Below are 57,671 nucleotides of genomic sequence, written 5' to 3'. Positions count from 1 at the left end.
GCAGTTTGTGTGCAATCTGCGACAGAATCTCTGGGTGAATAACACCACCACGATTGGGATACTCGAGAAATTGATCACTCTGGCGGGTGATGCACAGTACCGCCATCACCATGCAGGCGGTCATGATGGATGGCAGCCACAGCGCTATCCATTGGCTGACCGAATCGAGTTCGAGCAGATTGTGATTGATCAGCAGGCCCAGTGAGATACCGATCAGGGTTATCAGGGTGCCGGCCAGCAGCCAGCGTTGTGCCGGCTTGTGATGGCTGCAGCCGGTACCCAGCAAGATTGCCAGCAGCAGCTGCAGCAGTGGTGCCAGGATTTCAGTGTAGCTGTATGGCAAGAAAACCAGCAGGATGGCACTCGCTATCGAGCCAATGGCCATGGCTCTCAACAGCTGTCGCACCAATTGGGCATGAGGGCCTTTCCAGCCAAGGAAGTAGGCCGTGAGCACCTGACAGCTGATGGCCGTTCCGGTCATCAGATCGGTGATGATATTGGATTGTTCAAGTTCAAGATCAAACAGCAAGCCGAGCTGACCGAGCCAGCTGGCAATAAAAATGGTAGAGGCCAGGCAGTAGCCCGACATGCACCAGGCCAGCCAGGAGTTTCGGGTTAATGCCATATTGATAAAATAAGCCGCTGTTGCCAGCAGCCAGCCAGCGACCAGGCCGATGGAGATCGATTGTGACTGCTCGTTCTGCAAAAAATATTGTGGCGTCAGTAGACGGATATCGGTGTTCAGCAGGCTGTTACCGGAGATGGATAATAAATAGCTGCTGGTCGACATGGCGGGCAGTGTCAACAAAAACGGGTGTGCTTGCTGATAACTGCCGGACGACTCGGTAAAACCACGGATAAACTGGATATTATCGCGATCACTGATATCAAACATCGACACTGTGGGAATGTGATTATTGGAGAGTGCCAGGATGGCCTGCTTTTCAGACGGAAACGGGTTGTACAGACTGATACGTAGCCAGAATGTAGAGCGGCTGGTACCAAAGTGCAGATGCTCGGCATGACTGGGCGTAAAGCGCAGTTGCACCGATTGACTGAGGACATCGTGAATACCCAGCAAGGAATCCGGGTCTTCCAGAATAGAAGCGTAACTGCTGATGGAGTGATTAAAATCCCCCTCAGGGATCAATACCGGACTGCTGGCCCAGCTGCTGTGATTGTAGCTGAGCAGCAGCAGACAAAGCAGCTGTACCAACCAGGATAAATCAAGTCGCCTTGTTGCCATATCAGTCATGGGGGTACCTTGGAGTCTGGCAGTGCAAGCAATGCCCTGCCAGACGGTGATAACGGTGTGGCGGTTGATATTACCACGGCCGTATCACCATTGATTATTACGTTCGGGGGAGTTTGCCGGAATTTTATTGCTGCTCGCGGGCAATGGCACGATAGCCAATATCGGTACGGTAAAACATATCTTGCCAGCTGACTTGCTGCGCCAGCTGATAAGCGGCCTGCTGGGCCTCACTCACGGTATTGCCCAACGCCGTGGCGCAAAGTACGCGGCCACCAGCGGTCAATACATCGCCATTATCCGCTGTTTTGGTACCGGCATGGAACACCTTGCTGGTGTGACTGTTGTCGGCAGGCAAGGAGATGACATCGCCTTTGCGGTAGTCCGCCGGATAGCCGCCAGCCGCCAGTACAACACCCAGGGCCGGGCGTTCATCCCAGTCGGCAATTTCCGTGTCCAGCGTACCTTCCAGCGCTGCCAGACAATGGGCAACGATATCGGATTTCATCCGCAGCATGATTGGCTGGGTTTCCGGATCACCAAAGCGGCAGTTGTATTCAATAACCTTGGGCGTTCCGTCGGCATCGATCATCAAACCAGCGTAGAGAAAACCGGTGTAATCATTGCCTTCAGCGGCCATGCCTTGCACGGTCGGGTAAATCACCTCGGACATAATGCGATCATGAATGGCCGGTGTTACCACAGGAGCAGGAGAGTAAGCGCCCATGCCGCCGGTGTTGGGGCCGGTATCGCCATTACCAACGCGTTTGTGATCCTGGCTGGTGGCCATGGTCAACACGTTTTTGCCATCCACCATAACGATAAAGGAGGCTTCTTCACCGCTGAGGAATTCTTCGATAACCACGCGGCAACCGGCATCACCAAAGGCATTGCCAGACAGCATGTCTTGCACGGCCTCTTCGGCCTGGGCCAGGGTTTCTGCCACAATCACGCCTTTACCTGCCGCCAGGCCATCGGCCTTGACTACAATCGGTGCGCCTTTTTCACGCAGATAAGCCAGTGCTGGCTCAAGCTCGGTGAAATTCTGGTATTCCGCGGTAGGAATCTGCTGGCGAGCCAGAAAATCCTTGGTAAACGCCTTGGAGCCTTCCAGCTGGGCAGCTCCGGCCGACGGGCCAAAGATTTTCAGACCGGCGGCCTGAAACCGGTTCACAATACCGCCAACCAGGGGCGCTTCCGGGCCAACAATGGTCAGGCCAATGGCGTTGGTTTCGGCAAACTGTTGCAGACCATCAAAATCCATCACATCGATGGCGACGTTGACCATATTGGCTTCGCGGGCGGTGCCTGCGTTACCGGGAGCGACAAATACCGTGTCGACCTGCGGAGATTGCAGGGCTTTCCAGGCCAGTGCGTGTTCGCGGCCACCGGAACCTATGATTAGTACTTTCATGATTATTCTCCGAACCGTCAGACGCCTGCTGCAGGCGCCTGATCAGACTGTTTAGTGGCGGAAGTGACGCATTCCGGTAAAGACCATGGCAATACCGGCTTCGTCGGCCGCCGCAATGACTTCATCGTCGCGGATCGAACCGCCGGGCTGGATAATGGCCTTGATGCCATTGGCCGCGGCGTTATCGATGCCATCACGGAACGGGAAGAAGGCATCCGATGCCATTACGGCACCTTCGACAGCCAGACCGGCATGTTCTGCCTTGATCGCAGCAATCCGGGCAGAGTTCACACGGCTCATCTGACCGGCACCGACCCCAACGGTTTGACGCTGTTTGGCGTAAACAATGGCGTTGGATTTAACAAACTTGGCCACTTTCCAGGCAAATACCAGATCGTTGATTTCTGCTTCGGTCGGTGCCCGCTGGGTAACGACTTGCAGGTCGTCAGAGCGGATCATGCCGTGGTCGCGTTCCTGTACCAACAAACCACCGTTCACCCGTTTGAAATCGAGTGCCGGGGCACGTTCGGCAGGCCATTGGCCACAAACCAGCAAGCGTACGTTTTTCTTGGCTTCGATGACGGCTGCGGCAGCATCAGTGACCGCAGGAGCAATAATCACCTCAACAAACTGACGCTCGACAATAGCGGTTGCGGTGTCGGCATCCAGTTCACGGTTAAAGGCGATAATGCCGCCAAACGCGGACTCGGTGTCCGTGGCAAAGGCCAGATCGTAGGCTTTGCGGATGCCACCATCGGCTTCCGGTACCACGGCGACACCACAAGGGTTGGCGTGCTTGACGATGACACAGGCCGGCTTGGTGAACGACTTGACGCATTCCAGAGCGGCATCGGTATCGGCCACATTGTTGTACGACAGCGCTTTGCCCTGTATCTGTTTGGCGGTGGCGATAGAGGCTTCCTGGGGATCGGCTTCCACATAAAAAGCGGCTTGCTGATGCGGGTTCTCGCCATAGCGCATGTCTTGCGCCTTGATAAACTGGCTGTTGAACGTTTGCGGGAAGTCCAGCCGTGTATCGACGCTGAGTTCATCTGCCGACTGGTCGATGGTGCCGAGGTAGTTGGCGATCATGCCGTCGTAATCCGCGGTATGTTCGAAGGCTTTTAATGCCAGGCTGAAGCGGGTCTTGTAGCTCAGACCACCGGACTTGAGTTCGTCGAGGACACTGCTGTAATCGCTGCTATTCACCAGAATCGCGACGTGAGCGTGGTTCTTGGCGGCAGAGCGCACCATGGTCGGGCCACCGATATCGATGTTTTCAATGGCCAGTGGCAAGTCGCAATCCGGGCGGGCGACGGTTGCGGCAAACGGGTACAGATTGACAACCACCATATCGATGGTGTTGATGCCATGCTCTGCCATTACCGCATCGTCCTGTCCCCGACGGCCGAGAATACCGCCGTGTACCTTGGGGTGCAGGGTCTTGACGCGACCGTCCATCATTTCAGGGAAACCGGTGTAATCGGAGACTTCTACTGCGGCTACCTGGTTATCACACAGCAGTTTGTAGGTACCACCGGTGGAGAGAATCTCTACTCCCAGCTCAACCAGAGACTGGGCAAATTCAACAATACCGGTTTTATCGGAAACGCTGATCAGGGCGCGGCGAACAGGCGTACTGCCTGACTGTGACGGAGCGGTCGGAGTGCTGTGGCTCATAGTATTCCTGGCAACAAGTTGGCTAACATTATTCGATATCTGAAAAACAAAAAGCGGCCTTGCAGCCGCTATGATCTGTTTGTATGCCGGTTAAAGCATGCCGTACTGCTTGAGTTTTTTACGCAGTGTGCCACGGTTCAGACCGAGCACAACGGATGCCTTGGTTTGGTTGTCGCGGGTATATTTCATTACCGTTTCGAGTAATGGAACTTCTACTTCTGACAAGACCATGTCGTAAATCCCGGCAACATCCTGGCCATCCAGTTGATCGAAATAGTTCTGTAACGCCTGTTCGACACTGTCGCGCAGGGTCTGGTTGGACGCCATTGGCGTTTCCAGTCGGATGTGCTGTTCTGCTGGTTCGGTCACTGTATCAACCTTCTTGATATAGGCTTGGGTATTCATGCGGCAATCTCCCTCGAGTTCCTGATCCCCAGGAAAAACTGACGAACGGCGTGTCCTTGTTCGTCAATGGAATCCAATTGGTTGAACTGGCGGCGAAAGTCTTCGCTACCGGGTTGTCTGGCGATATACCAGCCAACATGCTTGCGAGCGATACGCAGCCCGAGATAATCGCCATAAAAGGCGTACAGGGCTTGCAGGTGGGCTTGCAAGGTTTGATAAATTTCGTTTGGCGGTGGTGCTTCCGGTTCGGCTCCGGTGGCCAGAAACTGATTGATCTGCTGAAAGATCCAGGGGTTTCCCTGGGCGGCGCGACCAATCAACACACCGTCGGCACCGGTATAATGCATGACCTCAACCGCTTTTTGCGGTGTGGTGATATCACCATTGGCAAATACCGGAATCGATACTGATTGCTTGACTGCCCGTATGGTGTCGTACTCAACGGTATTCTTGTAGCCGCAGGCCCGGGTGCGGCCATGAACGGCCAGAGACTGAATGCCGAGTGCTTCTGCCATGCTGGCAATGACGTCGGCATTACGGTGTTCGGGTGCCCAGCCCGTCCGCATTTTCAGCGTGACGGGTACGTCGACGGCAGCAACAACGGCTTGTAGAATTTCACGCACCAGACCTTCGTCTTTCATCAGCGCTGAACCGGCGGCCTTGTTACACACCTTTTTGGCCGGGCAGCCCATATTGATATCGACAATATGAGCCCCTTGGGCCACAGCATAACGCGCACCTTCTGCCAGCGATTCGGGGTCTCCCCCGGCAATCTGGATAGCAATCGGCTCGGGTTCGCCACTGTGATCGAGCCGCTGTCGCGACTTGCGGGTCGCGCGCAGGTCGGGGTTGGCGGCGATCATTTCACCAACTACCAGGCCAGCTCCGAGACGTCGACACAGGCGTCGAAACGGAAGGTCAGTGACCCCCGCCATCGGTGCCAGCACGGCGGGGCTGGTTAGCGTGTATTTACCAATTGTGGGCATGGATAGCTATGGACTGATCAAAAAGTGTGCGGAAAAAAGTGGCGCTATCATACTCGGATGAATCCGTTGAATAAAGGCCACTTTGCCAACAAATATGGCATTTTTCTTACAGCCTGTGGTTATTCCGGAATTACTGATTGTCTACCAGTTGTACCGCGTAGCTGACGGCATTTTGACCAGGGTCAAGAATCTCCAGGGCAATATGTACTGGTGTTCTGCCGGGCATGCTGTGTTGCCCTGCTACCTCTCCGGCCAGATATTCGGCGGGGGTGAATTGGCGACTGGCAATAACGTTTTCATTCAGGTCGCGGAAAATCAGTACCAGATCCGGGAACGGCTGCTCAAATTCCGAGTTGTTCAGCAGCAGAGTATCGACAATCAGGGCGTTGGCAATGGTCGGGTGAGTACGTACCACCAGGTTGCGGGTCGACATGGTGCGGACATCCTGAACATGGGGTAACTGACAGCCAAGTACGGAACAGATGGTTTGATACAGAGGGCGTGTGCCAGGGCTTCTTGACCACTGGTCAAAGTTGAAATACAGCACTTGCCCAGCCAGCAGTACCAGTAACACCATGGCGGCAATCAGCCAGCCGGTTTCTGCCCGTTTTTGCTTGTCGGTATCGAGCTGTAAGGGTGTTGCATGGATATTGCCAGCCAATTCCTGATGGCGTGACGGTTGTCCGAAACCGGGTGGCAAGCTGTTTCCGGGCGTGTCATGGTCGTTTGAGTCCGCGGGCTGTACCGGGGCCAGTTCAAAGCTGATGGCCGGTTTGCTCTGGTTGAGCGTGCTGCTGGCGGTGGTTGTAGTGGCAGCCGCAGCCGCTGCCACGTTGGGCGCTGGGGGACGTTGACGTGGCGCTGCCTTGCTGGTGTCAGACAAACCCAGTTCGCGAGTAATTTCTGCTGGTGGCTCGCTGTTGTCGTCGTCACTCAGTAACGCTCTGGCCCAGGCTTCGTCATCGTCCTCATCAGTATCGTCTTCTTCTTCGATTTCTTCTTGCAGGCTGACATCGTAGCTCAGCGGGGAGGTGCCCATGATATCGAGATCGATCAGCGAGTCGTCAATATCAAGACTGGAGCTGGGTGCCGGACGGTCGAGGTATTCGGGTTCCCGCAGACCAAGATCAGCAAAGGGGTCATCGGCAATAGCGTCGTTATCATCCGGTTGATCCATGTCGTCGTGGATCAGCAGGTCATCGTCATCGTCGTCGTCTGGCTGTTCGTTCTCAGGCTGGCTGTTGTGTTGCTCATCCGGTTGATGGCTGGGTTGTGCATGGCTTTGACTTTCCAGAGTGATTGAGTCGTCGAAACCGTCGAGCCTATCGGTATCAAGAAATTCCAGACCGTCGTCCTGGTTTTCCTGGTCATTACTGGCGCTGCCAAACAGGCTGTCGAGCAATTCGTCGGTGGAGACTTCTTGCTGGGACTCGAGGTTGATGGAACCCAATGCATCGGTGTCACTGGCTGCGGGTGTCGGAGTAGCCGCAGGGGTGGATGAGGTGTCACCAGAAGGAGTGACTGTCGCTTTGGGTGTGCTCGGTCTGTCTTTACCGGGTTTGGCGGCGGCCGCTGCCATCGCGGCAGCCGCTGCCGCTCCGGCGATGGTCTGGTCAGTCCGTGGTCTGGCGGTGTTGGTTGCTGCTGCTTTGGGGGCTGATACGTTGGGTGTGCCGGTGTTGGGTTTGGTTGATTTGAGAGCGTCTTCATCGGTCGGGCTGACCAGATGGTTCAGGGCATTGAAAATCTGCAGGCAAGAGCCACAGCGGACATTGCCTTTGGCGATCGTGAGGTGTTCGTCGCGGACGCGAAAACTGGTTTGGCAATGTGGGCAGCGAGTCACATGCGTGGCCATGATGAATCCTCAGGGTTATTCCGGTTGTTCAAAACAGTAAATGCGCCAATGGCGAATGCCGGGATGCTTTGGCCACTTGATACCCTATGGTGTGTATCAAGTGGCTGCTACAAGGCAGGCGATCGGATGGGCGCGTGAGCTCCGTGCTCCTGGTCGGCACTGCCAAACGGACTCAGCAAGCGGCGGCCTATCCCTGGCGACGGGTGCCAGAGATAATAACCCAATCTTCTTGTTGCTTTGGTGTATCCATCACAAACCACTCGTTATAACGCTGAATAACCTCGTCTGCCTGCTGTGAGAGCAGGCCGGACAGCGCTAATTTACCACCGGCGCGTGTTAATTGGGCCAGAACCGGTGCCAGTTCGTTTAATGGCCCGGCCAGAATATTGGCCACGGTGACATCTGCCTGAACCGCAGGTGCTTGCGGTGGCAAGTACACCTCAAAGCGCTCTGGCGCTATATCATTACGTTGGGCGTTGTCGCGGGTAGCGGTCAGTGCCTGGGGGTCGATATCGATACCCACCATCGAACTGGCTCCCAGCAGGAGTGCCGCCATACCCAGAATGCCGCTGCCACAACCAAAGTCGACCACCAGTTCATTCCCCTGGATCTGTTCATCCAGATAGCGCAAGCACAGGGCGGTGGTTGGGTGGGTGCCGGTGCCGAAGGCAAGGCCGGGGTCGAGCATCAGATTAACAGCATCTGGCTGGGGTGGCTTGCACCAGCTTGGACAGACCCACAGTCGTGGGCCAAATTGCATGGGTTTATAAGTATCCATCCAGGCTCGGACCCAGTCCTTGTCTTCGACCTGCTCCCACAACAAGTCAACCGGGCCACTGCCGCCTTCTGCAGCAAACATCAGCGGAAATTGTTCCACTACAGCATCGGTATGGGTCTCGGCATCAAACAGACCGATAATCTGGGTGTCGTCCCATATCGGCGTCGTGCCCAGTTCAGGCTCCAGAATCGGTTGGTCGGCATTGTCTTGCAGAGTCACTGACAAGGCTCCCAGAGCCAGCAGGGCGTTTTCACAGGCTTCTACTTGTGCTGCCTTGGCTTGAATGCGCAGTTGAACCCATTGACTCATGATCTGTCTCCGATGCTGGGCCGGGGAGTCATCAGGAAATACGTTAACCCGGACTCACGGCAAAGCGCGGAGTGTGCCGAAAATATCCACAAGCGTCCAGTGGAGCGGCAAGGCCGGGGCGGCATCACGCTGTACCGGTGAGGCTGACTTCAGCCTGTGACATTTTGTCGCTGTATGCCGTGATGGCGGTCACCAGCAGCCCTTGGTTTGCTTGTTATACTCGCCAGCTTATCAATAAAGACAACCAAGGATACCGTTATGATTCGTTGCCGCCAGGTGCGCCCGTTATCGACTCACAGCCAGCCTCTTTCTATCGCCCAACGCGGCGTCAATTCGCTGCGCTGGGCCAGTCTGGCACTGGTATTGGCTGCCACCAGTCTGACTGTACAGGCGGATGGCAAGCACGACGACAAGGGCCATGATATGAGTCATATGAAGGGTATGGAAAGCGTGGAGCATAGCGCCGGTGGCAAGCTGGACATCAGTCATGCCACGGTACGCGCACCCATTCCAGGACGAACCATGAGCGCCGCGTTCATGACGTTGACCAACAAGAGTGCCAAGCCGGATCGTTTGGTGAGTGCCAAATCCAGCTGGACTGACCATATCGAAATACACACACACATCCATGAAGACGGGGTGATGAAAATGCGTCAGATTAATGGGTTGGATATTCCTGCTGGACGTGTGGTTACCCTGAAACCCGGTGGTTTGCATCTGATGTTGTTTGGGCTGAAACAACCCTTGCCTGCCGCTATTGGAGGGTCGTTACCGTTGACGCTGTGTTTTGAGCATACAGGTTGCCAAAACATCAGCGCCAAGTTGGTGGATATGCGTCAATAACAGCGCCAGACCAATGCTGGCTGGGTTCTGCCTGGCCAGCGCTTCGTCTGCAGGCCGTGATTCACTGCGGTGTATTAATACAAGTCGTCCGACATCAAATCATTCTCATCCTGACTGCCGGGAATCCGATGGGATTCACTGGCCCACTCTCCCAGGTCAATCAGCTGGCACCGCTCACAACAAAATGGCCGGAATCGGCTGGCGGCTGTCCAGGGAACGGATTTCTGGCAGGTCGGACATTCAACCGCCAGCACGGCATCGTTGGCGGCAGAATGGCTGGTGGTCGGTGTGGCGGTGGGGGAATTGCTCATGCTGGATGCCTCGTCTGGCGAATCAATGGTCGTTGTCCTGTGATGTTTAAGAGGGTCGTACCGAAGACGCAAACGACAGATAGCCTTGATGCAGCTGGTCGAGTTGCTGCTGCAGGTCTGTCAGCGGGCCAGAATTATCGATAATGTCATCCGCCCGTTGTAATCGCTCATTCCGGCTGATCTGCGCTTTGATGATACGGCGGATCTGTTCTTCGGAATTGTCATCACGCTGGCTGGCGCGTTGCAGCTGCAGGGATTCTGGCAGGTCAATCACCAAGGTACGATGCACCAGCGCCTGCTGGCCACTCTCGAATAACAAGGGTGATGCCAGAACGGCATACGGCCCCGCCGCCTGCGCCAGTTGTTGCAGCGTGTGCTGGCGTATGACGGGGTGAGTCTGTTGCTCCAGCCAGTGGCGCTCTTGTGGATGTTCGAAGATCCGGCTGCGTAACCAGGCGCGATTCAGTTGCTGGTCGGGCTGCAGTACCTCGTCACCAAAGTGCGCCACAATCGCCTGCCAGGCCGGTTGGCCGGGTTCAACAACCTGACGGGCGACCTGGTCAGAATCAACCACATGGATGCCTTTATTGGCAAGATAGTCCGAAGCGGCGGTTTTGCCACAACCGATACCACCCGTAATGCCCAATACCCAGTTCAATGGCATGGCTCCTGTCTGTCGTTTCATCGGGAATCAGTGCATACCGCCCAGGTACCAATGAATCAGGTCATTCCCCCACAAGGCCGCAATCCAGCCAGCCATGGCCAGATAGGGGCCAAACGGGATAGGCAGGTTTTTGTCGCGGCCAAGAATAATCACCCCGGCAATGCCAACCACTGCGCCCACGGCGGACGACAGTAAAATAATCAGCAGGATACTTTGGTAACCCAACCAGGCTCCCAGTGCTGCCAGTAGTTTGAAATCACCAAAACCCATGCCTTCTTTGCCGGTGACCAGCTTGAACAGCCAGAACACCGACCAGAGGCTGAGATAACCAATGGCAGCTCCCCATACCGCAGAGTTCAGATCGGTAAACAGCCCCTGGGTATTCACCAGCAAGCCCAGCCAGAGTAATCCCAGTGTCAGCGTATCGGGCAGGATCTGATGATCAATATCAATTACCGACATGGTAATCAGCAGCCAGGTAAACACCAGCATGGCGGCCAGCTGCCAGCCCCAGGGAAAGGCGATGATCAGCGTCAGGCTGAATAGCGCAGTGACCAGTTCAACGATGGGGTAGCGCCAGCCAATCGGGTTGGCACAGCCAGCGCAGCGGCCCTTTAACAGGAAAAAGCTGAGGAGCGGAATATTCTGCCAGGCCTTGACGGGGGTTTGGCACTTGGGGCAATGGGAATGAGGCGTTACCAGGTTATACGGTTTGTCCAGATCATCCAGTGCCGGGTGAGCTGGCAGCTGGTCGATATCCTGGCATTCCAGCTTCCAGGCCCGGAACATCATGATTGGCAAGCGCAGAATAACCACATTCATAAAACTGCCGAGTAATAACCCCAGCACACCAATAAACAGAACCTGCAGCAGCCAGTGACTGCCGATCAGGGCAAACAGTTGTGATAGATTTTCCATGGTTACATGACCGATCCCATTTGGAAAATCGGCAAGTACATGGCGATAATCAAACCACCAATAACCACCCCGAGGAATGCCATAATCATCGGCTCCATCATGGCGGTCAGGCCATCGACCGACTCATCCACCTCGGTTTCATAATATTCGGCAGCTTTATCCAGCATGGCATCCAGGGCACCGGATTCTTCACCGATACTGGTCATCTGTACCACCATATTCGGGAATACACCGGTAGAACGCATGGCAAAGTGCATTTGCTGGCCGGTAGCCACTTCCTGGCGCACTTCCAGTACCGCATCCCGGTAGAGTTTGTTACCCACGGCACCGGCAACGGATTCCAGTGCCTCAACCAGTGGTACACCGGCGGCAAAGGTGGTTGATAATACCCGGGCAAAACGAGCCACTGCGGCCTTGTGCATGATATCGCCAAAGACAGGTAGTTTCAGAGTCAGATAATCCATCTGGTCGCGGAACGTCTGGGAGGTTCTCATCATATGCTTGAATGCGGTAACCAGAGCCATAATCACCCCCAGGGTGTACAGCCAATAGGCTTGCATAACCTCAGACAAAAAGACGACAAACTGGGTGGGAGCCGGTAACTCAGCGCCGAAGTTTTTAAACATGGCATCAAAGGTTGGCACCACCTTGATCAGCAGAATCGCGGTAACAATAGCCGCAATCACTACCACCGTAACGGGATACCCCATGGCTTTTTTGATTTTGGACTTCAGTGCTTCGGATTTCTCTTTGTAGATAGCCACCTTGTCGAGCATGGTTTCCAGCGCACCGGATTGCTCACCGGATTCCACCAGGTTGCAGGTCAGCTCATCAAAATACTGGGGATGCTCTTTCAGTGCCGAGGCAAAATCATTACCGGCGGATACGGTATCACGCAGCTTCAGGATCAGGTCTTTCATATTGGGGTTATCGACCCCATCGGAGACAATCTCGAACGACTGTACCAGTGGTACCCCGGCCTTGATCATGGTGGCCATTTGGCGGGTAAAAAAGCTGATGTCAGCTGTTTTGATTTTTTTGCCTTTGGCAGCACCGCCACCGAGGCCAAATAACGGTTGGGGTGCGCGCTTGACCTTGCCGGGCTGAATACCCTGCTTGCGCAGCTGGGCCTTGACCACGGCCAGATTCTGGCCGGACAGGGAACCATTTATTTTCTGGCCGCGTTTGTTGACGCCTTCCCAGACAAAATCAATACTCTTTGCTTGCTTGGCCATAACTGCTGGAACGCCTCTGCAAAATCATTTGGCTACCAAAGATAGCAGCCGCTGGTTAGTCTGTTGTCACTCGATTGGCTTCTTCAAGGCTAGTAACACCTTGGGCGACCTTTTGTAGGGCAGATGTGCGTAAGTCGTTAAAGCCTTCCTGGCGGGCAACATCAGCAATTTCAATCGAGTTGCCTCCCTCCATGATAATACGAGACAAGGCATCGGTTATTTTAACCACTTCGTAAATTCCGACACGACCTTTATAGCCGTGCTTGCATTGATCACAGCCAACGGGCTGATAAATTTCTGCGTTTTCGAGCATTTCTTCGGTAAAGCCGGTTTCAAGCAGGGCTTCCCTGGGGATATCGGCTGGTATCTTACAGGACTTGCATAGCCGTCGTGCCAACCGCTGGGCAATAATCAGGGAGACCGAGGTGGCAATATTGAACGATGGCACCCCCATATTGGCCAGACGGGTGATGGTTTCCGGGGCATTGTTGGTGTGCAGGGTTGATAACACCAGGTGACCGGTCTGTGCTGCCTTGATAGCGATCTGGGCAGTTTCCAGGTCCCGGATTTCCCCTACCATGATGACATCCGGGTCCTGACGCAAGAAAGAGCGTAACGCGGCAGCAAAGTCGAGGCCGACCTTGGCACTGACGTTACATTGGTTAACCCCTTCCAGGTTGATTTCGGCAGGGTCTTCCGCGGTTGAAATATTGGTGCCTTCAACGTTAAGGATATTCAGGCCGGTATACAGTGATACGGTTTTGCCGGAGCCGGTGGGGCCTGTCACCAGAATCATCCCCTGGGGTTTCGACAGGGCGTGCATATACAGCTCTTTCTGTAACGGCTCATAACCCAGCATATCGATACCCAGCTGGGCTGACGAGGGGTCGAGAATCCGTAACACGATTTTTTCGCCAAACAGGGTCGGCAGCGTATTAACGCGGAAATCAATGGCCTTGCTTTTGGAAAGCCGCATCTTGATACGGCCATCCTGGGGAACCCGTCGCTCGGAAATATCCATCTGTGACATCACCTTGAGCCGGGCAGCAATCTTGCCGGTCAGCGTGACTGGTGGACTGGCGACTTCGTGTAATATGCCATCGGTGCGGTAACGTACCCGATAGCGTTTTTCATAGGGTTCAAAGTGAATATCGGACGAGCCCATCTTGATGGCATCGAGCAGCATTTTGTTTACAAAACGCACGATCGGGGCGTCGTCTTCTCCAGAGGATGTCGCCGTTTCCTGGGCCTTGTCGGCAGCGTCCGGGTCTTCCAGATCGACGTCATCCAGTTCAGCATCAAGATCGCCCATACTGGAGTCGTTGGCTGCGGCGATTTTTTCAATCAGGCGGTGTAATACATCATGCTCAACAATCACAGGTTCAACCGTCATGCCGGTGCTGAACTTGATCTCATCGATGGCCTGGATTTGAGAGGGGTCACTCTGGGCAACAAACAGGCGCGTGCCTCTGACCATTAACGGGATAACACGGTATTTGGCTATCAGTTCGCCGCTCAGCAGTTCCTGTGGCATCACTTCCAGGTCGTAAGCATCCAGAGACATAACCGGCAAGCCAAATTCTTCTGCGGTCACCGTGGCCAGTATTGAGGTAGAGAGCTTGCCCGAATCCGCGACGGTGGCGATAAAACCGGTCTTCTTCTCGCGAGCATCAAGCAGCAATTCTTCTGCTTGTTCTCGTGAGAGCAGGTTGTGTTCAACCAGTCGTTTCGAAATGCCAGTCAGAACGGCCATGTCATTGATACTCTTTAAAAAACCTTGTTGCAACATATCAAAGCCATACGTTCTGTACCAGTATCAGGATATGAAAGACAACGACTGGTAAACAGTTTTAATTCATTCGTGGCAGATATCTATATTCCAGCGTACCGGCAATGGCTGACCAGCTGATTTGGCCTGCAGAACTCCGGTCTGGCTTGATGGAATAGGTCTTGCCCGCAATATCAACGGGAACACCATCGGCAACCGAACCAAATTGGGCGGTGAGCAGACCGTTGGCACCGATTGTAACGGATTCCACATTGCTGGCACCGTGGTCTTTTGGCACATCGGAGATACCAAAGTGCGTGGTGAGCGCCGCGGCGGTGGTGGGCAGGGCCGAAAAACGGGAGGCGTATTCGGTGACTTGTAATTGTAATGGCCGCAGCACATGCAGGGAGCGAGTGGTTTCGGTGCGCAGGATATATTCGTTGTATTGGGGGATGGCGACTGCGGCGAGAATGCCAATAATCGCGATAACAATCATCAACTCAATCAGGGTAAAACCAGCGGCGATTGTTTTCATATAAATTCCTGACGTTGATAGAGGGTTTACGTGTGATGAAAGTCTCATAAACTCAAGCGTAGCCTATAAAAAAGCCCGCCGAAGCGGGCCTTTGACTGCTCAGGTGTTTTAGTTCACACGTGGCAGGTATTTGGCGTCGATACCGCTTGTTGCAGCGGCAGCAGAAGCCCAGGTAACAGAACCGTTGGTAGAACTACGGGTAGGGGTCAGGGTGTAAGCTGTTCCTGCGATATCGGCTGGAACACCATTGGTTGCTGTATCAAAAGTAATGGTCAGTACGCCAGAGGCACCTACATCGATAGACGCTACGTTGCCAGCAGCGTGATCTGCTTTAGTACAAGAGACACCGGTGTAGGCATTCAGGTTTGTACAAGCTGCTGGCAATGCAGAGTAACGTGCGGCGTATTCACTAACTGACAACTGTAATGGGCGTGCAGCCGACAGGGAGTTGGTGGCTTCAGTACGCAGGATATAATCCTGATACTGAGGAATCGCCACAGCGGCCAAAATACCGATGATCGCAATTACGATCATCAATTCAATCAGGGTAAAACCTTTTTGCATCGTTTTCATGGAAGTCTCCACTCTCAAAATTTTAGGGTTGTGCAATATTACACGTGTTATGCGATGACTATTATGAGGGGTTTTGCCATGGGAAACATCCCAAAACATCCCAACACTTCGTTGTCGAAGCACTTGGTGAGTTCGGGAAATTGAAGAGGGGGTCTTCCCGGACTCAAGCCACTGGCTTCTGTGCGTCTATCACTGGATACGCATACATAGAATATCAAGCTAATATCGTGCCAAGTATATTTTGGCTAAAATAAACAGGTTTATGTGACCTGGTTCGCTAAACCATCGGTGGGCGTTGATTGAATCGCCTGCCTTGCAGAAAAACGGGGTATCCAGTTGAGTACAATGTGACAAATATTGTCACTCGGGTATGTGGTTGTCAGATATATCTGGCCATATTGGCGGTAGTGACTTTTGTGGTCTTGATGTGTGGGCCTGATGGATACCGTCAAAGGATACGGACAGGGCCGGTTTGGGCACGGACGGAGCAGGTCACCAGGGAGAAAAGGGTGCAGATAGCAGGCACGGATGGATATGGCTGGGGTTTTGGGGGTTTTGGGGGTTTTGGAGAGTGGGGGATGTGGGGGATGTGGGGTACGGGCAGCGCCGGCCCCCACGGCTCAGACAAAAGGTATTACTCGGACACTTCATCCGTCAGGAAAGTGATTGAGGCAGGCACCAGATCGAGGTTGATAAAGTCACCGTTGACACTGTTGGTGTCGGTATCCAGCACCAGCAGGCCAGGCTGGGTAGCGTTGGTGATACCGACCCACAGGCGCTGGTTTTCATCCAGGGTGATATCGCCGAGGGTATAGCTGTCTTCCGGGTCGCTGACGTTGCTGGCCATCAGGCTGTTGATATCAATGGTAACCGGGTCGCTGCTGCTGTTGGGGCTGATTTCATACAGGTAGCTGGCAACAGTGCTCCATCCGGCTTCAACATTGATATTGACGTAGGCCTTGTCTTCGCTGACAACGGTGATGTCTTTGACATGGTAGTACTGTGCCGGTGAGGCGCTGGTGTCGTTCAAATCGGCGAAGGTGGTGCCATCGATGATATTGCTGATCGCATAGGTGGTGGTATCGATGACATCGACGCCGCCGCTATTGTCGTCGTAGTCACCACGGGCAGCGATATACAGCTGGCCATTAAGCAGTTCCATGCTGGTGGGGTTGGTCACGGTCAGAGGAATGCCTTTCAGGCCATCGGTGCTGGTGTCGGTATCAATTTCAATAAGGGTGTCGAGGTCGTACACCACGACGTAGGCGGTGTTGTTGCCGTCATAGCCATAACGCTGGGTCAGAACAAACAGTTGGTTGTTGTCGATGGCGGCATCGACCATCCCCGGTGTGGTGCTGTAACCGCTGACGCTGTAATCGGACAAGTCGATGGTATCGACCTTGAAGTCGTCTTCGCTGCTGGCGGTGGTGTCGACTTTCCAGGCTGTTTCCGCGCCGTAGCGCATCAGCCAGCCGTATTGGTCGTCCTGATGTACCAGGGTATAGACGTTGGCGCTGCTGTCGCCATCATCATTGGTGGTGTAGGTCCATTCCGGGCTGCTGAGGCTGGCGGTGGCGTCGTAGCGGCTGATGGTATCGACGTAATATTGGCCAATCCGGTATAGCCAGTTGGCTTCGCTGGTGATGGTGTAGTTGGTGTTGGTGTCGCTGAATAATTGTTGCTGGACGCTGCGGTCGCCGGTGATATTGCCGATGGCAACATGGCCACTGCTGTAGTCGGCAGCGGTGGTTTGTACCGCATAGGCTCCTTCTGCAATGGGTTGGGCGTCGTCGTCGTCACCGGCGCAGCCACTCAGTATCAGGGTCGCAGAGAGAAGCAGTCCGGCGGTGCTGAACGGGGACAAACAGGTGCGGGATAATGTTGTTGGGTGATCAGGCAGACGGTTAGGCATAACAAAATTCCTTGGGTGTCGTTTGGCAAACTTGTTGGTTGCTGGTGATATGAATATTCAAAGCGAGTAGCTCAGGTACAGTGTCCATTCCCGGCCACGAGCCGGGCGCCCACTGAAGTCGTTAAAACTGTGATTAAACAGGTTGTTAATCCGCAGGCCAGCGTGGGTCGGCAGTAGTGACGGTCTGGATGGCACTGGCCATTGGTAGCCGTAATGGATGTTCCAGAGGCGACGTTGATCCCCGGGTACGCTGTTGTAGCGGTCGAGGTAGAGGTCGTCAGCCAGCTCGGCATGGAGATCGATACTGTGGTGCCGGGTGGTCATGGAGGATTGCCAGAGTAATCCGGCAATCAGCCGCAGGTGATAGATGCCGGGCAAGTATTTGTTATCAAAGCCAACGATATCGCTGCTGCTCTGGCTTTGGTAATGGCTGCCTGCCAGCTGCAATTGCCACATCCCCAGGCTCTCTGTTGCGGGTGCTGCGGTCACAGGGCGGTTGAGCTGACTGTGCAGCTGCCATTCCAGCCCGGCCATGGTGGCATCACTGGTATTTTCATAGCGACCAGCCCCGGTTGAGGGGTCATACACGGCGACGATGGCGTTTTCCAGTTGGCGGTGGAACAGGTTGAGGCTGAGCTGCTGGGGGCGTTGTTGCCAGTCTCCGCTCCAGCTGATGTTTAACGACAGTGTTTGGCTTTGCTCTGGTTGAAGGTCGTCGTTGCCCCGGGTCAGGCCGCGGTTGCCGAAGCGTTCATACAAACTGGGTATTCTGAGTGCCTGTTTCCAGCTTAGTTGCAGCTGGCCGTTGCCGGTATCGCTGAGCCAGTATTGTTTCAGGCTGACCAACCCGGAGGTCCAGGACTGCTGCTGATGGGTGTTGTCGCTGTCGCTGCTATCGGTAGCGCTGGTTTGCAACAGGCTGTTTTGCTGGTGGTGGCTGCTACTGAGACTGAACTGGCGTGTACTGTCGCTGTTTTGCCATTGTGCCCGACCACTCAGTTGTACTTGCCGCAGCCAGGAATATTGGTCGCAGCGGCTGCTGAGGGAGTCACAATCACCGCTGTCGCTGTCAATCAGGTAGCGGCTGCGATAGCTCTGCTGGCTTATCTTGATACTGCTGCCCAAATCCCAGGCGTGCCATTGTACCTGGCTGCCAAGTTTGGCCTCGCTGTGTTGGTAGCGATAACGGTTGTTGCTGTCGACATAACCGAATACTGCGGTTGGATCGTAAAATGCCTGACGGTTCAGCGAGTGCCAGAGTTGCCAGTGCTGACGAAAATCTTGTCCCCAGTTGCCCGACAGTTGTACGCCCAGTTGCTTGCTGTCCAGTCGGGAGCGGTTACTCGAGGAGTTGCGATAATACTGTGGCAGTTGTTTGGATTCATCTTGCCAGTACAGGCTGGCAAACAGGCCGGGTTGCTGATGTTTCAGTGTCAGGCGGTCGCGACGATAGGCGGCATTGTTGAGTGCTTGTTGTTGTCCGGCTGGTTGGCTGGTGTCTTCCGGGCTGCTCACCGGGTAGCGGTAATTGTTGTCGCTTTGTTGGTGGTCGATCAATAAATCTGTAGTGCTGTGAGGCTGAGTCCGTAACGGTTGTTGCAGATTCAGGGTCGCCGTACCGTAGCTGCCAGCCGCGGCGGATAGTTGGGTGGGCCTGCTGCTGGTATTGGATGGGCTGCGACGGGTCACGATGTTGATGGTACCGCCGATCGCTTCATCACTGATCAGGCCATTGTCGTCGGCATCGCTGCCGCTGGTCAGGACATCGACTCGCTCAATGGAAGCCAGCGGGATGGCATTAAGATCGTACTGGCCGTATTGACCTGTGGTTACGTCAACGCCATCGATCAGTAAGCGGGTTTGTTTGGCATCAGCTCCTTGCATGGAAATCAGTACCGGGTCGCCCAGCCCCCCCAGGGATTGCACCTGCAGGCCGTTGATACGGCTTAGAAATTCCCCCAGGTTCTGATAACCAGCCGCCAGGGCTTGCTGATCGTAGAGTCGGTAGCTGGTGTCTGCGGCGGGTTCTTGATGGCCATAGACAACCAGCTCATCATCGGCGACCGGCGTATCGTCTGTATCATCGTTGTGTGCCGGGGTTACCGAATCGGCAAAACTGGCAGGCGCGGACAATAACAGGCTCAACATCAGGCTCGACAGCAATGATGGTGTCCTTGCCTGTTGGAGGTGGCAAGACAACGGCTTGCGAAAGGCATAACACCAGAAGGGCAAACGTAATGTCATGGAAGTCCTGAGTACCGGGTCAGAATATAACGGCAAGAGCAGGGGGAGCAGACCAGGCAAGCAATCATTGCTTCCGAAGATGGCGGAAGACATCGCCGGGGCGGCGATTGGCGATTGGCACAAATCCCTCCCGCTGCCCTCCGCAACGTCGGTTGATAAAAACAGGCCGGTATCCGGGCTGACGACCTGAGCAGATGCTGCTCGTTCATAACGCCTTCCCACCGGTGCCTGCTGGCTGGCTCGGCAGTGGCTGGTGTCCTGTATGGGCAGGAACCTGTTATTGAATGGGTCGATCACCGTTGCGGGGGCAGCGCCGGTTTATGTTTTTACATCACCGGTCTTCCCGTTTAACCCGAGGCTGAATGATTCAGCCCATGGGCACCTGATTCTGGGCGCAGAGTAGCGGTGGTAATAGCAGGCGTCAAGAATTGCAAAGTAAAATCGTCGAGTCCGGCGCCGTCTGTGGCTGTGGTTTGCCTGTAAGCAGGGAAGGGCGTCCCTAGGTGGGGAGGCCGCTGCGGATATTAAGCTGATCCATTAATGCCCGGGTTAAGGGCAAATCGATTTTTGCCGCGCTGGCCTGGGCCAAGAGATAGCCACAAATATGATCCAGCTCGGTTGGGCGGTTGGCCAGTACGTCTTGCAGGCTGGATGAGCGGTTATCCGCCGTCGATAGGGCAATCTGTGTTACCCGCTCTGGCAGTTGATCTGGTAATGGCCAGCCTTGATGTTGATACAGCTGTTCTATTTCGATGGCCAACGAGTGTAACGGCGCACGGTATTCAGGGTTGCTGATTAATGCGCCATTGAGGCAGCGGTAGCAGGCGGTCAGGGGATTGATCACTGCGTTAATTGCCAGCTTTTGTCGTTGCCGTGTAAGAATATCCGAGACAACCTGGGTATGAGGCAAGTGGCTGGTGATCTGTCGCGGTAATCCATTTGCCTGTGCCGAAGGCAGACCAATCCAGACATCACCCAGTCCGGCATATATGACGCTGTTGTTTTCCAGGCGGTAAGCGCCGTCGGTGGAGATGCCGTGCCAGAGCTCGCAGCTCTGCCCTTGTTCTTTGAGCCAGTGAGCGACTTGTTCATGCTGGCCCATACCGTTTTGTAGCAGCAAAATGCGGTCAACCTGATGCAGTTTGCTGGCATAAGGTAACAGGGCATCCAGGGTGTCACCGGCTTTGGTGGTGATCATCAGCCAGTCCAGCCGCTGATGGTTCCATGGTGGCAGTGACAGGGTCAGGGTCTCTGGCCATTCAGGATGACTCGCACGAATATCTGGCCCGTATTGCAGGGTACGTTCCAACGGCGGGGTGGCCATTGTCGGGGATTGTGGTGAGCGGCCAAGCACATAAAGACGGTGCTGACGCCAGTAGCTGGCCATGACGGTGCCAATGGCACCCAGGCCAAGCAGGCCGATGGATAATGTCATGGCAGGATTATAAGTCGCTTGATGAGCTGGAGCCAGAGCGGGCGGATGACTTTTGCTTTTCAGTGCTGACAGAGGTATACAGTCCGGCTTATTGCCATGCTTATGACTGTATATATTTATTGACAGGTTATTGACAGGAGAAGCCCAATGCCATCGTTTGATGTCGTTTCCGAAGTGGATAAACACGAAGCCCAGAATGCCGTTGATCAGGCCAATCGGGAATTGTCCACTCGGTTTGATTTTAAAGGGGTTAATGCCAGCTTTGAGTTAAAAGATTTTGCTGTCACCTTGACGGCTAATGAGGAATTCCAGATCGAGCAGATGAAACCCATGCTGGAAAGCTCTTTGATCAAGCGCAAGATCAAGGTCAGTTGTCTGGAATATGGCGATCTGGCCGGTGCAGGCAAGCAGGTCAAAATGATCGCAACCTTGCGTCAGGGTATCGACAAGGACCTGGCTCGTAAAATGGTCAAGATTGTCAAAGACAGCAAATTAAAAGTGCAGGCATCGATTCAGGGAGAGATGGTGCGGGTACAAGGTAAGGCGCGAGATGATTTGCAAGCGGTGATGGCGCTGTTTCGTAATGACGATTCCATCGAGATGCCGCTGGCGTTCAAGAATTTCAAAGACTGATGTCTGACCGTAAGGTAACGGATCACTCTTCTGTTCAATCCAGCCTGGATTCTGCCACGACTTCGACGTCTTTTTTCGGCTGGTGGCGTGATGCCCGGAAAATTTACACCCGTAAGCCGGTACTGGCGATTGCCTTGTTGGGTTTTGGTGCCGGGCTGCCATTTTTGTTGGTGTTTTCGACCCTGACAGCCTGGTTGCGGGATGCGGAAGTGGAGCGCACGACCATCGGCTTTTTTGCCTGGATCGGTATGACCTACTCGATCAAGGTATTCTGGGCACCGGTCGTGGATCGCGTCAGTATCCCCTTGCTGAGCCGTTGGCTTGGGCAGCGACGCAGCTGGATTCTGGTTGGGCAGGCAGGGATTGCCAGCGGTTTGTTGTGGATGAGCCTGCTCGACCCGCATACGGATTTATGGTGGATTGCGGCCTCTGCTCTCCTGGTGGCGTTTGCCTCTTCGACCCAGGATGTGGCGCTGGATGCGTACCGGATTGAAGCGGTTGACGATGAGTATCAGGGTGCCATGTCGGCCAGTTATATTTTTGGCTATCGGGTGGCCTTGCTGTTTTCCGGAGCCGGAGCCTTGTATTTGGCGGACTGGTACAGCTGGAGCTGGTCTTATATCGGTATGGCAGCGTTGATGCTGGTGGGGATTGCCGCCACGTTTTGGTGCGACGAACCCAACCACCTGGATGCAGAGCAACGTGGCCGCATGGACGCTGAGTTGATCGATCGTTTGATCGGGCGTCCTATGCATCTGATGCAACGTCCAGCCTGGCAGCGCTGGCTGCTGGGGGCGGTGATTTGCCCGTTGCTGGAGTTCTTCCAGCGTAATGGCTGGTTTGCGTTGCTGATTCTGTCGTTTATCGCCGTTTTTCGTTTGAGTGATATCACCATGGGGGTGATGGCCAATCCGTTTTATCTGGATATGGGGTACAGCAAATCAGACATTGCCCGCATCGCCAAAATTTTTGGTTTTGTGATGACGGTGGTCGGGTCGGGTGTCTGTGGTGTTATGGTTGTCAAATGGGGCATGTACCGGCCCTTGCTGCTAGGTGCAATCCTGGTAGCGAGTACTAACCTGTTGTTTGCTGTGATGGCCATGACCTGGGATGGCAGTCGCCCGCCACTCAGTTGGCTGGCAGTAGTCATCAGTGCTGATAATCTCAGCGGAGGGATTGCCAGCACCGCCTTCGTGGCTTACCTCTCCAGCCTGGCAAACAAGAGTTATACCGCAACGCAATATGCCTTGTTCAGTTCGCTGATGACCTTGCCGGGCAAGTTTATCAGTGGCTTTTCGGGCTGGGTTGTTGATGGCTGGGGTTACAGTGACTTTTTTATTATCGCCGCTGCATTGGGGATTCCTGCGGTTTTGCTGGTGCTGGTATTGATGAAACAGCAGCCGGAAGCGCGTAACAAATCACTTCCAGGCTGAGTGCTGGGTACGGTGTCTGTGGGTCTGTGGGTCTGTGGGTCTGTGGGTCTGTGGGTCTGTGGGTCTGTGAGTCTGTGAGTCTGTGGCTTCGAGCGCTTCGGACTTACAGCTCCTTGATAATAAAATCCTTACCTTGATAAACCCCTGGTTCAATGTATATCCGGTTGCCCAGGTGCAGCTCGCCATCACTGATGTTATGGCCATGAATAACCACATCAATGCCGTCAATGACGTGCTCAGAACGCTGCTGGAATTGTGTGCGTGACCAGATAGTCCGTAGTGCTTCATCGGCATCCAGCTGTTCCAGATCATCCCAGTGGGTGAAGGGATATTCAGCATGAATAATGCCGTAACGAGTGCCAGACTTTCCTGAGACCTCGATTGCCAGAGGCAGCTGTTCGATCGTCTCAAACCAGGCTGGCCAGTCATTTGGGGAGGTCTGGGCGATCCAGTCGCCACCGTGAGTCAGCCAGGTCATGCGATGTTCGCTGTGCTTGTATTTCATCGCACAGACCATCAGGTATTCATGGTTGCCCAATACAGAATAAAACCAGGGTTGATCCAGCAAAGCCAGTGCCTGAGGTGATTCCGGGCCACGATCAATCAGGTCGCCAACACAGATCACCCGATCTGAGTCCGGGTTAAACTGCAACTGATCAAGTTGGCCCATCAGTTTTGAGACATGACCATGGATATCACCAACAACAAAATCACGTCCTTGCTGGTTGGTCTCAAGGCGCAAGAGTCTGGCTTGTACTTTCATGGGTTGGGTGTCTCTGTTGTGGCGTGTGTGACATGGTGTTTGGCGCGTTTGGGGGTTCTTTGAGCGCTGGAGTGCGCTCGAGGGCCATGCTCTGCCCAGCGCGCAATATTAGCCAGTGCCAGTAAAAACATAAACATATAGGCATTGGCGGGTATTTGCAGGTTGAAGTCGACCGCAGAATGTATCCCTATGGCAATGATTCCCATGGTAGCGCCAAACCCGGCACCTTTAAGTAATTCATTACGCCGGATGCTCATCGCGCGGATTGCTCGCCATAAAGAGACCAGCACTACACCCAGCATGACAACAAACGTTGGAGCACCAAACTCCGCCAGGAACTGAACATAGTCGTTGTGGGCATGGTTATAGACGTTGGGGTCTACAACGTCAGGGGACTTGTATTTGGGGAATGTGGTCTGAAAGCTGCCGGCACCAATACCTCCAAATGGTTGTTGCTGCCACATAAGGAAGCTGTCTCGAGCTACCTCGTCGCGATTTTCGGTATCGACGGACGAGTTTTGCAAGCGCTCGGCGACCTTGTCGACGCCAAAAAATGTACCCACAATAGCGATATCAATAACCAGCAGGCTGGTTAACAGGATTGTGGTCGATTTTGATTTATGGCGCATCAGCACCAGAGCCAAGGCACCGGCAATCATCATGCTGGCAAAAAACGCTGTATTACCCATGCGTGAGCGAGTCATCACCAGGGCAATCACCATAATGGCTAGCAACAGTCGCAAGATAACCTTGCTGCTCAGCAATACCTGTATGGCCTGCCGCAGTCGTTGCCTTAGCGATCCCTGATAAACCGTTGACTGCGCCAGTAAAAAGCCGATTCCCAGTGCCAGTGCCATTTCAAGGTATCCGGCGATATGGTTACGATTGACAAAAGTACCGGTTGCGGTGCCTATGTATGCCCATTTGGCTTCAAAAAAGCCGTATTCCCAACCTGTCAGTACCATGAGTGAACCGTACGAAGCCTGGAAAGCAGCGGCCAATACAATCGTCCAGATTGCTTGCTGGATACGATTTTGCGAATGAACAAGCAGCAAGGTCAGCATAAAGAAGCCGGCATAACCAAAGCCTTTGAACAGGTACATCCAGGTATCATAATGAGCAGAGCTGATCCATAGCGCTTGAGCGGCAACCCAAAGCTGGATAAGCAACAAACCGACCCAGAGCCAACGACTGCGTACAAATGCAACCGGGAGTGTTGTGAGATTCTGAGTATGTAACCGAAGTTCCAGCAATAGCAGACCGCCGGTAATGGCTGTGTATAACGGCCAGGCCCAATCGGTATAGCCACCAAATGGCAAAGGTAATACAAATAGCAAAAGCAGATAAGCACGCCAACGAGTCATGGTACTGCCAGTCCTTGAAATAGAAATCACCGGTGGGAACAACAAACAACAAAAAAAGCCCGGAAAACCGGGCTTTTTAACTGATCAGTATAAACCCGCCATATCTAGCCGGTTTCTAATCTACAGGATTAGAATGGACTTGTCGCTGGAGGCGTAGTGTCGCTGTCTGTATCGGCAGTTGCCACTGAGATCACAGATGTCGTCGTACCTGTTGTCGCCAGTAACGTTCCGGCTGCAATATCACTTGAAGAGAAACCAACAGAAGCCGCTGCTGCTGTTACTACCGTGCTGGACTGGCCACTGCTGACCACACCGGCAACGATTACCTCGGCAGGAATACCTGCAGCAATGCCTGCCTGCATCACAGAAGACACCGGCACGTTGTTGGCAACAGCAGCCTGGGTAACACCAGCAATCGCATCAATGGCGCTAACGCCGTCAATTTGTATTACTGCTGCCACAATATCTTTAACACTGATGCCAGCATCAAGAGCTGCAGAGGCTGCTGACTGGATAACAGACACTGGAGAAACACCAGAAGCGATAACGGCAGCAATGATATCGCTGGCACTGTAACCAGCAGCGGCCAAGTCGGCAGCCAGCTGGGCATCGCAAGATCCACCACAATCTGCAGAGGCCTGCAAGTAGGCATCTCCCAAAGACATGACAGACAGGTAGTCGGTGATAGCGGCAGAAGCAGACATGCTGCTCAGGCCGATAATGGCACCCAGTAAAATTTTTCGCATGGTCGTAATCCCTGTGAATTTATAAAATCTGGTTAATTGTACCCCGAGGGCAAAGTGGCTGCAAAGCCTGGTTGGCTAAAAATGGTTATATTTTATACAAACAACGTTTTGCGTCGTGGTTGTTGGGAATTGTTCAGTGGTTGCTGGGTGGTGGTTGGAGTTGTGTGTAAAGAGAGTCTCTCGTTGCTGCCGTTGCCGCAATGACACGGCCTACTAAATTTGGCTTATTTTGAGACATCGTCCCGTTTATTTTGTTGATTTTGCGTTTGGGATAATTGGGTCACATGTTTTATATAAAGAGTACAGAAAAGCGAACTTGTGGACTGGTTATCACTCAGTGTTGCATCCCACGCAGTGACCTTACTCATTGATTCACCTTACAAATGGAGCAAATCATGAAAAGGTAACCGTGGTGAAATTTGTGCGAGCTATCGTGGTTACAAATTTTTACAAGGCATGGCGATTTATCCTGTGATCGTGCAGAATGCGCCTTCGCTCAGTAAGGTTATTCCCTACGGCACTTGTACTCCGTGCTGGATGAGGCAAAAGGCTTTGAAGCCCTGAATTAACGGACTGGAATCACTATGGATCTGGGGAGCAGCAACAGTCTGGTGGATACTGTCTTTGTGGCCGGTTTGTTAATGGTAGTGCTGGTCGGCCTGTCTCTGAACGTCGCTTCGGCAGAAAAGCTGTTTACCGCCGCATTGATGCTTTTGTTGTTGGCTGGAGTGTTAGCGCCAGCAGAGGCCTTTGTCGGTTTTTCCAACACCGGCATTTTTACCATCGCTGCATTATATGTGGTAGTGGGCGGGTTAAAGGAATCCGGTGCAACTCAGGTGTTGCGGCGTTATCTGGTTGGCAACCCCAAAAATCAGACATCTGCCAGTCTTCGCGTTTTGCCTGTGACAACACTGTTGAGCGCAGTGGTTAATAACACCCCGGTGGTTGCCATGTTCACTACGTTATTGCAAAGCCAAAGCAAACGCTTCTCCATTCAGTTATCCAGTATCCTTATCCCGGTTAGTTACGCTTCGATCCTGGGAGGAACCTGTACTCTGATCGGTACCAGCACGAACCTGGTAGTTGATGGCATGCTGCGACAGGGGGGGTACACAGGTTTTGGCTTGTTTGAAATTGCCTGGGTGGGGATTCCAATTGCTATTTTGGGGTTGATTTATATCTTTCTGGCTGGTCGTTACCTGTTACCAGACAGAGAAAGCTCCGTTGAGCAATTTGATCAGGTGCGTGAATACCTGGTTGAAATGATGATTCAACCGGGCAGTGAGTTGGTGCGTAAAAACATCCAGGAAGCGGGTTTGCGTAACTTGCCGGGGCTTTTTCTGGTCGAAATAGAAAGAGAAGAACAAATTATATCGGCTGTTCGGCCGCGTACTGTACTCGAAGCCGGAGACCGGTTGGTGTTTGCCGGTAGCCCGGAATCCGTACTTGAATTGCGCAATATTCACGGTTTGGTCCTCGCTAATGACCAGCGCTTCAAACTGAATGGTGCCAGCTCGGATCGACGCCTGTTCGAAGCTGTGTTATCGCCTTCCAATCCCATGATTGGCCAAACTATCCGCGAAGCGCGTTTCCGTCATCGGTATAGCGCTGTTGTGCTAAGTGTATCGCGTCATGGCCAACGGTTGCGTGGTAAGTTGGGCGAACTTGTTCTGTGCGAAGGGGATACTTTACTGGTAGAAGCACAGAAAGGCTTCTTGATGCGGCATCGTAATAGCCGGGATTTTTTATTGGTCAGCAAGTTAGGCACACCGCCATTGGCAGATGAAACCAAGGCTTTGCCCGCATTGGCGATCTTTACAGTCATGTTAATCGCTTCAGGCACTGGAATGACCAGTATTCTTGTTAGCTCGATAGCGGCAGCAGGCGCTATGTTGGCGATGAAATGTATAACGTATGAAGATGCAGGCAAGTCAATCGACTACTCAATCTTGTTAGTCGTTGCTTGTGCTTTCGGGTTGGGTGCTGCGGTTGAAAAAGTTGGCTTGGCCAAGGATATTGCCAGTGGTTTGCTGGCCGTTGCCGATTCGCCGCTCAGTGCCTTGATTGCCGTGTATCTGGCGACGGTATTACTTACCGAAATGATGACCAACAACGCAGCCGCCATCATTATGCTGCCAATATGTTTAAATACTGCCGAAGTGTTAGGTGCCAATTATGAACCATTTGCAATTGCAGTGATGGTTGCAGCTTCTGCCAGTTTTATGACTCCTACCGGTTACCAAACCAACTTGATGGTAATGGGGCCGGGGGGGTATCGTTTTATGGATTACGTTAAGTTTGGAACGCCGCTCAGCATTATTGTTGCGGTTACGTCTGTCAGTGTTATACCAGTGGTCTGGTCATTTTAGAGATGGGCTGTTTTTACAAGGAGCCAGAGTGAAAAACGAAAATATAGTGTGGCACAACCATGCGGTGGATAAATCCATTCGCTCCTATATGAAAAAGCAGCAACCTTGTTTGCTCTGGTTTACCGGTCTGAGTGGGTCGGGAAAATCGACGATTGCAGGGGCCGTAGAAAGCATGCTGGCTGAGCGTTTACAGCACACGTATCTGATGGATGGTGATAACGTCCGCCACCGTTTATGTGGCGATTTGGGTTTTAGTGAAGAAGACCGCATCGAGAATATCCGACGGGTTGGAGAGGTCGCGCACCTTATGGTTGATGCCGGGCTTATTGTGCTGACGGCATTTATTTCTCCGTTTAAAAGTAACCGGGAAATGGTTCGCCAGATGTTATCAGGTGGTGAGTTTATCGAGGTTCATATCGATACTCCCATCGATGTGTGTGAAACCCGTGATCCCAAGGGTTTGTACAAAAAGGCCCGTGCCGGAGAAATCAAGGATTTTACGGGTATCGATTCTCCTTATGAAGCTCCAGAAGCTGCAGAAATTTGTATCAAGAATGACAACATCAGTATTCAAGACGCTGCGCAACAAGTGATTGACTACCTCGATCAGCATGGCTACCTCAAACCCGTAAAGGAAGGTTCCGATGCCATTATTGGTTAATCAGGTTATCGATATTGCCCGCACCGCTGGAGCGGCAATTCTGGAAATTTACAACACTGATTTTGCACAGTACGAAAAGAGTGATTCCAGCCCGCTCACAGAGGCCGACCTCGCCGCGCACCATATTATTTGCGATCGCTTGGCCAGTATTAGTGACTATCCTGTGCTATCAGAAGAGTCTGATAAAGAAGATATAACCTGGGAAAAACGCAGTCAATGGAACACGTATTGGCTGGTCGACCCGCTGGACGGCACCAAAGAATTTATCAAGAAGAATGATGAATTTACCGTCAATATTGCCTTGATCCAAGGTGGACGAGCTGTTCTGGGGGTGGTGTATTGCCCACCTCTGGATCGGATGTACTTCGCTGCTGATGAATTAGGCGCTTATCGTCAGGATGGTACAGCAGAAGCTGTTAAGCTGAGTGTGGCATCTGAACCAGATGCTGGCCAATCTTGGAATGTAGTCGGTTCTCGTAGCCACGGCGCTGAAGCGCTGTCTGCCTTTTCTCAGCAACTGGGGGAGGTTAACCTGGTTTCGATGGGCAGCTCTCTGAAGTTGTGCCTGGTTGCTGAAGGTGCTGCACATCTTTATCCGCGACTGGCTCCAACGTGCGAGTGGGATACGGCCGCAGCGCAAGCTATTGTGGAACGTGCTGGGGGGCAGGTCTTAACTCCGACATTGAAAAAATTACAGTACGGTCAAAAAGAAGACTTACTTAACCCGTATTTTATTGTTTGTGCTGAGGCCGGTAAGCGCTGGAGTGCAGTGTTTACCGAACTGGCTCAACCTGAACAAGCTTAAGCCTAGTGTCAGCCCATATTCGAAAAAGTGACGATTATGACTATCAGTAAAAAACGCCTTACTCACCTCAAACAGCTTGAGGCTGAAAGTATCCATATCATCCGTGAAGTGGCTGCCGAGTTCGATAACCCGGTGATGTTGTACTCCGTTGGTAAAGACTCTGCTGTAATGCTGCATTTGGCCTCCAAGGCTTTTTTCCCTGGCAAACCACCATTCCCTTTGATGCATGTGGATACCACTTGGAAGTTCAAGGAAATGATCAGCTTCCGCGACACCATGGCTGCCAAAGTCGGTATGGATCTGATTGTGCACGTTAACCAAGATGGCGTAGATCAAGGTATTGGCCCGTTTACTCATGGTTCCTCGGTACATACCGATGTAATGAAAACCCAAGGGCTGAAACAGGCGTTGGATAAATACGGCTTTGATGCCGCCTTTGGTGGTGCGCGTCGAGATGAAGAAAAGTCACGTGCCAAAGAACGAGTGTATTCCTTCCGGGATAAAAACCATCGCTGGGATCCGAAAAACCAGCGTCCTGAGCTGTGGAATATCTACAACGGCCGTATCAACAAAGGCGAAAGCATTCGTGTCTTTCCGCTATCTAACTGGACTGAGCTGGACATCTGGCAATATATCTATCTTGAAAGTATCGAGATTGTACCTTTGTACTACGCTGCCATGCGTCCGGTTGTGGAACGTGATGGCATGCTGATTATGGTTGATGACGAGCGTATGCCGATCCAAGATGATGAAAAAGTCCAAGAAAAAATGGTGCGTTTCCGGACTTTGGGTTGTTATCCGTTGACAGGAGCCGTTGAATCTGAAGCTGCCACTCTGCCAGAAATTATTCAGGAAATGCTACTGACTACTACGTCCGAGCGTCAGGGGCGTGCTATCGACCACGATTCATCCGGCTCGATGGAAAAGAAAAAAATGGAAGGATATTTCTGACTATCCATACCGTTCAGATAAAAGAACCTACTTCTTCCTACTTGCAGACAGTAGGGTATTGCCCACAACAACACCCGTCGGAAAGTGAGTGGTGAGGGTTGCAAGAGGGAAGAGGGAAGGTTGCAAGTAAAACGTAGGGTAGTCACTTTCCCCGATGTTATAAGAACTTATCTGAACGGTAAAACATAGGCCTTTTATCCTGATACGTCACACAACAGGCCAGCAGAAAAATAAATTCATGGTTTGGCCACTGTGTGACCTGATCGAAATAAATTTAATATGTGGATACTCCAGCAATGCTGGAATGCAAAAAGGTAATAAAATGGCTCACGCATCCGATATGATCGCCGATGACATTCTCGGCTACCTGAAGCAACATGAAGAAAAAGACATTTTACGCTTCCTGACCTGCGGTAATGTTGATGATGGCAAATCCACTCTGATCGGACGGATGTTGCACGATTCCAAACTGATTTTTGAAGATCAACTTGCTGCGATCAAAAATGATTCACAGAAATTTAACACCACTGATGGTGAATTTGACCTCGCCTTGCTGGTTGATGGACTGCAGTCCGAGCGGGAGCAAGGCATCACCATCGATGTTGCCTATCGTTATTTCTCTACTGAAAAGCGCAAATTCATCATCGCCGATTGCCCAGGGCACGAACAATATACGCGCAATATGGCAACCGGTGCTTCCAGTTGCGATGTTGCCGTTATTCTGATCGATGCCCGAAAAGGTATTCAGACACAAACGCGCCGTCATAGTTATATCGTCAGCTTGTTGGGTATTAAAAACGTCATTGTAGCCATTAATAAAATGGATTTGGTCAATTTTGATCAAACCATTTATGAACAAATCAGTAAAGACTATACCGAATTTGCGCAATCGTTGGGTTTTAATAACATTCATCCAATCCCATTGTCTGCTTTAAAAGGTGACAACGTAGTCGATCGCAGTATTAACACCGACTGGTATACTGGCCCAACCATGGTTGAGCTATTAGAAACCATTGAAACCAATAAAGCGGACGAATTTGAAGGTTTTCGCTTGCCTGTACAATACGTTAACCGCCCGAATCTCGATTTCCGTGGTTTTTGCGGTACCATTGCAGCAGGTGAAATTCATCCAGGTGACACAATCACTACTTTGCCATCTGGTAAGACCAGTAAAGTAGATCGCATTGTTACTGCGGATGGTGACCTTGATTTGGCCATTGCAAGCGAAGCCATAACCCTGACACTGGAAGATGAAATCGACATCTCCCGTGGTGACTTGATTTACACAGGTAAAGCCCCGTTATTTGGCGATAGCTACCAGGCTGAAGTGGTATGGATGCACGAAACCCCGATGAAAACAGGCAAGGAATACCTGTTTAAAGTAGGTACTAAAAACGTTTATGGTATTGTTGAAAGTATCCAACACCGTGTTGATGTCAATACGATGGAACATCTCGACGCGACTGAACTGAACCTCAACGAAGTTGGCTTGGTCACCATCTTTCTAAATGCCCCCGTTGCACTGGACGAATACAGACAGGTTCCAGGTAATGGCTCATTGGTTATTATTGATCGTATCTCCAATATTACTATTGCTGCCGGTATGGTTCGTGAATTAGCAGAAGGCGGTGTTGCCAAATCGATTGCTGATATGAGCTATGAAGAACGGCTGGCGGAGTTTAATCGTGAAATAGATACTTTGGTTCGGAGGTATTTCTATTGAATGATGTAAATTATCAAGATTCAGGCGGAATGCCTCTTGTAAGTGTGGGTGTTACTACTAAGAATAGAAGGTGTTTAGTAAAAATAGCTCTTCAGTCTGTTGCTAATCAAAGCTATTCAAATATAGAAATCATACTGGTTGATGATAGGACAGAGGATGACTATTCTTCAGTTGATGAGTATTTTGGAAGAAAATTTTACTATAAGGTATTAAAATCGTGATTTATAAAGCTGCTCTCATAGAAGAAAGAAAAAGCAATTTATTTTATGTAAAGATAGTTCAAAAAAATGTCGCCATTGCTGGCTGTATAACTGACGGTTTGAGTGGTGTCGCAAATAATGGCGATTGCCATAATTTGTTTGGGATGGATTGATCGTGGCAAACTCTACTGCAATAGGCAGAATGTTTTCGGCAAGTCTTGCTAACTGGGTTGGTATCGGTGTTAGCTTGTTAAGTCAAATAGTTTTTGTTCCTATCTTTTTGAGCCATTGGGGTGCTGAAACGTATGGTGTCTGGTTACTTTTTTTAGCTTTTTTAGGCTTCGCAGGACTAATACAAGGAGCTCATAGAGATTTCATTTATTATGAAAGCTTAAAGCTTGGTAAACAGAATATTGATAAGGTTTGTCTGCAATTATCTTCAGCATTGCCGATTGTTGTGTTAACCTCATTTGTTGTATTCCTGGTTGTTTATTTGCAATTTGAATATTCAATTATTGATTCCTCATTTGGTCTTTCTGAGGAGTTAAGACAAGATTTTTTGCTTTCAGCAATGATACTGGTTTTGGTTCTTATGGTTTCTAGTAACTATTATGGATTTTTGCTGGGGCCAGTTATTTTGCTGGGGTATTATCCTTTTATTACCTGGTCTAAAGTGATTATGGCCTTTGTTGTGTCAATTACACCTGTCTTTGTTGTTGTTTTTGGTGGGGGATTAATTGATGCTGTAATAGGATGGGCTATTGCTACTTTTTTTGTGAATATGATAGCTATTTATATTGTGTTGGGTTTATATAAAAAAGAAAATATAAAACTTTCAAAACCGTGTTTTAGATTGGGATTAAAGCAGTTTTCAAACTCTATCTGGGTGTTGGTAAAATATACTAGCGACATGTTTAGGCAGGCTGGTATACGTTTTTTAATTATAAATTTTGTAGGTGCAACAGCGGTTGCCCAATTCGCAACAAATCGTACGGTTGCAAATGTGGCTCAACAAGGCATAGGATCACTGGTTGGACCAATATTGCCCGAATTAATGCGTTACGTGCATGAAAAAAAACAAGTGGAAATTCAGGCAACGCTGGCCTTGTTGTGGCTGATGCTGTGTTTTTTTATTGCACCGGGTTTTGTTATTCTACAGCTTTTTGTAGAGCCTTTGTTTGAAATATGGACGGCTGGGGCGATTAAATTTGATCCCGTATTATTTGCTGTTCTTTCATCTTCGATACTTGTGGTGGTTTTAGCGCAGTCTTCTGAAAGTATCCTTCGAGGAAATAATCTATATAAGATCCAACTGGTAATATCATTGACTGTTTTGCTAAGTTTATTTCTAGTGGTTTATTTTTCTTCGCATGCTCTGGGGGTGTTGTCAGCCGGCCTTGGCTTGCTAGTGTCTGAAACAGTGGCGATGTGTTTATCAGTCTGGAGAGCCAAAAAATGGATGGCGAGTAAACAGTTAAAGTGGCCTTGGCAATATTTTTTGCTATCGAGCTTGAGTGTTGGTTTGACTGTAACTGGTTTATTACTGATAGCTTATAATGTGGTACCCAATATGGCAGTTGTTTTTATTTTATTGCTACAATTTATTATTGCTATAAAATTTTGGCAGCTAATGCCTTTATTAGCGAAAGAAAAAGCTTACAGACTGTTAAATAAATTAGGAATAAAAAAATGATCAAATTACTGGACTGTACGCTCAGAGATGGTGGTTACTACAATGTGTGGAATTTCTCCCCAGAGTTGGTTACTGATTATCTTGAAGCAATGGACTCACTTAATGTTGATTTTGTTGAAATTGGTTTGAGAACCTTAAAAAATAATAGTTTCAAAGGTGGTTGTGCATTCAGTAGCGAGTTTTTCTTATCCAGTTTAAATATCCCCAAAAAACTGGAAAACAGAATCGGGGTGATGGTTAATGGATCAGAGTTGGCAGATAAAGAAACTCAAATAGACTCATTGGAAAAGTTGTTTGATCATAGCTCAGACTCACTTGTTTCCCTGGTACGTATAGCCTGCCATGTCCATGAGTTTGAAGCCTGCTTACCTGTGTCAAAATGGTTGAAAGACAATGGATATTTGGTCGGCTTCAACTTGATGCAAATTGCTGAAAAAAGTCTGGAAGAAATTACTGAGCTTGCCAAGCTTGCCAGTGGCTATCCTATTGATGTGCTTTATTTTGCCGACTCAATGGGTAGTTTGAATCCAAATCAAGTCAGTCAAATCGTACAGGCATTCAAAGAGGGGTGGACTGGGGATTTGGGAATACACACACACGACAATATGGGACAAGCGGTTACCAATACATTGGAGGCCATTGATAATGGCGTTACATGGGTTGATTCAACAGTAACAGGTATGGGGCGTGGCCCCGGTAACGCCCAGACAGAATACTTGTCATTGGCAATAGAAAATTCAAGAAATCAAGCTGGTAATCCAACCAAATTACTTGAAGTAATTCGTAAATACTTTAGACCTATGCAAGCAGAATTTGGCTGGGGTAGTAATTCTTATTATTATCTTGCTGGTAAATATGGTATCCACCCAACCTATATTCAAGAAATGCTTCAAGATTCACGCTATAGCGATGAAGATATTATTGCGGTGATTGATCATCTTAAAATAGAAGGTGGGAAAAAGTTCAGCTTGGATACCCTGGAATCAGCGCGCCACTTTTATTCTGGAAAACCACGGGGAAGCTGGAACCCAAGAGATGAAATAGAAGGGAAATCTGTCTTGATTATTGGGGCTGGTCCTAGCGTAAAAAGATATCAGTCATTAATTGAAAACTACATTAGTACTTATAAACCTTATGTAATTGCATTAAATACACAAAGAGGTATAGATCAATCCTTGATAAATATCAGAGCAGTCTGTCATCCAGTCAGACTGCTTGCGGATTGTCAAGAACATCTGGCACTGCCTCAACCCTTGGTTACACCTTTTTCCATGTTACCTGAGGATATTAAGCAAGCACTGCATTCAAAAGAAGTCTTGGATTTTGGATTGGACGTTATGCCTCAAAAATTTGCATTGGATAAGCATTATTGCACTCTGCCCAACTCATTGGTAATTACTTATGCCCTGGCCATTGCAAACAGTGGGGGAGCAAATAAAATTAATCTGGTTGGGTTTGATGGTTTTGGTGCAGAAGATCCACGCAATAAAGAGATGGAAGAAACATTAAAGACTTATTTGGAAGCCAAGGGTTTGCCTCTTTGCTCCCTAACACCTACGCGTTATGATATACCAACTCAATCAATTTTTGGTTTTTAAGGGCGAGTCATGAAAACAATTATCGTTATTCCTGCAAGGTATAAATCCAGTCGCTTTCCTGGTAAACCACTCGTAAAACTAGCAGGCAAGCCTATGATCCAGTGGGTAGCGGAATTGAGTGCAAAAACGGTTGGAATGGAAAATGTCTTTATCGCAACAGACGATAAAAAAATTGAATCCTCTGTTCAGGATATGGGCTATCAAGTCGTTATGACTTCTGAAAACTGTTTGACTGGTACAGATCGACTTGCTGAAGTTGCGCAAAAAATTGAAGCTGATATTTATATTAACGTACAAGGTGATGAGCCTTTGGTTAATCCGGAAGATATTCTAAAAGTAATTGATGCAAAAAAAGCCAACCCAAATGATGTAATTAATGGTTATGCCGTTATTGGGGCTAATGAAGATCCTGAAAATGTTAATATTCCAAAGGTAATATTCACGGAAGATAAGCGCATGATTTATATGTCGCGAAAGGCTCTGCCAGGGTTCAAGGATGACAAAAACAAGCCTGCACAGTATTACAAACAAGTTTGTATCTACGCATTTAATCGACAAGAACTGTTGAGTTATGGCGATTTTGGTCGAAAGAGCAAACTTGAGCATTCTGAAGATATCGAGATTATCCGTTATATGGAATGGGGACAAACCATTCGAATGGTTGAAACCAGACCCGGTAGTTTAGCGGTAGATATACCTGGTGATGTGGCCAAAGTAGAAGCAGCATTAAAGGAACTACATAATGCCTGAACTGGATATAACCCAATATCAAACACTCGTTTTTGATTGTGACGGCGTGCTTTTAAACTCGAATAAAATAAAAAGCCAAGCATTTTACAAGGCTACCAAACACTTTGGGCATGAGTCAGCACAGGCTTTTGTGGATTATCATATGCAGAACGGCGGTATTTCACGTTATGCCAAAGTGAAATATTTTATCAAAGAGATTTTAAAACAAGAATTTGATGAAACGCTTTATCAAGATCTGTTAGCTCGTTTTGCTCGAGCTGTAAAAGATGGGCTAATGGCATGTGATATAGCGGAAGGGTTATCGGAGCTTAAAACCAAAACCAAATCAACATGGTTTGTTGTGTCAGGTGGAGACCAGAATGAATTAAGAGAGGTTTTTTCTGCCCGTGATCTTGAGAAATATTTTGATGGTGGAATTTTTGGTAGCCCGGATAGTAAAGATATTATTCTGGCGCGAGAGATTTCAGCACACAACATCACTAACCCTGCTCTTTTTTTAGGGGATAGTAAATATGACTATCAAGCTGCATCTCTTGCAAATATCGATTTTGTTTTTCTACATCAATGGACTGAAGTCGATGATTGGGAGGTGTTTTGCAAAACTAATGGTTTGAAGAGTGTTTCTTCACTGAAGGATTTTGTAGTATGAGCCACCAACAAACGATTGAAAAAATAAAAAAAGATTTGTCAGACAATGTATTTGTTATTGATGCATTGAGAGATACCTTTAAAGGAAAAACTGCACTGGTTATCTCTGCTGGGCCATCAGCGGAAAGCTGGAAAGAAATTTATGAAAAAGAAAAGCATAATTACCCTGTAGTGATATGTATAAAACAGACTCTAAATTTAATAGATGTACCGTGCGATATTCATTTTATTAATTCTGCTAATTTAATTAAGTATGAATATCAATCAAATACTCTTTCGGTTATGACCAGAAACTCTAAAGCTGCCCCTGTTTTTGGTAAGTATGATGTTGGATTTAAAATAATGGAAGGCTTTAATTATAAGCCAAGATATTATCTTGCAACCAATAAATGTTTTGATTGTTATACGCTTGATAAAACAGGAATTTATAGGCCGCTAGGACCAGGTATAATGCACGAGAGTGTTTTTTATACATTGGTGCATATGGGTTTTAAACGAATTGTTACTATTGGATGGGATGTTGCTGATTCAACAGGGGGGAATCGACATTTTGGTGAGGTGAAAGATAAAGGCCAAGATAAACCTTATGAATCTTCTAAAGTTAAAATTAAAATTAAAAAAATATTGAGCTACTTTAAACTTGAATCTATATATGGAAAAATAGGTTTTTCGAAACGATATGTAAAAGGTTTTATAAATTACTATTTAGGAAATAAAGTAAATTTGGCAGGGATGGCTATCGGTGAAGCAGAAATTGTTTCTTCTAGTATAGAGAGTTTGAAAAAATGGTTGCAGAAAAATGATGTTATTCTAGATATTAATTCTCATTCTGGGTGGGTTAATAAAGGAAAATGATTTTTTAATTCCATTCTTCCAAAAAATTTCACCTCTCGTAGAAAGCTTGAAAAATTGACTGCTTTTGAAGGTAATTTTATGTCAACAATTAAATTTTTGTTTGTAAATCGAGAGCGCCCAAAAAACTTTAAACGGGGAGCTATTCTAGTAGCTAAGCGAGGGTTTCTTTTTCCTGCACTAATGAGAATAATTATAAAAAAAAACAGGCTTATCAAAAAAGGGGCTAAAATTGGCCGTTTAACAATTATAGGTGAAGCCAAAATTGAAGGAAGAGATTTAAGTTCTCTCTCAATTTGCGAACAAACAAGTATAGGTAGAGCTGAAATAACATTGCATGATAAAGTGAGTATTGGGAAAAAAGTAGTTATTAATGATGGTGCTATTTTGCTTACAGCAACGCATAGATTGACCGATCCTAAGTGGTCATTAAAGAGTGGGCCTATATTTATTAATGACTATGCATGGATTGCAACAAACGCGATTATTCTGCCTGGTGTTACAATAGGAGAAGGAGCTGTAGTTGGAGCAGGAGCGGTTGTGCGTGAAGATGTGCCTGATTATGCAATAGTTTTTGGCAACCCTGCAAGAATTATCGCTGGCCGTTATAGAACTAACAATTTGGATTATTCTCCAGTATTATTTAATGCCCCATATGAGGCTTGGATAGGTAAAAGTTTTGATGAATAAATATATCCTTGTGGTTCACCCAACTGGTAATCAAAATTCAAAATCTGTGGCTCATGGTTTGGCTGAAGAAAATTTATTGTATGCTTTTATTACAGCATTACATTTTAATTCCAATAAATGGAATTGGCTTCCTGGCAAACTAGTAACCGAAATAAAACGCCGTGATTTTAGTGAAATAAAATCTCCTATTATTTCCGGTTCACCTTTTAGAGAGGGGCTGCGATTGCTTGGGAGTAAATTAAAATTAAAATTTTTAACTCAACATGAAGTTGGCTTTGCTTCTGTCGATAAAATATACCATGCTACGGACTGTTTTGCGTCTAAATATCTTAAAAAACATGCTGCTGAAATATCGGCGGTTTATTGTTATGAAGACGGTGCTTTGGAAACATTTAAAGTCGCTAAAAAATTAAACATAAAATGCATTTATGAATTGCCAATTGGTTATTGGCGATCACATCATCGTTTAAATCAAGAAGAATATGCATTGCAGCCAGAATGGGCTAATTCCTGGAATGCAATCCAAGACAGTGAAATTAAACTTGCTCGTAAAGATGAAGAGTTGGCATTGGCTGATCAAATAATAGTAGCAAGTAGTTTTACCAAAAAAACACTTGAAGATTATCCAAAGGCGTTAGCTCCGATTATAGTTGTACCTTATGGTTGCCCTAACAATGAAATCCTGGATCGAAACTGGTTTCAAGCCAAGGGTAAATTAAAGGTGCTTTATGTAGGAGGATTAAGTCAACGTAAAGGCTTATCTTATCTTGTTGATGCGATTGATACTTTAGATAATAAAGTCGAATTTTCATTTATTGGTAGTGGCACTGCTGTAGAATTAGTACAAGGAATATTACCTCGTGCATCTTATCTAGGTACTATGCCCCACTCTCAAGTGCTTGAAGTAATGCGAATGCATGATATCTTGGTTTTTCCAAGTTTATTTGAAGGTTTTGGTATGGTAATTACAGAAGCTATGTCACAAGGGATGGTAGTGATAGCAACTAATCATACGGCTCTGCCTGATACAGCAGATGAAAACACAGGAATACTTGTGCCAATTCGTGATTCCAGTGCAATAGCGGATGTACTGATTGACCTGATTGATAACCCTGAAAAAGTCAAGAAGATTGGCCAGGCAGCCATGATGTTAGCGCAGTCATATCAATGGCATGATTATGAGTCGAAAATAGTCAAAGCGGTGACAAAATGAACAGGATTGCAAGCGCAGACGGCAAGACAGTCACTTGGCGCAGTCTTCATCCTGTTGGCAAGTTTTTTATTGCGATATTTATGGTTGTTTTGTTTGAAGGTGCCATTCGTAAATGGGTTTGGGGTAGTGCAACCATTCCTCTACTTGGTTTGCGGGATTTTCTTGTTGTATATGCTGTTTTTTGGGGTATTCTCTATCGTTATTTTGATATTCGTGCTATTGGCGAATCCATACTGATTTTTTGGACACTCCTTGTTTTTGTTTGGACGAGTATTCAAATGATCAGTGGCTTTCAGCCTCCGATAGTAGGAGCTATTGGTTTTAGATTCTGGGTGCTTTATTTATGGTTTGCCCTGTTGTGTGCCAGAGCACTCAGATGGAAAGATATTGAATATCTTTTTAAGATTTTTGCTTTGACTTTGTTATTTATGGTGCCCTTGGCATTGGTACAGTTTATGTCACCTCCTACTTCCTTTATTAACCGGCAGCCTGGGGGGGCTGATCAATATATTTTTACTGTTACTAAAGATATTGTTCGTACCACAGGAACTTTTTCATTCACCGCTGGCTACACTATATACTTATCTTTTGTAACACCTGTTGTTTTATGGATAATGTCTGGTGGATTGAAAGGCTCTTTAAGCTCCTTGTTGAAACTATTTATTGTTGGGCTCTTTTTTGTTGGTGCTTTGATCAGTGGTTCTCGAGGTGCAATTATGACAACTATTTTCTTTACTGGGATGTGGTTTTTGGCACTTGTACTCGCGAATAAAATCCCTAAGATATCACCAATAAAAATGCTGTTTGGATTAGTGGGAATAATTGTTTTGTTGGTCTTGATTTTTCCTGTTTTAGAGAGGTCTTATGAAGCAAATACCCAGCGCTTTGAAAATGCGGCCGCATCGGAAGATGTAAGTAAGAGAATTATAAGAATGTATATTGGGTCTGATGAAACCTGGGATCAATTTTCTATCTTTGGCTATGGAATAGGTGCTGGTGCAAATGCCTCGCGAAGCTTTATGCCAGCAACGAGTAATGGCTTCCTTTTAGGTGAGAATGAAATAGACCGGGTTTTAAATGAGGGTGGGGGTGTCGGCTTAATATTAGCTCTATTCAAGTGGCTGGTAATTGTTATCGGGTTGCTAAGTGCCTGGAGAATATTTAAAAAAAATAACGAGTTTTTGCCTTTGTCTATTTGGTTGGTAATTGCTATTCAGTTACCTACAGGTACCATTATTGGTCAGCTTTCAATTCATGCCTTTGTTTTGCTTTTACTTGGGTTGGGTTTTTCTACTTTAGCTTGTTGGCAAACTGAAAAAAATAGAAGGCAAGGGTTAATAAAATGAAGATTTTAATTGTTGCCAATTATGCGTTAAGTCATCAAGAGAGTATGCAACGCTTTGCCAAAATGCTTGAAGATGGCTTGTTGACAGAAGGCCATGAAGTTCAAGTGATTCGTCCTGAAGCAATACTATGTAAAGGAAGTCAGGCAGAGCATGGCTTAAATAAATGGCTAGGGTATATCGATCGATTTATTCTATTCCGCTGGCAATTAAAACAAGCAGCCCGATGGGCTGATGTAGTTCATATCTGCGATCATTCAAATGCAATGTATGCCAAATGGGTTAATAGGCCTTCTTTGGTAACTTGCCATGACCTGATGGCTATTCAAAGTGCGTTGGGGTTGATAAAAATAAACAAAACAGGGTTCACCGGGCGAATATTCCAGCAATGGATTGCTTCTGGGCTGCAGGTATGTAGTCATGTAGCTTGTGTATCTAAAAATACACAAGATGAATTAATTAAAACATTAGAAGTTCCAGTAGAAAAAACATCTATTGCCTACAATGCACTAAATTATCCTTATTCTCCCATGCTACAGGATCAGGCCTGGGCATTAATTCAAAAACGATTACCTGATTTAAAGCCTCCCTACTTTTTTCACTTGGGGGGGAATCAATGGTATAAAAATCGTAAAGGTGTCGTCGAGATTTATTATAAATTGATTCAACACCCAGAATATAGTGATCATAGGTTGGTTTTGGCGGGTAAACCTTGGCCTGATGATTTAAAAGATAAAATAAGTACGCTTGCAATAAAAAACCAGGTTGTTGAAATCAATGATTTAACCAATGAAGAGATTCGTGCCTTTTACTCAGTGGCTGAAGCATTAATTTTTCCATCTCTTCAGGAAGGTTTTGGCTGGCCAATTGCTGAAGCACAAGCCTGTGGTTGTAAGGTAATTACAACAGGGCGAGCACCTATGACAGAAGTAGGAGGTGATGCAGCTATATATATAGAACCTGAACGCCTGGACGAGGCTGCTGAAATTATTTTTAGCCAATTACATGCCGAAGACAATTTAGAATATAAATCTCTTGAGAATGCCAAACGCTTTTCAATGAAATTTATGATTGCATCGTATGAGGCTGGATATAACCAGATCTACTCGATAGAAGATGAGAATATAAAATGAAAGTATTGCACGTTATTAGCTCTTTAAGTTTGGAAGGTGGAGGTCCTGCACAAGGTGTTAGAAATCTTACATCTTTTTATGCAAGTATGAATGTTTCACCAACTGTATTAACTTTGGATGATAAAGATGATAGTTTAGGAAATACAGATCACTTGGAGGTTATTCGACTAGGTAAAGGTAAAGGTATTTTTTCATATCATCCTGAATTAGTTGAATGGCTCAAGAGACATTCTCATGAATATAATTCTGTAGTTGTGCATGGCTTATGGCAATACCATGGTTATGCGGTTTATAAAGCGTTAAAAAAATCAAATATTCCTTATTATGTATTTCCACATGGTATGTTAGATCCATGGTTTAAACATGCCTACCCATTAAAGCATTTGAAAAAATATATATACTGGTTTTTAGCACAGTATTCTGTTTTGAAAAATTCCAAAGCAGTATTGTTTACTTGTGAAGAAGAAAAGCTGTTGGCCCGTGAGTCTTTTTGGCCTTATCGGGTGAATGAAAGTGTGGTGAATTATGGTACTACAATTACAGAAATAGCCAAAAATTCTAAGTCTGATGACTTTTACACTAAATATCCAGAATTGAAAAACAAAATAATTTTTTTGTTTTTAAGTCGTATTCACGAAAAGAAAGGTTGTGATTTATTAATTCAAGCTTTTGCTAAAATTGCCAAATCAAATTCTGATTTACATTTGGTGATGGCCGGTCCGGATCAGACAGGTTGGCAAGCGGATTTGGAAAAAATCGCTGATGATTATTGCATTGCAGATCGTATTACTTGGACAGGCATGATTAAAAACGAAATGAAGTGGGGAGCGATCAAAGCTGCAGAAGTTTTTATATTGCCATCACATCAAGAAAACTTTGGTATCTCTGTGGCGGAGGCCCTTGCTGTTGGGACACCTGTTTTAATTTCTAGTAAAGTTAATATTTGGCGTGAAATTAAAGAGATGAATGCTGGCCTCGTTGGTGATGATACCCTTGAAGGTACTCAAAAACTTCTCCAAGCCTGGTTGGATTTGTCAGAAAATGAAAAACAAATCATCAAACAAAATACCGTGGCTTGTTATAAGCAAAAGTTTGATATTTCCCAGGCTGCAAAAAATTTAATTGAATTGATTCGGATAAATTAATTGATAAGACAGATTTTTATAGGTGGTTGAGTTTTAATTCATTGATGAGGAGTTGGGTTCTTCCAGTGACCAATGTCATCAGTTTGGTTTGTGATCGTTCAAATATTGTGGTTATTAGTTGGATTCAGGTGGTATGAGTTGATTTTGTAGAAATTTTATTTGGATAATTTTTCAAACTCTGATTTTATCTCATATTTTACATGGATAAGGAAAAATATAATAGGGTGGGGATTGTGAGAGTAGGTATTTTGACATTTCATTTTAGTGATAATTATGGTGCGCTTTTTCAAGCTTATGCATTGAAGCGTTGGTTTGACCAGCGTGGAGATGAAGCTTATTTCATTGAATACCATCCCGAGTATGTTGAGGCTGGAGGGAATATTGGTTTAAATGATTTGTTTAGTAAAGCTGCTCTGAAAGTGATTTTCCTGAAAGTTGCCAAGGTTTATCAAAAATTGATTTCTCCTGATGGTTTTTCTGATTCTATGGATGATTTCCGCTTGAAATACTTAGGAATCAATGATAATGCCGCCAAAGGTATAGGAGACGCACTCAAAGATACTCGATTGCGTGATACGGATATGATTGTTTGTGGTAGTGATCAGATTTGGAATCCTTCTGCTCATTATGGGGTGGATTCAGTATATTTTCTTGATTTTCTTCAGGGCAGTAAAGTACGACGTATTGCTTATGCTCCAAGCTTTGGATCTAATGTCTTAGATGATCAACATTCGGAAAGTGTAGGGGATCTTATTTCCAAGCTTGATGCTGTTTCAATAAGAGAGGAATCTGGGGCGGCCATTATAGAGAAAATTGCAAATATTCAGGTCCCTGTTGTACCTGATCCAACTTTGTTGCCTGTAGATTTCACTCCCATTCTGGAAAAATATCCTGAGAATTATGGAAATTACTGTTTTTGTTATTATTTACGTTCGTCAGTAGGAGTGAAGGAAACAGCTAATTATTTAAAAACAACTGAAAAAATGAGGATTATTTGTCCTAATAATCCTCATCGGCGGTGGAAGGAAGTGGGAGAGACAGTATATCCCTCACCGGGTCAATGGTTGGGTTTGCTTAAGGATAGTAGTATTGTAGTTACTAACTCCTTTCATGGTGTTGCGCTTTCTATTGTGAATCAGAAGAAGTTTGTATATGTAGCATTACGTGGAAATAAAAAGAAAATGAATGCGAGAGCATTTAATTTATTAAAAATGACAGGGTTGGAAGAAAGAATTGTTAATGAATTTTGTGATATAGAAAAAGTGTTGTCTACTCCGATAGATTGGAAAAAATCAGAGAAGTTAATTGTAGATATGCAAAAGAAAGGTGTTAACTTTCTTGAGGAACAAGTCAAAATGGTGGAGGCTGGCTATGAATGATGAACTTCCACGCAAGTTATATTCTAATGAATTATCTAAATCAAATAAGATAGCGCGTTTAATTTGGTCTCTTGTTTGGCTATTATTTTTTCGATTAACCCCCAGGTGGGCATTAAATGGTTGGCGTCTTTTTATTTTGCGCTGCTTTGGTGCGAAAATTGGTATTGGTTGTAGAGTTCTACCAAGTTGTAAAATATGGGCCCCATGGAATTTAACAATGGGGTGCTATTCTGTTTTGGGTGAAGGAGTTGATTGTTATACAATGGATAAAATATCTATTGGAAACTATACGACAGTCTCACAGCGGAGTTTTTTATGTGGTGGAACGCATGATATAGCATATAAATCAATCCCTTTGGTGACATTGCCTATAAGTATTGGTGATTATTGCTGGGTATGTGCAGAGGCATTTGTAGGACCAGGCATAACATTGAATGATTACTCTGTAGTTGCTGCTAGAGCTGTTGTTTTAAAAAATGTCGGGACTAGAGAAGTAGTTGGTGGGAACCCTGCGAAGTTTATAAAATTTCGCACATTAGTTGATGTGGATAAATGAAAATGACTAATAATTTGATTGCTTTGCATGATGTTGTTGATGGTGGCTTCTGTGTTGGATGTGGTGCTTGTGCGATAGGAACAAATATTGAAATAAAATTGAATCAATATGGTGAGTACCAACCTGATTTTACAAGTGTTAGCGAGTATGAAGATCTTACTGCAGCTGGTTTGGGAGTAGTATGTCCTAGCCTTAACCCAAGTGTAAATGAAAATGAAATAGGCAAAAGGCTTTTTTCTAATGAAGCTCAGTATAATGAGAAATTAGGTTATACTATTCAGTCATATGCGGGGTATGTAAAGGAAGGAAAATTCAGGTCCAAAGGTACATCTGGTGGAATGGGGACGTGGATTCTTGCAGAATTATTAAGGCAAGGATTTATTGATGGTGTCATTCATGTGAAAGAGTCTGAACGGTCAAGCGCTTCAGACCCGTATTATGTATATGGAATAAGTAATAATTTGTATGAAATTCAGGAGAATTCAAAAACCAGATACCATGTTGTTGAATTCTCTCAAGTATTAGAGCAGGCTCTTGCTCGGGGGGGGAGGTATGCATTTATTGGGGTTCCATGTATGGTTAAGGCTCTTCGGCGCTTGCAAATTGAAGATGAGAAAATAGCAGATGCTGTCCCTTTTGCAGTTGCTTTGGTGTGTGGGCATCTGAAGAGTGTAAATTGGAGTAATTCTCTTGCTTGGGGGGCTGGAATCAATCCCGAAAATGCGACACATATTCAATATCGAACCAAAGGACCAGATATACCTGCGAGAGCATACGTATTCCAGGCTACGGATTATAATAATAAAGTTTATCAAAAGGACTCTGCTGAAGTTGTCGGTGGAAAATTTAATGCTGGTGCTTTGATGTTACCAGCTTGTGAGTTTTGCGATGATGTTGTTGGGGAGACTTCCGATTTGACTATTGGTGATGCTTGGCTGCCCAGGTTTGAGTCAGATAGTCATGGGACTAACCTACTTGTCGTTCGGAACGTTGAAATCAATAGAATACTTAAAAATGCGGCTAGTGAAGGGCGTGTATCAATCATTTCTTTATCTAATGATGAGGCCGCCAGCTCTCAAAGTGGTGGTTTCCGTCAACGGCGAGAAGGTTTGTCGTATAGACTTCAGCGTGAGGGAGACTCAGGCAGAGCTCTACCAGTAAAGCGGGTCAATCCTTCTGAATATTCAATTAGTAATGAGCGTAAGAAAATATACGACTTGCGGACTACTGTTACGATAAAATCACGAAAGTTGTTTTTTGAAGCATTGGAAAAAAATGATTATGATGTTTATGTTAATGGTATGAATAAAGAGGTTGCGTCGTTACGTCGAATGGAAATACGGAATTCATTTTTTTCTCTTTTTTTTAACAAGGTCAATAGAAAGTTGAGAGCTTTTTTTAGGAGGTGATCAATGATTACTGTAATTATATTGACTTATAATGAAGCTGTTCATATTGAAAGGTGTATTTCTAGTGTTGCCTTGTTGGGGGCCAGGATAGTTGTTGTTGATTCTTTTTCCTCTGATGGAACAGAGGCTATTGCAAGGTCCATGCATGTTGATTTTTATAAAAACAAATTCATTAATCAGTCATTTCAATTTCAATGGGCAATGGATAATTGTGATATAAGAACTGAATGGGTTCTACGTTTGGATGCGGATGAAACCATTGATGCTGACCTGGTTATTAATATTCGTAAATTTATCGAAAATGATGGTTTTGGGAATAATGCTGCAGTTTTTCAGAGAAAACATATTTTTTTAGGGAAATGGGTGAAGCATGGTGGACGTTACCCTTTGCCAATGCTGAGACTGTTTCGACGGGGATGTGCCCATGTTGAGCAGCGCTGGATGGATGAACATATTGTGTTGGATTCTGGTACGTCGACTGTCCTGAAAGGTGGATTTTCTGATGATAATCTTAATTCAGTTGGTTGGTTTATAGATAAACACAATAAATATGCTACCCGTGAAATGGTAGATATAAAACTCCGTGAACTTTATGAAACAGGCTCTGAAATTACCAGCTGTACAAGCACTTCGATAAAATTGAAACGCCTTTTGAAGGAGCGTTTATATATGGGATTGCCTTACTTTGTTCGCCCTGTCTTGTATTTTTTGTATCGCTATTTTATTCAGCTTGGGTTTTTGGATGGCGCACGCGGTTTTGCTTATCATTTTATGCAAGGTTTATGGTATCGAGCATTGGTTGATTTGAAATGTATGGAAGTTGATCGGATTTTTAATGGTTGTCAAACGATTGAAGAAAAACATCAGAAATTGGAAGAGTATTCCGGGTTTGGATTGGAGAAACCGATAGAATGAATGTCGTAATTTACAGCCTGAATTACTCTCCTGAGTTAACTGGTATTGGTAAATACAATGGTGAAATGGCTCCTTGGTTAGCTTCTCAGGGATATTCTGTCGATGTGATTACCGCACCGCCATATTATCCTGAATGGAAAGTACATACTGGGTTTTCCAATAAAAAATTTGACTCTAATACACAAAATAATGTCACCGTGCATCGTTGCCCTTTGTATGTACCGACGACTCTTTCTACTATAAAACGCTTGATTCATTTAGCATCTTTTGCCTTTACCTCTGCGTTCAAATTATTTTCTCTGTGGAATAAAAAGCCAAGTGTTGTTTTTGTGGTTGAGCCAACACTGTTTTGTGTACCGATGGCCTTGCTGTTTTGTAAATTGCGTGGTGCCAAAGCCGTATTACATATTCAGGATTATGAAGTCGATGCCATGTTGGGCCTGGGAATGGCGGGGAGTCCTTCCGGCCGGGTTGGCCGTGTAGCGTATGTTATTGAATCCTGGCTGATGAGACGGTTCGACAAGGTTTCCAGTATTTCCTACAGTATGCTCGATAAAGCCAAGACAAAAGGCGTTGATGCAGCGCAGTTGTTGTTCTTCCCTAATTGGTCGGATACGTCGTTTGTGCACCCTGGTGTCGATGGTACTGCGCTACGAAAAGCATGGGGAATTTCTCCAGAAGATCAGGTTGTGTTGTATGCAGGGAACATTGGCGCCAAACAAGGTCTTGAGTTGGTTGTTGAGGCTGCAGAACGTTTCCAATCAAGGCCCAATGTTAAGTTTTTTCTGGTAGGCTCTGGGGCCTACGTTGATGCTCTGAAGTCCATGGTTGTCGAACGAACGTTAGATAATGTGGAATTCAAGCCATTGCAAGCCTGGGAGGATGTACCTGCGATGCTTGCGATGGCAGATGTACATTTGGTTATTCAACGCAAAGGTGCGGCCGATTCTGTGTTGCCTTCCAAATTGACCAATATTTTGTCTGCTGGCGGGTTTAGTGTGATTACTGCAGAAGGACATACTGAGCTGGGTAAATTGGCTGAGGAGTTTCCGGGTGTTTATACATGCGTAGATCCGGAAAACATCGAGGCTTTTTGTGAGGGGTTAACCTCGGAGTTGGCTCGTTCAAGCGGTGTGAACACTGTTGCACGTGTGTATGCTGAAGAAAATTTAAACAAAGATGCAATTCTGGGTCGCTTTGCCAGTGATCTGTCTGAGTTGTCTGCTAAATGCTGATTTGAACTATAGAAAGGATTAAAAAATGTCCAAGAAAGTTGCCTTGATCACTGGTGTTACTGGCCAGGATGGTTCCTACCTTGCTGAGTTTCTACTGGAGAAAGGGTATGAAGTTCACGGTATCAAGCGCCGTGCTTCTTTGTTTAATACGGCACGAGTAGATCATATCTATCAGGATCGCCACGAAGAAAATGTCAGCTTCTTTATGCACTATGGTGATCTGACTGATACATCCAATTTAACTCGCATCCTGAAAGAAGTTCAGCCAGACGAAGTCTACAACCTGGGTGCTCAGTCTCACGTTGCCGTGTCATTTGAAGCGCCAGAATATACTGCGGATGTTGATGCCATGGGCACGTTGCGCTTGTTGGAGGCGATCCGTTTTCTGGGTCTGGAAAAGAAAACCCGTTTCTATCAGGCCTCTACATCCGAACTATACGGCCTGGTACAGGAAATTCCTCAAAAAGAAACGACGCCTTTTTATCCCCGTTCACCTTATGCTGTGGCAAAAATGTATGCCTATTGGATTACGGTCAACTATCGTGAGTCGTATGGTATGTATGCATGTAACGGCATATTGTTTAATCACGAATCTCCTCGTCGTGGTGAAACCTTTGTAACACGCAAGATTACCCGGGCTTTGGCTAATATTTCCCAAGGATTGGAGAAGTGTTTGTATTTGGGCAATATGGATGCACTGAGAGATTGGGGGCATGCCAAGGATTATGTCCGGATGCAATGGATGATGTTGCAACAAGAGCAGCCTGAAGACTTTGTTATCGCTACTGGTACTCAAATTACTGTGCGTGAATTTGTCACTCTGTCTGCAAAAGAGCTGGGTATTACTCTGGGTTTCGAGGGTGAGGGCGTCGAAGAAAAAGCAATTGTTGCAGCGATTGCTGACGAAGCCTTGTGTCCAGGGATTGCTGTAGGGGATGTGATTGTTCAGGTTGACCCTAAATACTTCCGTCCTGCAGAAGTTGAAACATTGTTGGGTGATCCTTCCAATGCCAAAAGCAAATTGGGTTGGGTGCCGGAAATCACGGTCGAAACCATGTGTGCAGAAATGGTGCAACACGACTTACAAAAAGCCAAACAACATGCGTTGCTTAAGTCTCATGGTTACGATGTGAATGTTTCTCTGGAAGGTTAATAGGCAAGTATCATGAAGCGTATTTTTGTTGCTGGTCATAAAGGCATGGTTGGTTCTGCGATTGTGCGACAGTTACAGAAAGACGCCGGCGTTGAGCTGATTACAAGAGACCGTAATCAGCTCAATCTGCTTTGTCAGGCAGATGTTCAGGCGTTTTTTGAAAAAGAAAACATCGATCAGGTATATCTTGCGGCTGCCAAGGTTGGCGGGATTGTTGCCAATAATACTTACCCGGCAGATTTTATTTACGAAAACCTGATGATTGAATGCAATATTGTGCATTCTGCACACTTGGCGGGTGTTCAGAACCTGTTGTTCCTCGGGTCATCCTGTATTTATCCCAAATTGGCAGAGCAGCCAATGGCAGAGTCGGCTTTGTTGACCGGCACGCTAGAGCCGACCAATGAGCCATATGCGGTGGCTAAAATTGCCGGTATCAAGTTGTGCGAATCGTATAACCGTCAGCATGGACGGAATTATCGCAGTGTCATGCCGACCAATCTGTATGGGGAAAATGATAATTTTCACCCAAGTAATTCCCATGTTATTCCTGCCTTGATGCGACGTTTTCACGAAGCCAAGGAACAGAGTGCTGAAGAAGTTGCGGTGTGGGGTTCTGGTAAACCCATGCGGGAGTTCTTGCATGTGGATGATATGGCTGCAGCCTCTGTTTTTGTGATGAATGTTGACCAGGCGACCTATGAATCTTGCACTCAGCCCATGCTTTCCCACATAAATGTAGGCACCGGTGTGGATTGTACGATTGCAGAGCTGGCGCTGACCATGGCTGAAGTCGTTGGCTTTGAAGGGCGTGTGACTTTTGATGCCAGCAAACCCGATGGCGCACCACGCAAGTTGATGAACGTTGATACTTTGCGTAATTTGGGTTGGTCCTACAATATTGATTTGAAGGATGGTCTGGCGAGCACTTATCAATGGTTCCTGGATAATCAGGGTAGTTTCCGAGGTTAATGGGTGATGGTGCCTGATGGATTGGTTAAGCCCAGATTGTTTTAAAAATATAGTAGAGAATACACCTTTAATTTCTGTCGACTTTGTAGTCAGAAATATTAGCGGTGAGGTTCTTTTAGGCCAGCGCCTGAACCGGCCGGCCAAGGGGTTCTGGTTTGTCCCGGGTGGGCGGATTCTAAAAAATGAAACGCTTGCAGATGCGTTTCTTCGCTTGACGAAAGCAGAGTTGGGCCAAGTTTTTGAAATTACGTCAGCTCGATACCTTGGTCTGTATGAACACTTTTATACCGATAGTGTTTTTGGCGTACAGCCTGATACTCATTATGTAGTGAATGCATTCGAGTTGATTGTGACGACAACGCTGAACTTGCCCAAAACGCAACACAACCAATACCAATGGCTGAGCGAGTCTGATTTGCTCCAGCGCGACGATGTTCACTGCCATACCAAGTGGTACTTCGAATCGAATAAAGGATATAAAGCATGATACCTGTCATCATGGCCGGTGGCTCCGGCACTCGTTTGTGGCCTCTGTCTCGAACGGCCTATCCCAAGCAGTTTTTGAAGCTGAGTGGGCAATTAACCATGTTGCAGCAAACAGCGGCACGCCTGGATGGCTTGTCAAATCAGGATCCTGTGGTGATTTGTAATGAAGCGCATCGTTTTCTGGTGGCGGAACAAATGCTGTTGGGTGGTAAAAAGACATCAATTATTCTTGAACCTGTTGGCCGTAATACGGCACCAGCGATTGCATTGGCTGCATTGCAGGTGTTGAAAAACCTGCCTGATGGTGAAGATGCGCCGGTACTACTGATTCTGGCTGCTGACCATGTGATTCAGGATATTGAGGCATTCCAGTCTGCGGCAGAGCAGCTGTTACCGGCCGTAAAAGCAGGCCAGTTTGGTACTTTGGGTATTGTGCCCACTGAAGCGGCGACGGGATATGGTTATATTCAGGCGGGAGCGGAAGTTGATGGTGGCTGTCTGGCTGTACAGCAATTTGTTGAGAAGCCAGATGCAGCAACAGCGCAAACGTACTTGGGTGCCGGAAATTATTTCTGGAACAGTGGCATGTTTATGGTGCGGGCTGATCGTTATCTGGAAGAACTGGAGCGCTTCCGTCCGGATATTCATGCTGCCTGTGTGAAAGCGATGTCAGCCACGGCAGAAGATATGGACTTTGTTCGGGTCGATGCTGAATCTTTTGCGGAATGCCCGGATGAGTCCATTGATTACGCCATTATGGAGCCTCTGTCGGCTTTGGATGGCGATGCGGCTCAGGTTGTGGTTGCACCCTTGGATGCAGGTTGGAGCGATGTGGGTAGCTGGTCTGCTCTCTGGGATATTGCTGATAAATGCGAAAACGGTAATGCCACTCTGGGGAGCGGTGACGTTATTCTGGAAGATACCACCAACAGCTTTGTCTATAGCGGTGCTCGCCTGGTGACGACATTGGGCCTGGATGGTGTGGTTGTGGTCGATACACCAGATGCCTTGTTGGTTGCCAGTAAAGACAAGGTGCAAGAAGTCAAAAAAATTGTGGCTCAAATCAAGCAACAGGGGCGCTCTGAGTTCGAACAGCACCGGGAAGTCTATCGCCCCTGGGGTAAATACGATTCCGTCGATAATGGCGAACGTTACCAGGTTAAATGTATTACGGTTAAGCCAGGTGCAAAATTATCGGTCCAAATGCATCATCATCGGGCTGAGCACTGGATTGTGGTATCTGGTACGGCAAAAGTAACCAATGGTGAAGAAACGTATCTGGTGACAGAAAACGAGTCCACTTATATTCCTATCGGTCAGGTGCATGCACTGGAAAACCCCGGTGTGATTGAGCTTGAAATGATCGAAGTACAGTCCGGATCGTATCTTGGAGAAGACGATATTGTACGTTTCAAAGACTTGTACGGCCGAGCCTGATAGACGCCCTGATTTATCAGTCAGCTTTATAATGGAATATCAAAAACAGATAGAAAGGTGTGGGTAATTGATGTTGTTAACTTCCAATAATATCCTGGTGGCCAGTGGTATCCAGTTTGGCACCAGTGGCGCTCGTGGTCTGGTTGAACAATTTACTGATCCAGTGTGTGCTGCGTTTACACAGGCCTTTCTGCATGTAATGAAGCAGGAGTTTACTGTTGAGCGGGTGGCGCTGGGGATTGATCGCCGCCCCAGCAGTCCAGCAATGGCTGCTGCGTGTGCTGCAGCTGCCGTGAAGCTGGGTGTCGAAGTCGATTATTATGGTGTGTTACCTACGCCAGCGCTGGCTTTGCAAGCCATGCAGGATGGTGTTCCAGCTATTGTGATTACGGGTAGTCATATCCCTTTTGATCGAAATGGCATCAAGTTTTATCGCCCGGATGGTGAAATCACCAAGGTGGATGAGCAGGCTATTCTACAGGCTGAGGTCGAGGTTTCATCGGTACTGCCATTGTTGCCAGACGAATCGGTTAAAGCGCGTCAATTGTATATGGAGCGCTATACACACTTGTTTGCGGCGGATTTGCTACAGGGCAAGCGTATTGGTTTATATGAACATTCCGCCGCCGGTCGTGAGCTGAATGCGGATGTACTCAGAAGTCTGGGGGCTGAGGTGATTTCTCTGGGGCGCACCGATACCTTTGTGCCTATCGATACCGAAGCTGTCTCTGAAGAAGATCAACAACAGGCGCTGGCCTGGTCGGCTGAATACAATCTGGATGCGATTTTCTCAACCGATGGTGACGGCGATCGCCCTTTGATCGCAGACGAGCATGGTCATTGGCTCAGAGGGGATATTCTTGGATTGTTGTGTGCCCGGGCATTGAATATCCAGGCGTTGGCGGTGCCAGTCAGTTGTAATACCGCGATTGAAAAAAGCGGTTCATTTGCTGAGGTAAAACGTACGCGTATTGGTTCGCCTTATGTGATTGAGGGGATGGCGGATTTGGCAAAGCAATTTGACCGGGTTGCGGGTTTTGAAGCCAACGGTGGGTTTTTATTACAAAGTGCCGTGTCTATGGAGAATTCAGTTATTGCTCCACTGCCCACTCGTGATGCGCTGTTGCCTGCACTGATGTTGCTGGCCGGTAGTGCATTGCAGGGCAAACTAGTCAGTGCGTTGTTGGCTGAATTACCCGAGCGCTTTACCGCCAGCGATCGCATCAAGGATGTACCAACCACTAGCAGTAAGGCATTAATTGCCAATTGGGCCAATAATCTTGATGCGATGCTGGAGTCATTGCATTTGCCCGGTGAGGCGATAACGGTGGATACAACCGATGGCTTGCGGGTTACCTTGTCTTCTGGTGATATTGTGCATTTGCGGCCATCGGGTAATGCGCCAGAATTGCGTTGTTATGCCGAGGCAGATGATTATATAAAAGCGAAGACATTGGTTAATCAGTGTCTGGAGCGAGTACAACGGATCGTTAGTGGGTAGGTTGTACTCGTGTCGCTAACGCTTGTGGGCTTGATAATTTTATTTATTGTTTATGGATACATGTTATGAAAATCGCCATTGCAGGCACAGGTTATGTCGGGTTGTCCAATGCCATGTTGCTGGCCCAACACAATGAAGTTGTTGCTCTGGATGTGATTCCAGAGAAAGTCGAGATGTTGAACCGGAAGCAGTCTCCTATCGTGGATGCTGAGATTGAGCATTATCTGGCCGAAAAACCGCTGAACTTTCGTGCGACGCTAGATAGACAAGAAGCTTATGCCGATGCCTCTTATGTTGTGATTGCAACACCTACGGATTACGACACGGCAACCAACTACTTTAATACCTCTACGGTAGAGAGTGTGGTTCGGGATGTGATGGCAATCAATCCTACCGCTGTGATGGTGGTAAAATCGACGGTTCCAGTAGGCTTTACGAAGCGCTTGAAGGAGGAATTGAACTGCACCAATGTGATTTTTTCGCCAGAGTTTTTACGTGAAGGCAAGGCACTGTACGATAACCTGTATCCTTCACGGATTATTATCGGTGAGCGTTCTGAACGTGCCCAGGTGTTTGCCAAATTGCTGTCCGATGCCGCGATCAAGCAGGATATTGATGTACTGTTTACCGATTCAACCGAAGCGGAAGCCGTGAAGTTGTTTTCCAATACGTATCTGGCGATGCGTGTAGCGTATTTTAATGAGCTGGACAGTTACGCAGAAACCCATGGTCTGAACACCCGTCAGATTATCGAAGGGGTTGGCCTTGACCCTCGGATTGGCTCTCACTACAACAATCCATCATTTGGTTATGGTGGTTATTGTTTGCCGAAAGATACCAAGCAGTTGTTGGCCAATTTTGAAGAAGTACCAAGTAATCTGGTGAGAGCCATTGTGGATGCCAACAGAACTCGTAAAGATCATATTGCAGACGCTATCTTGCGACGGAGTCCCAAAGTAGTTGGCATTTATCGTTTGGTGATGAAGTCGGACTCAGACAACTTCAGAGCGTCGGCGATCCAGGGCATCATGAAGCGTATCAAGGCCAAGGGTGTTGAAGTTGTGGTTTATGAACCGGTGCTTCAAGAAGAGCATTTCTTCCACTCTCGGGTCATTCGTGACCTGGATGCGTTCAAGCAGACATGTGATGTAATTGTGGCGAATCGTTTGTCAGCGGATCTTGAAGGGGTTGAAGACAAGGTGTACACCCGGGATTTATTTGGTGGGGATGCTTGATTAGTAACCATTGGTTTTTATTAATATTGCAAAACTCGGCTAACGGACTAGCCAGCAGGACATCTGAATAAAAAAGATCGTACCGTTTGGGGTGATGTCCTTTTGGGTTGTCTCAGGGAGCTGAGGCGACAGCATCCGGCGAGCCGGACAATGAACAGGATCGTACACGTATTGGTTTTGAGGTAGGCAGTGTCCGGGCATTACTGGTCTCGCATTGTCATATTGATCACGTTGGGCGTATTCCTTATTTGCTGGCGGCTGGATTTGATGGGCCAATCTATGCAACTTCGGCAACCTGTGAATTGCTGCCGATGGTGATTGAATATGCACTTAAAGTCGGGGTGACTCGTAATCGTTTGATTATCGATGGGGTAGTCAGGGCGCTGGCGTCGCAACTGGTACCGATGGATTATGATCACTGGTTTGATGTTGCGGGTTTTGAGCAGTCTTCAGCACCGGTGAAGGCCCGTTTTCGGGTGGCTAGGCATATCCTTGGATCAGCATATATTGAGTTGGATATTGGTACTGAGCGCCTGACTCGTGATCGCAAGCGAGTCATTTTTTCCGGTGATCTGGGGGCCCCATATTCCCCGTTATTAGCGGCTCCCAGGGCCCCTTATCGAGCTGATACCCTGGTTATTGAAAGTACCTATGGTGATCGTCTCCATGAAAGTCGTCGGCTCAGGCGACAACGATTGCAGGGGGCGCTGGAGCATTGCTTGCAAGATGGCGGGAGTATCCTGATTCCGGCATTTTCGATTGGTCGCACTCAGAAATTGCTGTACGAGCTGGAGGATATTTTCTACCGAGTGAACCGGTCTGCTGCTGAACCTTCACTGTTGCATGAATATCTGGATGTGATTATTGATTCACCCCTGGCGGCTGAGTTTGTAGTGGTTCAATGATTCCGGACACCAACGTAGGTGGTAATATCGCCACCATAAACGAGGTGTCTGATGACCAGCAAGCGACGTTCTTTTTCTCCTGAGTTCAAACAGGAAGCAGCCAGCCTGGTGCTGGATCAAGGTTACACGATTCCCCAGGCGAGCGCGTCCTTGGGAATTGGTGAAAGCGCTATCCGGCGCTGGGTTAACCAACTAACCGAGGAGCGTGACGGTATCACCCCGAAGGGCAAGGCCTTAACCCCGGAGCAGCGTCGTATTCAGGAGCTGGAAGCCCGCTGCAAGCGCCTTGAACAGGAAAAAGACATACTAAAAAAGGCTACCGCTCTCTTGATGTCGGACGAGATGAATCGTACGCGCTGATAGACCAGTTGAGTGAGCGAATGTCTGTTGAAATGGTCTGCAATGCGTTTGATATCAGCCGTTCCAGCTATTACGAGTACCGCCATCGGCGGAACCACGTTGATGTGGAGCGCATGGCCCTGAGGGCTCAGGTAAACCGCCTGTTCACCAAGAGCCGAAGCTCTGCCGGCAGCCGGACAATCAAAGGCTTGCTCAGGGAGGAAGGCACTGCCGTCGGTCGTTTCAAGGTTCGACGACTTATGAGCGAGCTGGGCCTGATCTGTAAGCAGCCAGGCCCTCACGCTTACAAGCAGGCCAC

The 57,671-nt window shown here is 47.8% G+C and carries 52 protein-coding genes, 1 pseudogene and 1 riboswitch (1 of these 54 running past the window's edge); of the genes and pseudogenes, 33 read left to right on the top strand and 20 right to left on the bottom strand.

What is annotated here, in order from left to right; translation table 11 throughout:
• From Q8W24_RS12050 to prmA, 7 genes are all read right to left on the bottom strand, one after another.
• Positions 1-1,255, bottom strand: partial view of a response regulator gene (locus tag Q8W24_RS12050; protein WP_305475457.1) — the 5' portion only. The gene continues 1,082 nt to the left of window position 1, outside the view; only the first 1,255 of its 2,337 coding nucleotides appear in the window; it begins with the start codon at positions 1,253-1,255; its stop codon lies off the left edge, out of view.
• 124 nt (positions 1,256-1,379) lie between these two features.
• The gene (gene purD, locus Q8W24_RS12045; RefSeq protein WP_303431779.1) at positions 1,380-2,666 is read right to left on the bottom strand and encodes a phosphoribosylamine--glycine ligase; all 1,287 of its coding nucleotides are present in this window, start codon (positions 2,664-2,666) and stop codon (positions 1,380-1,382) included.
• Between the two features lie 51 nt (positions 2,667-2,717).
• Positions 2,718-4,346 carry a bifunctional phosphoribosylaminoimidazolecarboxamide formyltransferase/IMP cyclohydrolase gene (gene purH, locus Q8W24_RS12040; protein WP_305413922.1) on the bottom strand — a complete coding sequence of 543 codons (1,629 nt, stop codon included), beginning with the start codon at positions 4,344-4,346 and terminating at the stop codon, positions 2,718-2,720.
• A 90-nt stretch (positions 4,347-4,436) separates the two neighbouring features.
• Entirely contained in the window at positions 4,437-4,751 is a 315-nt protein-coding gene (gene fis, locus Q8W24_RS12035) for a DNA-binding transcriptional regulator Fis (RefSeq protein WP_370693329.1), read from the bottom strand.
• A complete protein-coding gene (gene dusB / locus Q8W24_RS12030; RefSeq protein ID WP_305413923.1) occupies positions 4,748-5,737 on the bottom strand; it encodes a tRNA dihydrouridine synthase DusB in 990 nt (329 codons plus the stop codon). The genes fis and dusB overlap by 4 nt, the downstream gene beginning before the upstream one ends.
• Before the next feature lie 130 nt (positions 5,738-5,867).
• Positions 5,868-7,592 (bottom strand): DUF3426 domain-containing protein, encoded by a 1,725-nt coding sequence (locus tag Q8W24_RS12025; RefSeq protein ID WP_305475456.1) that lies wholly within the window; start codon positions 7,590-7,592, stop codon positions 5,868-5,870.
• Positions 7,593-7,779: 187 nt separating this feature from the next.
• Entirely contained in the window at positions 7,780-8,679 is a 900-nt protein-coding gene (prmA, locus tag Q8W24_RS12020) for a 50S ribosomal protein L11 methyltransferase (protein WP_305475454.1), read from the bottom strand.
• A gap of 258 nt (positions 8,680-8,937) precedes the next feature.
• Between prmA and Q8W24_RS12015 the strand changes: the two genes are divergently transcribed.
• On the top strand, positions 8,938-9,522 hold the full coding sequence (locus Q8W24_RS12015) for a copper chaperone PCu(A)C (RefSeq protein ID WP_305413929.1): 585 nt from the start codon (positions 8,938-8,940) through the stop codon (positions 9,520-9,522).
• A gap of 74 nt (positions 9,523-9,596) precedes the next feature.
• On the opposite strand, the gene yacG is transcribed toward Q8W24_RS12015, so the two are convergent.
• From yacG to Q8W24_RS11965, 10 genes are all read right to left on the bottom strand, one after another.
• On the bottom strand, positions 9,597-9,773 hold the full coding sequence (yacG, locus tag Q8W24_RS12010; protein WP_370693331.1) for a DNA gyrase inhibitor YacG: 177 nt from the start codon (positions 9,771-9,773) through the stop codon (positions 9,597-9,599).
• Positions 9,774-9,879: 106 nt separating this feature from the next.
• Entirely contained in the window at positions 9,880-10,518 is a 639-nt protein-coding gene (gene coaE, locus Q8W24_RS12005) for a dephospho-CoA kinase (RefSeq protein ID WP_368501360.1), read from the bottom strand.
• Between the two features lie 6 nt (positions 10,519-10,524).
• A complete protein-coding gene (locus Q8W24_RS12000) occupies positions 10,525-11,415 on the bottom strand; it encodes an A24 family peptidase (RefSeq protein WP_303431786.1) in 891 nt (296 codons plus the stop codon).
• A 2-nt stretch (positions 11,416-11,417) separates the two neighbouring features.
• Complete coding sequence (locus Q8W24_RS11995; RefSeq protein ID WP_305475453.1) at positions 11,418-12,650, bottom strand: type II secretion system F family protein; 1,233 nt, start codon at positions 12,648-12,650, stop codon at positions 11,418-11,420.
• Between the two features lie 55 nt (positions 12,651-12,705).
• Positions 12,706-14,403 carry a type IV-A pilus assembly ATPase PilB gene (pilB, locus tag Q8W24_RS11990; RefSeq protein WP_303431788.1) on the bottom strand — a complete coding sequence of 566 codons (1,698 nt, stop codon included), beginning with the start codon at positions 14,401-14,403 and terminating at the stop codon, positions 12,706-12,708.
• Positions 14,404-14,500: 97 nt separating this feature from the next.
• On the bottom strand, positions 14,501-14,953 hold the full coding sequence (locus tag Q8W24_RS11985; protein WP_305475452.1) for a pilin: 453 nt from the start codon (positions 14,951-14,953) through the stop codon (positions 14,501-14,503).
• A 108-nt stretch (positions 14,954-15,061) separates the two neighbouring features.
• Complete coding sequence (locus Q8W24_RS11980; RefSeq protein ID WP_305475451.1) at positions 15,062-15,526, bottom strand: pilin; 465 nt, start codon at positions 15,524-15,526, stop codon at positions 15,062-15,064.
• Between the two features lie 634 nt (positions 15,527-16,160).
• The gene (locus Q8W24_RS11975) at positions 16,161-17,438 is read right to left on the bottom strand and encodes a hypothetical protein (protein ID WP_305475449.1); all 1,278 of its coding nucleotides are present in this window, start codon (positions 17,436-17,438) and stop codon (positions 16,161-16,163) included.
• Between the two features lie 57 nt (positions 17,439-17,495).
• A complete protein-coding gene (locus Q8W24_RS11970; RefSeq protein ID WP_305475448.1) occupies positions 17,496-19,682 on the bottom strand; it encodes a TonB-dependent receptor in 2,187 nt (728 codons plus the stop codon).
• A 146-nt stretch (positions 19,683-19,828) separates the two neighbouring features.
• Positions 19,829-20,083, bottom strand: a riboswitch (cobalamin riboswitch).
• Positions 20,084-20,181: 98 nt separating this feature from the next.
• Complete coding sequence (locus Q8W24_RS11965; protein ID WP_305475446.1) at positions 20,182-21,117, bottom strand: ketopantoate reductase family protein; 936 nt, start codon at positions 21,115-21,117, stop codon at positions 20,182-20,184.
• 147 nt (positions 21,118-21,264) lie between these two features.
• Between Q8W24_RS11965 and Q8W24_RS11960 the strand changes: the two genes are divergently transcribed.
• Together Q8W24_RS11960 and Q8W24_RS11955 are read left to right on the top strand one after the other, a co-directional pair.
• Positions 21,265-21,750, top strand: a complete 486-nt coding sequence (locus Q8W24_RS11960; RefSeq protein WP_303431794.1) for a YajQ family cyclic di-GMP-binding protein — start codon at positions 21,265-21,267, stop codon at positions 21,748-21,750.
• Complete coding sequence (locus Q8W24_RS11955; protein WP_305451608.1) at positions 21,750-23,183, top strand: AmpG family muropeptide MFS transporter; 1,434 nt, start codon at positions 21,750-21,752, stop codon at positions 23,181-23,183. The genes Q8W24_RS11960 and Q8W24_RS11955 overlap by 1 nt, the downstream gene beginning before the upstream one ends.
• Positions 23,184-23,286: 103 nt before the next feature.
• On the opposite strand, the gene Q8W24_RS11950 is transcribed toward Q8W24_RS11955, so the two are convergent.
• The 3 genes from Q8W24_RS11950 to Q8W24_RS11940 all read right to left on the bottom strand — a co-directional run bounded on the left by Q8W24_RS11950 (position 23,287) and on the right by Q8W24_RS11940 (position 26,056).
• Positions 23,287-23,946 (bottom strand): metallophosphoesterase, encoded by a 660-nt coding sequence (locus tag Q8W24_RS11950; protein ID WP_303431796.1) that lies wholly within the window; start codon positions 23,944-23,946, stop codon positions 23,287-23,289.
• Positions 23,943-25,310: an O-antigen ligase gene (locus Q8W24_RS11945; protein WP_305451609.1), complete on the bottom strand. Its 1,368-nt coding sequence runs from the start codon at positions 25,308-25,310 to the stop codon at positions 23,943-23,945. Before Q8W24_RS11945 ends, Q8W24_RS11950 begins: the two co-directional genes overlap by 4 nt.
• A 128-nt stretch (positions 25,311-25,438) precedes the next feature.
• On the bottom strand, positions 25,439-26,056 hold the full coding sequence (locus tag Q8W24_RS11940; protein ID WP_305475445.1) for a hypothetical protein: 618 nt from the start codon (positions 26,054-26,056) through the stop codon (positions 25,439-25,441).
• Between the two features lie 584 nt (positions 26,057-26,640).
• Here Q8W24_RS11940 and Q8W24_RS11935 point away from each other — a divergent pair.
• The 30 genes and pseudogenes from Q8W24_RS11935 to Q8W24_RS11790 all read left to right on the top strand — a co-directional run.
• A complete protein-coding gene (locus Q8W24_RS11935) occupies positions 26,641-28,425 on the top strand; it encodes an SLC13 family permease (RefSeq protein WP_305451611.1) in 1,785 nt (594 codons plus the stop codon).
• Positions 28,426-28,453: 28 nt separating this feature from the next.
• Complete coding sequence (gene cysC / locus Q8W24_RS11930) at positions 28,454-29,086, top strand: adenylyl-sulfate kinase (protein ID WP_305451612.1); 633 nt, start codon at positions 28,454-28,456, stop codon at positions 29,084-29,086.
• Positions 29,070-29,891 carry a 3'(2'),5'-bisphosphate nucleotidase CysQ gene (gene cysQ, locus Q8W24_RS11925; RefSeq protein WP_305475443.1) on the top strand — a complete coding sequence of 274 codons (822 nt, stop codon included), beginning with the start codon at positions 29,070-29,072 and terminating at the stop codon, positions 29,889-29,891. Before cysC ends, cysQ begins: the two co-directional genes overlap by 17 nt.
• Before the next feature lie 36 nt (positions 29,892-29,927).
• The gene (cysD, locus tag Q8W24_RS11920; protein WP_370693328.1) at positions 29,928-30,842 is read left to right on the top strand and encodes a sulfate adenylyltransferase subunit CysD; all 915 of its coding nucleotides are present in this window, start codon (positions 29,928-29,930) and stop codon (positions 30,840-30,842) included.
• A 304-nt stretch (positions 30,843-31,146) separates the two neighbouring features.
• Positions 31,147-32,565, top strand: coding sequence for a sulfate adenylyltransferase subunit CysN (gene cysN / locus Q8W24_RS11915; RefSeq protein WP_370693327.1), 1,419 nt, complete (start codon positions 31,147-31,149; stop codon positions 32,563-32,565).
• Positions 32,562-32,786 (top strand): glycosyltransferase family 2 protein, encoded by a 225-nt coding sequence (locus Q8W24_RS11910; protein ID WP_305475442.1) that lies wholly within the window; start codon positions 32,562-32,564, stop codon positions 32,784-32,786. Before cysN ends, Q8W24_RS11910 begins: the two co-directional genes overlap by 4 nt.
• On the top strand, positions 32,783-32,938 hold the full coding sequence (locus Q8W24_RS11905; RefSeq protein ID WP_305451615.1) for a hypothetical protein: 156 nt from the start codon (positions 32,783-32,785) through the stop codon (positions 32,936-32,938). The genes Q8W24_RS11910 and Q8W24_RS11905 overlap by 4 nt, the downstream gene beginning before the upstream one ends.
• A 2-nt stretch (positions 32,939-32,940) precedes the next feature.
• Entirely contained in the window at positions 32,941-34,458 is a 1,518-nt protein-coding gene (locus Q8W24_RS11900; protein WP_305475441.1) for a hypothetical protein, read from the top strand.
• On the top strand, positions 34,455-36,056 hold the full coding sequence (locus tag Q8W24_RS11895; protein WP_305451617.1) for an aldolase catalytic domain-containing protein: 1,602 nt from the start codon (positions 34,455-34,457) through the stop codon (positions 36,054-36,056). Before Q8W24_RS11900 ends, Q8W24_RS11895 begins: the two co-directional genes overlap by 4 nt.
• A 9-nt stretch (positions 36,057-36,065) precedes the next feature.
• The gene (locus Q8W24_RS11890) at positions 36,066-36,806 is read left to right on the top strand and encodes a 3-deoxy-manno-octulosonate cytidylyltransferase (protein ID WP_305451618.1); all 741 of its coding nucleotides are present in this window, start codon (positions 36,066-36,068) and stop codon (positions 36,804-36,806) included.
• Positions 36,799-37,455 (top strand): HAD family hydrolase, encoded by a 657-nt coding sequence (locus tag Q8W24_RS11885; protein ID WP_305451619.1) that lies wholly within the window; start codon positions 36,799-36,801, stop codon positions 37,453-37,455. The genes Q8W24_RS11890 and Q8W24_RS11885 overlap by 8 nt, the downstream gene beginning before the upstream one ends.
• Positions 37,452-38,309 (top strand): 6-hydroxymethylpterin diphosphokinase MptE-like protein, encoded by an 858-nt coding sequence (locus Q8W24_RS11880; protein ID WP_305475439.1) that lies wholly within the window; start codon positions 37,452-37,454, stop codon positions 38,307-38,309. The genes Q8W24_RS11885 and Q8W24_RS11880 overlap by 4 nt, the downstream gene beginning before the upstream one ends.
• Positions 38,310-38,387: 78 nt before the next feature.
• A complete protein-coding gene (locus Q8W24_RS11875) occupies positions 38,388-38,996 on the top strand; it encodes a hypothetical protein (protein ID WP_305475437.1) in 609 nt (202 codons plus the stop codon).
• The gene (locus tag Q8W24_RS11870; protein WP_305451622.1) at positions 38,989-40,209 is read left to right on the top strand and encodes a glycosyltransferase family 4 protein; all 1,221 of its coding nucleotides are present in this window, start codon (positions 38,989-38,991) and stop codon (positions 40,207-40,209) included. Before Q8W24_RS11875 ends, Q8W24_RS11870 begins: the two co-directional genes overlap by 8 nt.
• The gene (locus Q8W24_RS11865; protein WP_305451623.1) at positions 40,206-41,555 is read left to right on the top strand and encodes an O-antigen ligase family protein; all 1,350 of its coding nucleotides are present in this window, start codon (positions 40,206-40,208) and stop codon (positions 41,553-41,555) included. The genes Q8W24_RS11870 and Q8W24_RS11865 overlap by 4 nt, the downstream gene beginning before the upstream one ends.
• Positions 41,552-42,685, top strand: coding sequence for a glycosyltransferase family 1 protein (locus Q8W24_RS11860; RefSeq protein ID WP_305475435.1), 1,134 nt, complete (start codon positions 41,552-41,554; stop codon positions 42,683-42,685). The genes Q8W24_RS11865 and Q8W24_RS11860 overlap by 4 nt, the downstream gene beginning before the upstream one ends.
• On the top strand, positions 42,682-43,830 hold the full coding sequence (locus Q8W24_RS11855) for a glycosyltransferase (RefSeq protein WP_305475433.1): 1,149 nt from the start codon (positions 42,682-42,684) through the stop codon (positions 43,828-43,830). The genes Q8W24_RS11860 and Q8W24_RS11855 overlap by 4 nt, the downstream gene beginning before the upstream one ends.
• A 200-nt stretch (positions 43,831-44,030) precedes the next feature.
• Positions 44,031-45,209, top strand: coding sequence for a polysaccharide pyruvyl transferase family protein (locus Q8W24_RS11850; protein WP_305451627.1), 1,179 nt, complete (start codon positions 44,031-44,033; stop codon positions 45,207-45,209).
• Positions 45,202-45,765 carry a hypothetical protein gene (locus Q8W24_RS11845; protein WP_305451628.1) on the top strand — a complete coding sequence of 188 codons (564 nt, stop codon included), beginning with the start codon at positions 45,202-45,204 and terminating at the stop codon, positions 45,763-45,765. Before Q8W24_RS11850 ends, Q8W24_RS11845 begins: the two co-directional genes overlap by 8 nt.
• Before the next feature lie 2 nt (positions 45,766-45,767).
• Positions 45,768-47,174: a Coenzyme F420 hydrogenase/dehydrogenase, beta subunit C-terminal domain gene (locus Q8W24_RS11840; protein ID WP_305475432.1), complete on the top strand. Its 1,407-nt coding sequence runs from the start codon at positions 45,768-45,770 to the stop codon at positions 47,172-47,174.
• A gap of 3 nt (positions 47,175-47,177) precedes the next feature.
• On the top strand, positions 47,178-48,089 hold the full coding sequence (locus tag Q8W24_RS11835; RefSeq protein ID WP_305475430.1) for a glycosyltransferase family 2 protein: 912 nt from the start codon (positions 47,178-47,180) through the stop codon (positions 48,087-48,089).
• Complete coding sequence (locus Q8W24_RS11830) at positions 48,086-49,324, top strand: glycosyltransferase WbuB (protein WP_305451631.1); 1,239 nt, start codon at positions 48,086-48,088, stop codon at positions 49,322-49,324. The genes Q8W24_RS11835 and Q8W24_RS11830 overlap by 4 nt, the downstream gene beginning before the upstream one ends.
• A gap of 25 nt (positions 49,325-49,349) precedes the next feature.
• A complete protein-coding gene (gmd, locus tag Q8W24_RS11825) occupies positions 49,350-50,477 on the top strand; it encodes a GDP-mannose 4,6-dehydratase (protein ID WP_305451632.1) in 1,128 nt (375 codons plus the stop codon).
• Positions 50,478-50,489: 12 nt separating this feature from the next.
• Positions 50,490-51,449: a GDP-L-fucose synthase gene (locus tag Q8W24_RS11820; RefSeq protein WP_305451633.1), complete on the top strand. Its 960-nt coding sequence runs from the start codon at positions 50,490-50,492 to the stop codon at positions 51,447-51,449.
• A gap of 16 nt (positions 51,450-51,465) precedes the next feature.
• Complete coding sequence (locus Q8W24_RS11815) at positions 51,466-51,936, top strand: GDP-mannose mannosyl hydrolase (RefSeq protein WP_305451634.1); 471 nt, start codon at positions 51,466-51,468, stop codon at positions 51,934-51,936.
• Positions 51,933-53,372, top strand: coding sequence for a mannose-1-phosphate guanylyltransferase/mannose-6-phosphate isomerase (locus Q8W24_RS11810; protein ID WP_305475429.1), 1,440 nt, complete (start codon positions 51,933-51,935; stop codon positions 53,370-53,372). The genes Q8W24_RS11815 and Q8W24_RS11810 overlap by 4 nt, the downstream gene beginning before the upstream one ends.
• A 70-nt stretch (positions 53,373-53,442) precedes the next feature.
• A complete protein-coding gene (locus Q8W24_RS11805) occupies positions 53,443-54,873 on the top strand; it encodes a phosphomannomutase (protein WP_305475467.1) in 1,431 nt (476 codons plus the stop codon).
• A 65-nt stretch (positions 54,874-54,938) separates the two neighbouring features.
• Positions 54,939-56,108, top strand: coding sequence for a nucleotide sugar dehydrogenase (locus Q8W24_RS11800; RefSeq protein WP_305451637.1), 1,170 nt, complete (start codon positions 54,939-54,941; stop codon positions 56,106-56,108).
• Between the two features lie 107 nt (positions 56,109-56,215).
• On the top strand, positions 56,216-57,013 hold the full coding sequence (locus tag Q8W24_RS11795; RefSeq protein WP_305475427.1) for an MBL fold metallo-hydrolase: 798 nt from the start codon (positions 56,216-56,218) through the stop codon (positions 57,011-57,013).
• 51 nt (positions 57,014-57,064) lie between these two features.
• Positions 57,065-57,671 (top strand): annotated as a pseudogene (locus Q8W24_RS11790) (transposase); the annotation flags it as partial.

The sequence above is a fragment of the Oceanobacter sp. 4_MG-2023 genome (assembly GCF_030689165.1).
Lineage (GTDB): Bacteria > Pseudomonadota > Gammaproteobacteria > Pseudomonadales > Oceanobacteraceae > Oceanobacter.
Note: the sequence above shows the minus strand (reverse complement) of the source record. Positions and strands in the feature narration are given on the sequence as shown.

Bases quoted from the DNA above. Each gene is read 5' to 3' on its own strand.
- purD (WP_303431779.1), bottom strand. From the start codon at position 2,666: ATGAAAGTACTAATCATAGGTTCCGGTGGCCGCGAACACGCACTGGCC.
- purH (WP_305413922.1), bottom strand. From the start codon at position 4,346: ATGAGCCACAGCACTCCGACCGCTCCGTCACAGTCAGGCAGTACGCCT.
- fis (WP_370693329.1), bottom strand. From the start codon at position 4,751: ATGAATACCCAAGCCTATATCAAGAAGGTTGATACAGTGACCGAACCA.
- dusB (WP_305413923.1), bottom strand. From the start codon at position 5,737: ATGCCCACAATTGGTAAATACACGCTAACCAGCCCCGCCGTGCTGGCA.
- Q8W24_RS12025 (WP_305475456.1), bottom strand. From the start codon at position 7,592: ATGGCCACGCATGTGACTCGCTGCCCACATTGCCAAACCAGTTTTCGC.
- prmA (WP_305475454.1), bottom strand. From the start codon at position 8,679: ATGAGTCAATGGGTTCAACTGCGCATTCAAGCCAAGGCAGCACAAGTA.
- Q8W24_RS12015 (WP_305413929.1), top strand. From the start codon at position 8,938: ATGATTCGTTGCCGCCAGGTGCGCCCGTTATCGACTCACAGCCAGCCT.
- coaE (WP_368501360.1), bottom strand. From the start codon at position 10,518: ATGAAACGACAGACAGGAGCCATGCCATTGAACTGGGTATTGGGCATT.
- Q8W24_RS12000 (WP_303431786.1), bottom strand. From the start codon at position 11,415: ATGGAAAATCTATCACAACTGTTTGCCCTGATCGGCAGTCACTGGCTG.
- Q8W24_RS11995 (WP_305475453.1), bottom strand. From the start codon at position 12,650: ATGGCCAAGCAAGCAAAGAGTATTGATTTTGTCTGGGAAGGCGTCAAC.
- pilB (WP_303431788.1), bottom strand. From the start codon at position 14,403: ATGGCCGTTCTGACTGGCATTTCGAAACGACTGGTTGAACACAACCTG.
- Q8W24_RS11985 (WP_305475452.1), bottom strand. From the start codon at position 14,953: ATGAAAACAATCGCCGCTGGTTTTACCCTGATTGAGTTGATGATTGTT.
- Q8W24_RS11980 (WP_305475451.1), bottom strand. From the start codon at position 15,526: ATGAAAACGATGCAAAAAGGTTTTACCCTGATTGAATTGATGATCGTA.
- Q8W24_RS11975 (WP_305475449.1), bottom strand. From the start codon at position 17,438: ATGCCTAACCGTCTGCCTGATCACCCAACAACATTATCCCGCACCTGT.
- Q8W24_RS11970 (WP_305475448.1), bottom strand. From the start codon at position 19,682: ATGACATTACGTTTGCCCTTCTGGTGTTATGCCTTTCGCAAGCCGTTG.
- Q8W24_RS11965 (WP_305475446.1), bottom strand. From the start codon at position 21,117: ATGACATTATCCATCGGCCTGCTTGGCCTGGGTGCCATTGGCACCGTC.
- Q8W24_RS11960 (WP_303431794.1), top strand. From the start codon at position 21,265: ATGCCATCGTTTGATGTCGTTTCCGAAGTGGATAAACACGAAGCCCAG.
- Q8W24_RS11955 (WP_305451608.1), top strand. From the start codon at position 21,750: ATGTCTGACCGTAAGGTAACGGATCACTCTTCTGTTCAATCCAGCCTG.
- Q8W24_RS11950 (WP_303431796.1), bottom strand. From the start codon at position 23,946: ATGAAAGTACAAGCCAGACTCTTGCGCCTTGAGACCAACCAGCAAGGA.
- Q8W24_RS11945 (WP_305451609.1), bottom strand. From the start codon at position 25,310: ATGACTCGTTGGCGTGCTTATCTGCTTTTGCTATTTGTATTACCTTTG.
- Q8W24_RS11940 (WP_305475445.1), bottom strand. From the start codon at position 26,056: ATGCGAAAAATTTTACTGGGTGCCATTATCGGCCTGAGCAGCATGTCT.
- Q8W24_RS11935 (WP_305451611.1), top strand. From the start codon at position 26,641: ATGGATCTGGGGAGCAGCAACAGTCTGGTGGATACTGTCTTTGTGGCC.
- cysQ (WP_305475443.1), top strand. From the start codon at position 29,070: ATGCCATTATTGGTTAATCAGGTTATCGATATTGCCCGCACCGCTGGA.
- cysD (WP_370693328.1), top strand. From the start codon at position 29,928: ATGACTATCAGTAAAAAACGCCTTACTCACCTCAAACAGCTTGAGGCT.
- cysN (WP_370693327.1), top strand. From the start codon at position 31,147: ATGCAAAAAGGTAATAAAATGGCTCACGCATCCGATATGATCGCCGAT.
- Q8W24_RS11895 (WP_305451617.1), top strand. From the start codon at position 34,455: ATGATCAAATTACTGGACTGTACGCTCAGAGATGGTGGTTACTACAAT.
- Q8W24_RS11890 (WP_305451618.1), top strand. From the start codon at position 36,066: ATGAAAACAATTATCGTTATTCCTGCAAGGTATAAATCCAGTCGCTTT.
- Q8W24_RS11885 (WP_305451619.1), top strand. From the start codon at position 36,799: ATGCCTGAACTGGATATAACCCAATATCAAACACTCGTTTTTGATTGT.
- Q8W24_RS11880 (WP_305475439.1), top strand. From the start codon at position 37,452: ATGAGCCACCAACAAACGATTGAAAAAATAAAAAAAGATTTGTCAGAC.
- Q8W24_RS11875 (WP_305475437.1), top strand. From the start codon at position 38,388: ATGTCAACAATTAAATTTTTGTTTGTAAATCGAGAGCGCCCAAAAAAC.
- Q8W24_RS11870 (WP_305451622.1), top strand. From the start codon at position 38,989: ATGAATAAATATATCCTTGTGGTTCACCCAACTGGTAATCAAAATTCA.
- Q8W24_RS11865 (WP_305451623.1), top strand. From the start codon at position 40,206: ATGAACAGGATTGCAAGCGCAGACGGCAAGACAGTCACTTGGCGCAGT.
- Q8W24_RS11860 (WP_305475435.1), top strand. From the start codon at position 41,552: ATGAAGATTTTAATTGTTGCCAATTATGCGTTAAGTCATCAAGAGAGT.
- Q8W24_RS11855 (WP_305475433.1), top strand. From the start codon at position 42,682: ATGAAAGTATTGCACGTTATTAGCTCTTTAAGTTTGGAAGGTGGAGGT.
- Q8W24_RS11850 (WP_305451627.1), top strand. From the start codon at position 44,031: ATGGATAAGGAAAAATATAATAGGGTGGGGATTGTGAGAGTAGGTATT.
- Q8W24_RS11845 (WP_305451628.1), top strand. From the start codon at position 45,202: ATGAATGATGAACTTCCACGCAAGTTATATTCTAATGAATTATCTAAA.
- Q8W24_RS11840 (WP_305475432.1), top strand. From the start codon at position 45,768: ATGACTAATAATTTGATTGCTTTGCATGATGTTGTTGATGGTGGCTTC.
- Q8W24_RS11835 (WP_305475430.1), top strand. From the start codon at position 47,178: ATGATTACTGTAATTATATTGACTTATAATGAAGCTGTTCATATTGAA.
- Q8W24_RS11830 (WP_305451631.1), top strand. From the start codon at position 48,086: ATGAATGTCGTAATTTACAGCCTGAATTACTCTCCTGAGTTAACTGGT.
- gmd (WP_305451632.1), top strand. From the start codon at position 49,350: ATGTCCAAGAAAGTTGCCTTGATCACTGGTGTTACTGGCCAGGATGGT.
- Q8W24_RS11820 (WP_305451633.1), top strand. From the start codon at position 50,490: ATGAAGCGTATTTTTGTTGCTGGTCATAAAGGCATGGTTGGTTCTGCG.
- Q8W24_RS11815 (WP_305451634.1), top strand. From the start codon at position 51,466: ATGGATTGGTTAAGCCCAGATTGTTTTAAAAATATAGTAGAGAATACA.
- Q8W24_RS11810 (WP_305475429.1), top strand. From the start codon at position 51,933: ATGATACCTGTCATCATGGCCGGTGGCTCCGGCACTCGTTTGTGGCCT.
- Q8W24_RS11805 (WP_305475467.1), top strand. From the start codon at position 53,443: ATGTTGTTAACTTCCAATAATATCCTGGTGGCCAGTGGTATCCAGTTT.
- Q8W24_RS11800 (WP_305451637.1), top strand. From the start codon at position 54,939: ATGAAAATCGCCATTGCAGGCACAGGTTATGTCGGGTTGTCCAATGCC.